The sequence below is a fragment of the Pseudomonas sp. SIMBA_067 genome, assembly GCF_046534675.1.
Taxonomy (GTDB): domain Bacteria; phylum Pseudomonadota; class Gammaproteobacteria; order Pseudomonadales; family Pseudomonadaceae; genus Aquipseudomonas; species Aquipseudomonas putida.
Window position 1 is genome coordinate 287247 of sequence record NZ_JAWRYH010000007.1, and the last position, 56386, is coordinate 343632.

The 56386-nt window shown below is 62.6% G+C and carries 53 protein-coding genes, 4 tRNA genes and 1 pseudogene (2 of these 58 only partly in view); 21 read left to right on the forward strand and 37 right to left on the reverse strand.

Annotation, left to right across the window (positions count from 1 at the left end):
• Both prpB and SB765_RS17545 read right to left on the reverse strand, forming a co-directional pair.
• Positions 1-164 carry the beginning of a methylisocitrate lyase gene (gene prpB / locus SB765_RS17540; protein ID WP_016485912.1) on the reverse strand. It extends 727 nt beyond the left edge of the window, so the window shows 164 of its 891 coding nt (coding positions 1-164); its start codon is at positions 162-164; its stop codon lies off the left edge, out of view.
• On the reverse strand, positions 161-877 hold the full coding sequence (locus SB765_RS17545) for a GntR family transcriptional regulator (protein WP_016500533.1): 717 nt from the start codon (positions 875-877) through the stop codon (positions 161-163). The genes prpB and SB765_RS17545 overlap by 4 nt, the downstream gene beginning before the upstream one ends.
• Positions 878-1183: 306 nt before the next feature.
• Here SB765_RS17545 and SB765_RS17550 point away from each other — a divergent pair, with 306 nt between their 5' ends.
• The 5 genes from SB765_RS17550 (at position 1184) to SB765_RS17570 (ending at position 6608) form a co-directional block, all read left to right on the forward strand.
• Positions 1184-1720 (forward strand): ATP-dependent zinc protease, encoded by a 537-nt coding sequence (locus tag SB765_RS17550; RefSeq protein WP_016500534.1) that lies wholly within the window; start codon positions 1184-1186, stop codon positions 1718-1720.
• A 5-nt stretch (positions 1721-1725) separates the two neighbouring features.
• Positions 1726-3261, forward strand: coding sequence for an inactive transglutaminase family protein (locus SB765_RS17555; RefSeq protein WP_341798157.1), 1536 nt, complete (start codon positions 1726-1728; stop codon positions 3259-3261).
• Positions 3261-4241: an alpha-L-glutamate ligase-like protein gene (locus SB765_RS17560; RefSeq protein WP_016500536.1), complete on the forward strand. Its 981-nt coding sequence runs from the start codon at positions 3261-3263 to the stop codon at positions 4239-4241. Before SB765_RS17555 ends, SB765_RS17560 begins: the two co-directional genes overlap by 1 nt.
• 209 nt (positions 4242-4450) lie before the next feature.
• Complete coding sequence (gene pabB / locus SB765_RS17565; protein WP_410931680.1) at positions 4451-5794, forward strand: aminodeoxychorismate synthase component I; 1344 nt, start codon at positions 4451-4453, stop codon at positions 5792-5794.
• Positions 5795-5873: 79 nt separating this feature from the next.
• Positions 5874-6608, forward strand: coding sequence for a phosphoadenylyl-sulfate reductase (locus tag SB765_RS17570; protein ID WP_016500538.1), 735 nt, complete (start codon positions 5874-5876; stop codon positions 6606-6608).
• A gap of 123 nt (positions 6609-6731) precedes the next feature.
• Here SB765_RS17570 and cysB read toward each other — a convergent pair whose 3' ends face one another.
• The 4 genes and pseudogenes from cysB to SB765_RS17590 all read right to left on the reverse strand — a co-directional run bounded on the left by cysB (position 6732) and on the right by SB765_RS17590 (position 8935).
• Complete coding sequence (gene cysB, locus SB765_RS17575) at positions 6732-7706, reverse strand: HTH-type transcriptional regulator CysB (protein ID WP_016485905.1); 975 nt, start codon at positions 7704-7706, stop codon at positions 6732-6734.
• Between the two features lie 128 nt (positions 7707-7834).
• Positions 7835-8332, reverse strand: coding sequence for a universal stress protein (locus tag SB765_RS17580; RefSeq protein WP_341798155.1), 498 nt, complete (start codon positions 8330-8332; stop codon positions 7835-7837).
• A gap of 138 nt (positions 8333-8470) precedes the next feature.
• Positions 8471-8820: pseudogene (locus tag SB765_RS17585) on the reverse strand (ketopantoate reductase C-terminal domain-containing protein); the annotation flags it as partial.
• Entirely contained in the window at positions 8756-8935 is a 180-nt protein-coding gene (locus SB765_RS17590) for a 2-dehydropantoate 2-reductase N-terminal domain-containing protein (protein WP_410911290.1), read from the reverse strand. The gene SB765_RS17590 and the pseudogene SB765_RS17585, both read right to left, overlap by 65 nt.
• A 233-nt stretch (positions 8936-9168) precedes the next feature.
• Between SB765_RS17590 and SB765_RS17595 the strand changes: the two genes are divergently transcribed.
• Entirely contained in the window at positions 9169-10245 is a 1077-nt protein-coding gene (locus SB765_RS17595; protein ID WP_341798154.1) for a 3-deoxy-7-phosphoheptulonate synthase, read from the forward strand.
• Positions 10246-10383: 138 nt separating this feature from the next.
• On the opposite strand, the gene SB765_RS17600 is transcribed toward SB765_RS17595, so the two are convergent.
• Complete coding sequence (locus SB765_RS17600) at positions 10384-10665, reverse strand: GNAT family N-acetyltransferase (protein ID WP_016500542.1); 282 nt, start codon at positions 10663-10665, stop codon at positions 10384-10386.
• Between the two features lie 508 nt (positions 10666-11173).
• On the opposite strand from SB765_RS17600, the gene oprI reads away from it, so the two are divergent.
• The gene (oprI, locus tag SB765_RS17605; protein ID WP_003259780.1) at positions 11174-11425 is read left to right on the forward strand and encodes an outer membrane lipoprotei OprI; all 252 of its coding nucleotides are present in this window, start codon (positions 11174-11176) and stop codon (positions 11423-11425) included.
• A 132-nt stretch (positions 11426-11557) separates the two neighbouring features.
• Here the strand turns inward: oprI and SB765_RS17610 are convergent, their stop codons facing one another.
• The 3 genes from SB765_RS17610 to SB765_RS17620 all read right to left on the reverse strand — a co-directional run bounded on the left by SB765_RS17610 (position 11558) and on the right by SB765_RS17620 (position 13603).
• Positions 11558-12535: a L,D-transpeptidase family protein gene (locus tag SB765_RS17610; protein ID WP_016500543.1), complete on the reverse strand. Its 978-nt coding sequence runs from the start codon at positions 12533-12535 to the stop codon at positions 11558-11560.
• A 113-nt stretch (positions 12536-12648) separates the two neighbouring features.
• Positions 12649-12939, reverse strand: coding sequence for a hypothetical protein (locus SB765_RS17615; RefSeq protein ID WP_016485900.1), 291 nt, complete (start codon positions 12937-12939; stop codon positions 12649-12651).
• 58 nt (positions 12940-12997) lie between these two features.
• The gene (locus tag SB765_RS17620; protein WP_410931681.1) at positions 12998-13603 is read right to left on the reverse strand and encodes an arylesterase; all 606 of its coding nucleotides are present in this window, start codon (positions 13601-13603) and stop codon (positions 12998-13000) included.
• Between the two features lie 10 nt (positions 13604-13613).
• Between SB765_RS17620 and SB765_RS17625 the strand changes: the two genes are divergently transcribed.
• Together SB765_RS17625 and SB765_RS17630 are read left to right on the forward strand one after the other, a co-directional pair.
• Positions 13614-14297: an ABC transporter ATP-binding protein gene (locus tag SB765_RS17625; protein WP_016500545.1), complete on the forward strand. Its 684-nt coding sequence runs from the start codon at positions 13614-13616 to the stop codon at positions 14295-14297.
• Positions 14297-16804: an ABC transporter permease gene (locus SB765_RS17630; protein WP_410931682.1), complete on the forward strand. Its 2508-nt coding sequence runs from the start codon at positions 14297-14299 to the stop codon at positions 16802-16804. Before SB765_RS17625 ends, SB765_RS17630 begins: the two co-directional genes overlap by 1 nt.
• Before the next feature lie 64 nt (positions 16805-16868).
• Here the strand turns inward: SB765_RS17630 and greB are convergent, their stop codons facing one another.
• The 4 genes from greB to SB765_RS17650 form a co-directional block, all read right to left on the reverse strand.
• Positions 16869-17342 (reverse strand): transcription elongation factor GreB, encoded by a 474-nt coding sequence (greB, locus tag SB765_RS17635; protein ID WP_410911293.1) that lies wholly within the window; start codon positions 17340-17342, stop codon positions 16869-16871.
• 11 nt (positions 17343-17353) lie between these two features.
• Positions 17354-17662 (reverse strand): hypothetical protein, encoded by a 309-nt coding sequence (locus SB765_RS17640; protein ID WP_016500548.1) that lies wholly within the window; start codon positions 17660-17662, stop codon positions 17354-17356.
• 246 nt (positions 17663-17908) lie between these two features.
• A complete protein-coding gene (locus tag SB765_RS17645; RefSeq protein ID WP_016500549.1) occupies positions 17909-18346 on the reverse strand; it encodes a DoxX family protein in 438 nt (145 codons plus the stop codon).
• A 113-nt stretch (positions 18347-18459) separates the two neighbouring features.
• The gene (locus SB765_RS17650) at positions 18460-19866 is read right to left on the reverse strand and encodes a transglycosylase SLT domain-containing protein (protein WP_341798149.1); all 1407 of its coding nucleotides are present in this window, start codon (positions 19864-19866) and stop codon (positions 18460-18462) included.
• A 156-nt stretch (positions 19867-20022) separates the two neighbouring features.
• Between SB765_RS17650 and SB765_RS17655 the strand changes: the two genes are divergently transcribed.
• The 3 genes from SB765_RS17655 (at position 20023) to SB765_RS17665 (ending at position 22852) form a co-directional block, all read left to right on the forward strand.
• Positions 20023-20820, forward strand: coding sequence for a TatD family hydrolase (locus tag SB765_RS17655; protein WP_410931683.1), 798 nt, complete (start codon positions 20023-20025; stop codon positions 20818-20820).
• Positions 20821-20929: 109 nt separating this feature from the next.
• Positions 20930-22408 (forward strand): methyl-accepting chemotaxis protein, encoded by a 1479-nt coding sequence (locus SB765_RS17660; RefSeq protein ID WP_410931684.1) that lies wholly within the window; start codon positions 20930-20932, stop codon positions 22406-22408.
• A 75-nt stretch (positions 22409-22483) separates the two neighbouring features.
• Positions 22484-22852 carry an Mpo1-like protein gene (locus tag SB765_RS17665; RefSeq protein WP_016500553.1) on the forward strand — a complete coding sequence of 123 codons (369 nt, stop codon included), beginning with the start codon at positions 22484-22486 and terminating at the stop codon, positions 22850-22852.
• A 135-nt stretch (positions 22853-22987) separates the two neighbouring features.
• Here SB765_RS17665 and SB765_RS17670 read toward each other — a convergent pair whose 3' ends face one another.
• The 3 genes from SB765_RS17670 to SB765_RS17680 form a co-directional block, all read right to left on the reverse strand.
• Positions 22988-23785, reverse strand: a complete 798-nt coding sequence (locus SB765_RS17670; RefSeq protein WP_410911298.1) for an acyl-CoA thioesterase — start codon at positions 23783-23785, stop codon at positions 22988-22990.
• Between the two features lie 88 nt (positions 23786-23873).
• Complete coding sequence (locus SB765_RS17675; RefSeq protein ID WP_341798145.1) at positions 23874-24641, reverse strand: CHAD domain-containing protein; 768 nt, start codon at positions 24639-24641, stop codon at positions 23874-23876.
• A gap of 14 nt (positions 24642-24655) precedes the next feature.
• Entirely contained in the window at positions 24656-24934 is a 279-nt protein-coding gene (locus SB765_RS17680; protein WP_003250254.1) for a lipoprotein, read from the reverse strand.
• 178 nt (positions 24935-25112) lie between these two features.
• On the opposite strand from SB765_RS17680, the gene SB765_RS17685 reads away from it, so the two are divergent.
• The gene (locus tag SB765_RS17685; protein ID WP_341798144.1) at positions 25113-26153 is read left to right on the forward strand and encodes a patatin-like phospholipase family protein; all 1041 of its coding nucleotides are present in this window, start codon (positions 25113-25115) and stop codon (positions 26151-26153) included.
• 89 nt (positions 26154-26242) lie between these two features.
• Here SB765_RS17685 and SB765_RS17690 read toward each other — a convergent pair whose 3' ends face one another.
• From SB765_RS17690 to SB765_RS17740, 11 genes are all read right to left on the reverse strand, one after another.
• Entirely contained in the window at positions 26243-28114 is a 1872-nt protein-coding gene (locus SB765_RS17690; RefSeq protein WP_410931685.1) for a SurA N-terminal domain-containing protein, read from the reverse strand.
• A gap of 181 nt (positions 28115-28295) precedes the next feature.
• A complete protein-coding gene (locus SB765_RS17695) occupies positions 28296-28568 on the reverse strand; it encodes an HU family DNA-binding protein (RefSeq protein WP_016485887.1) in 273 nt (90 codons plus the stop codon).
• A 152-nt stretch (positions 28569-28720) separates the two neighbouring features.
• Complete coding sequence (gene lon, locus SB765_RS17700; protein WP_049276841.1) at positions 28721-31117, reverse strand: endopeptidase La; 2397 nt, start codon at positions 31115-31117, stop codon at positions 28721-28723.
• Between the two features lie 163 nt (positions 31118-31280).
• Positions 31281-32564, reverse strand: a complete 1284-nt coding sequence (clpX, locus tag SB765_RS17705) for an ATP-dependent Clp protease ATP-binding subunit ClpX (RefSeq protein WP_016485885.1) — start codon at positions 32562-32564, stop codon at positions 31281-31283.
• A gap of 108 nt (positions 32565-32672) precedes the next feature.
• On the reverse strand, positions 32673-33314 hold the full coding sequence (clpP, locus tag SB765_RS17710) for an ATP-dependent Clp endopeptidase proteolytic subunit ClpP (RefSeq protein WP_012271562.1): 642 nt from the start codon (positions 33312-33314) through the stop codon (positions 32673-32675).
• Between the two features lie 91 nt (positions 33315-33405).
• Positions 33406-34719: a trigger factor gene (tig, locus tag SB765_RS17715; protein WP_016500559.1), complete on the reverse strand. Its 1314-nt coding sequence runs from the start codon at positions 34717-34719 to the stop codon at positions 33406-33408.
• Between the two features lie 250 nt (positions 34720-34969).
• Complete coding sequence (locus SB765_RS17720; RefSeq protein WP_016500560.1) at positions 34970-35269, reverse strand: DUF6388 family protein; 300 nt, start codon at positions 35267-35269, stop codon at positions 34970-34972.
• 471 nt (positions 35270-35740) lie between these two features.
• Positions 35741-35816 (reverse strand) — tRNA-His (locus SB765_RS17725).
• A gap of 45 nt (positions 35817-35861) precedes the next feature.
• Positions 35862-35946, reverse strand: a tRNA-Leu gene (locus SB765_RS17730).
• A 52-nt stretch (positions 35947-35998) separates the two neighbouring features.
• Positions 35999-36074 (reverse strand) — tRNA-His (locus SB765_RS17735).
• Between the two features lie 42 nt (positions 36075-36116).
• A tRNA-Arg gene (locus SB765_RS17740) sits at positions 36117-36193 on the reverse strand.
• Between the two features lie 270 nt (positions 36194-36463).
• On the opposite strand from SB765_RS17740, the gene folD reads away from it, so the two are divergent.
• Positions 36464-37318, forward strand: a complete 855-nt coding sequence (gene folD / locus SB765_RS17745) for a bifunctional methylenetetrahydrofolate dehydrogenase/methenyltetrahydrofolate cyclohydrolase FolD (RefSeq protein WP_016500563.1) — start codon at positions 36464-36466, stop codon at positions 37316-37318.
• Between the two features lie 171 nt (positions 37319-37489).
• Here folD and SB765_RS17750 read toward each other — a convergent pair whose 3' ends face one another.
• From SB765_RS17750 to SB765_RS17775, 6 genes are read right to left on the reverse strand one after another with little or no spacing between them, the layout of a single operon-like run.
• Positions 37490-39229 (reverse strand): carbohydrate ABC transporter substrate-binding protein, encoded by a 1740-nt coding sequence (locus SB765_RS17750; protein WP_410931686.1) that lies wholly within the window; start codon positions 39227-39229, stop codon positions 37490-37492.
• Between the two features lie 39 nt (positions 39230-39268).
• Positions 39269-39541 carry a DUF2160 domain-containing protein gene (locus SB765_RS17755; protein WP_016500565.1) on the reverse strand — a complete coding sequence of 91 codons (273 nt, stop codon included), beginning with the start codon at positions 39539-39541 and terminating at the stop codon, positions 39269-39271.
• A gap of 12 nt (positions 39542-39553) precedes the next feature.
• Entirely contained in the window at positions 39554-40354 is an 801-nt protein-coding gene (locus SB765_RS17760) for a carbohydrate ABC transporter permease (protein ID WP_410931687.1), read from the reverse strand.
• Positions 40355-40357: 3 nt separating this feature from the next.
• Positions 40358-41224 carry a carbohydrate ABC transporter permease gene (locus SB765_RS17765; protein ID WP_341798142.1) on the reverse strand — a complete coding sequence of 289 codons (867 nt, stop codon included), beginning with the start codon at positions 41222-41224 and terminating at the stop codon, positions 40358-40360.
• Positions 41221-42318, reverse strand: a complete 1098-nt coding sequence (locus SB765_RS17770) for an ABC transporter ATP-binding protein (protein WP_410931688.1) — start codon at positions 42316-42318, stop codon at positions 41221-41223. Before SB765_RS17770 ends, SB765_RS17765 begins: the two co-directional genes overlap by 4 nt.
• Positions 42318-43412: an ABC transporter ATP-binding protein gene (locus SB765_RS17775; RefSeq protein ID WP_341798140.1), complete on the reverse strand. Its 1095-nt coding sequence runs from the start codon at positions 43410-43412 to the stop codon at positions 42318-42320. Before SB765_RS17775 ends, SB765_RS17770 begins: the two co-directional genes overlap by 1 nt.
• A 223-nt stretch (positions 43413-43635) precedes the next feature.
• Here SB765_RS17775 and SB765_RS17780 point away from each other — a divergent pair, with 223 nt between their 5' ends.
• A complete protein-coding gene (locus tag SB765_RS17780; RefSeq protein WP_410931689.1) occupies positions 43636-45384 on the forward strand; it encodes a sigma-54-dependent Fis family transcriptional regulator in 1749 nt (582 codons plus the stop codon).
• Between the two features lie 48 nt (positions 45385-45432).
• Here SB765_RS17780 and SB765_RS17785 read toward each other — a convergent pair whose 3' ends face one another.
• Together SB765_RS17785 and SB765_RS17790 are read right to left on the reverse strand one after the other, a co-directional pair.
• Positions 45433-47121: a putative bifunctional diguanylate cyclase/phosphodiesterase gene (locus tag SB765_RS17785; protein WP_341798138.1), complete on the reverse strand. Its 1689-nt coding sequence runs from the start codon at positions 47119-47121 to the stop codon at positions 45433-45435.
• A gap of 13 nt (positions 47122-47134) precedes the next feature.
• Positions 47135-48700 carry a PAS domain-containing methyl-accepting chemotaxis protein gene (locus tag SB765_RS17790; RefSeq protein WP_410931690.1) on the reverse strand — a complete coding sequence of 522 codons (1566 nt, stop codon included), beginning with the start codon at positions 48698-48700 and terminating at the stop codon, positions 47135-47137.
• Between the two features lie 456 nt (positions 48701-49156).
• Here SB765_RS17790 and SB765_RS17795 point away from each other — a divergent pair, with 456 nt between their 5' ends.
• The 4 genes from SB765_RS17795 to SB765_RS17810 all read left to right on the forward strand — a co-directional run bounded on the left by SB765_RS17795 (position 49157) and on the right by SB765_RS17810 (position 53178).
• Positions 49157-50470 carry a C4-dicarboxylate transporter DctA gene (locus tag SB765_RS17795; RefSeq protein WP_016485879.1) on the forward strand — a complete coding sequence of 438 codons (1314 nt, stop codon included), beginning with the start codon at positions 49157-49159 and terminating at the stop codon, positions 50468-50470.
• A gap of 44 nt (positions 50471-50514) precedes the next feature.
• Positions 50515-51219: a FadR/GntR family transcriptional regulator gene (locus SB765_RS17800; RefSeq protein WP_341798136.1), complete on the forward strand. Its 705-nt coding sequence runs from the start codon at positions 50515-50517 to the stop codon at positions 51217-51219.
• A gap of 16 nt (positions 51220-51235) precedes the next feature.
• On the forward strand, positions 51236-51904 hold the full coding sequence (locus tag SB765_RS17805; protein WP_341798135.1) for a GntR family transcriptional regulator: 669 nt from the start codon (positions 51236-51238) through the stop codon (positions 51902-51904).
• 212 nt (positions 51905-52116) lie between these two features.
• On the forward strand, positions 52117-53178 hold the full coding sequence (locus SB765_RS17810) for a hypothetical protein (protein ID WP_410931691.1): 1062 nt from the start codon (positions 52117-52119) through the stop codon (positions 53176-53178).
• Here the strand turns inward: SB765_RS17810 and SB765_RS17815 are convergent.
• On the reverse strand, positions 53175-53603 hold the full coding sequence (locus SB765_RS17815) for a PACE efflux transporter (protein ID WP_016500576.1): 429 nt from the start codon (positions 53601-53603) through the stop codon (positions 53175-53177). The two genes, SB765_RS17810 and SB765_RS17815, sit on opposite strands and share 4 nt — an antisense overlap.
• 102 nt (positions 53604-53705) lie before the next feature.
• On the opposite strand from SB765_RS17815, the gene SB765_RS17820 reads away from it, so the two are divergent.
• Positions 53706-54584, forward strand: coding sequence for a LysR family transcriptional regulator (locus SB765_RS17820; protein WP_410911317.1), 879 nt, complete (start codon positions 53706-53708; stop codon positions 54582-54584).
• Positions 54585-54726: 142 nt separating this feature from the next.
• Positions 54727-56386, forward strand: the 5' portion of a protein-coding gene (gene mcpA / locus SB765_RS17825; protein WP_410911319.1) for a methyl-accepting chemotaxis protein McpA. 227 nt of this gene lie beyond the right edge of the window; the window shows 1660 of its 1887 coding nt (coding positions 1-1660); the start codon lies at positions 54727-54729; the stop codon falls past the right edge of the window.

The window sequence follows — 56386 nt, forward strand, 5'->3', positions numbered from 1 at the left end:
AGCGAGCCTGCGGCCACGCCGCCGCCGGACAGGTAGATGGCCTTGAAGCCGGCGCGCTTGGCCAGCAGGGCATGGTTGGCGTTGATGGCGCCAACCACCTGCAGGGGATGTTCGGCAGCAACGGCGTCGCGGAAACGCTGACCGGGGGTGCTCTTCACAGTCATTTCTCACCTCGTGGGCTGTTGTTGTGGGCGTCCAGATAGTGACGCTCGATGTTGCGCTTGGACGCGCCGATGTGGCGGCGCATCAGGAGTTCGGCCAGCTCGCCGTCACGGTCGGCGATGGCATCGAGGATGCGGTGGTGTTCGGCAAAAGCCTGGCGTGGCCGGTTGGGCGTGGCAGAGAACTGGATGCGGTACATGCGCACCAGTTGGTACAGTTCGCCGCACAGCATCTTGACCAGGGTCTGGTTGCCGCTGCCCTGGATGATCCGGTAATGGAAGTCGTAGTCGCCTTCCTGCTGGTAGTAACCCACACCAGCCTGGAATGCGGCATCGCGCTCGTGGGTATCAAGCACACGGCGCAGTTCGTCGATGTCGCCCTGGCTCATGCGTTCGGCTGCCAGGCGGCAGGCCATGCCTTCCAGCGACTCGCGAATTTCGTACAGCTCGATCAGTTCGGCGTGGTTCAGCGATACCACGCGCGCGCCAACATGCGGTACGCGCACCAGCAGGCGCTGGCCCTCCAGGCGGTGGATGGCCTCGCGCAACGGCCCACGGCTGATGCCGTAGGTGCGCGCCAGCTCCGGCTCGGAAATCTTGCTGCCGGGGGCAATTTCGCCCTTGACGATGGCCGCCTGAATGCGCCGGAAGACGTTTTCAGACAAGGTTTCCGTTTCGTCTGTCAGCACCGGGCTGGCGGTGGAAAGGTCCTGCATATTGTCGACACCTTGAAAATCTCTTTGCCAGAAATTAGCGAAAACAGGCTCGCCAGTCAAAGACAAAATGAACATTGTCGACAATTGTCTAATAACGAACTAACCCCCGCCCGGTGCTGTCAGATCGCGCACCGCTGGCGTCAATACGTCGGCGTGATAGAATGCCGCGCCTCCGATGGGGTATGGATAGCCTGTCTGTCATACATTCATGCTTGTTGACAGATAAAAGAGGAAGCTTGCGCAGTAGTTGCCAGTCGCCTTGACCAGAACCTTGCCTAGAACCTTGCACTGCACCGCGCCAGGATTATGAGACTTACACCCGTTTTATTGCTGCTATGCCTCACCCTGCTGCCGGCCCTTGGTCAGGCTGCGGGCAAGACCGTCTATGGTCTCAACGAATATGCACGGCTGGGCGACCTGGACCTGGAAGTGGCCGCCAAGCTCGACACCGGTGCCAAAACCGCCTCGCTCAGCGCCCGCGATATCAAGCGGTTCAAGCGCAACGGCGAAAGCTGGGTGCGCTTCTACCTGGCCATCGATGCTGCCCACTCGCACCCGATCGAGCGCCCGCTGGCACGCGTAAGCAAGATCAAGCGCCGGGCCGGCGACTATGATGCCGAATCGGGCAAGGCCTACACGGCACGCCCGGTCATCGAACTTGAAATCTGCATGGGCCAGGCCATGCGCACCATCGAAGTCAACCTCACCGACCGCAGCGCCTTCCAGTTCCCGCTGCTGATCGGCTCCGAGGCACTCAAGCACTTCGACGCGCTGGTCGACCCAAGCCTTAAATATGCGGCCGGCAAACCTGCCTGTGCCACCGACGCTCACAAAGCAGAGTAATTCCGATGCGCTCTCTTACCCTCCATCTGAAAGTCCTGATCACCGTACTGGTGCTACTGGGTGTGGCGGTCACGGCTTACCAGATCTTCTTCCTCGGCATCCCGGTGACCGAGGATGAAACCGACGACCTGTGGAACATCGACGCCAAGGTCGAGTTCGTGGCCAGCACCAAGGACCCGGTCAAGGTGCAGATGTTCGTGCCACCGCTGAACCGCGACTATGTCAGCCTCAACGAGAGCTTCATCTCCAACAACTACGGGGTGAGCGTCAACCGTGCCGACGGTAACCGCAAGGTCACCTGGTCGGCCCGCCGCGCCAGCGGCAACCAGACCCTCTACTACCGCCTGGTGCTGACCAAGCGCTACAGCAACGAGAAGACCACGGTCAAAGGCCCGACCTTCCGTGACAGCCTGGCTATCGAAGGCCCCGAGAAGATCGCCGCCGAAGCCCTGATGGCGCCGATTCGCCAGCACTCTGCCGACGTAGAGACCTTCGTCAGCGAGACCATCAAGCGGGTCAACAACCTCAACGACGACAACGTCAAGCTGCTGCTGGCCGGCGACACCTCGCCGATGAAGAAAGCCCAGATCATCGACCTGCTGCTGTCGATCGCCCACGTACCGATGGAAAAGGTGCACACCATCCGCCTGGTGGCCGACACCCCGCAAACCCCGGAGCTGTGGTTGCGCAGCTTCAACGGTAACGACTGGCTGTACTTCAACCCGGACACCGGCGAGCAAGGCCTGCCCAGCGACCGCCTGCTGTGGTGGACCGGTGACGACAACCTGATCACCGTCGATGGCGGCAAGAAGGCCAACGTCACCTTCAGCATGAACAACAGCGAGATGAACGCCATCCGCCTGGCCAAGCTGACCGACGAGAACACCGACGCCGACTTCCTCGAGTACTCGCTGTACAGCCTGCCGCTGCAGACCCAGCAAACCTTCATGATCATGGTCATGATCCCTATCGGCGTGCTGGTGATCCTGGTGCTGCGCAACCTGGTCGGCCTGCAGACCCTGGGTACCTTCACCCCCGTGCTGATCGCCCTGGCCTTCCGCGAGACCCAACTGGGCTTTGGCATCGTGCTGTTCACGGTGATTACCGCGCTTGGCCTGTCGTTACGCTCGTACCTGGAACACCTCAAGCTGCAAATGCTGCCACGCCTGTCGGTGGTGCTGACCTTCGTCGTGGTGCTGATCGCCGCCATCAGCCTGTTCAGCCACAAGCTGGGCCTTGAGCGCGGGCTGTCGGTGGCATTGTTCCCGATGGTGATCCTGACCATGACCATCGAGCGCCTGTCGATCACCTGGGAAGAACGTGGCGGTGGCCATGCCATGAAAGTGGCCATCGGCACCCTGTTTGCAGCCTCTTTGGCGCACCTGCTGATGATGGTGCCGGAGCTGGTGTACTTCGTGTTCACGTTCCCGGCCGTACTGCTGATCCTGGTGGGCTTCATGCTGGCGATGGGCCGCTACCGTGGCTACCGCCTGACCGAACTCGTGCGCTTCAAGGCATTCCTGAAGAAGGCTGACGCCTGATGTTTGGCCTGATCAAGACGTGGAAAGCCCTGGAGGCCCGGGGCATCATGGGTATCAACCGGCGCAACGCGGATTACGTGTTGAAGTACAACAAGCGCAGCTTGTACCCGATCGTCGACGACAAGATCATCACCAAGGAGCGCGCCCTGGCGGCCGGTATCCATGTGCCGGAAATGTACGGCATCATCGAAACCGAGAAAGAAATCGACAAGCTCGACCAGATCATTGGCGGGCGCAGCGATTTCGTCATCAAGCCGGCGCAAGGCGCCGGCGGTGACGGCATCCTGGTGATCGCCGACCGCTTCGAGGACCGCTACCGCACGGTGTCGGGCAAGATCATCAGCCATGAGGAAATCGAACACCAGATTTCGAGCATCCTCACCGGCCTGTACTCGCTGGGCGGCCACCGCGACCGCGCGCTGATCGAGTACCGGGTTACCCCCGACCAGATCTTCAAAAGCATCAGCTACGAAGGCGTGCCGGACATCCGCATCATCGTACTGATGGGGTATCCGGTAATGGCCATGCTGCGCCTGCCGACCCGCCAGTCGGGCGGCAAGGCCAACCTGCACCAGGGTGCCATCGGCGTGGGCGTTGACCTGGCCACCGGCGTGACCTTGCGCGGTACCTGGCTGAACAACATCATCAGCAAGCACCCGGACACCACCAATGCGGTGGATGGCGTGCAGCTGCCGAACTGGGACGGCTTCATGAAGCTGGCCGCCGGCTGCTATGAACTGTGCGGGCTGGGCTACATCGGCGTGGACATGGTGCTGGACCAGGAAAAAGGCCCGCTGATTCTCGAGCTCAACGCCCGCCCGGGCCTTAACATCCAGATTGCCAACGACTGCGGTCTGACCCAGCGCACCCACGCCATTGAGGCGCATATCGAAGCGCTGGCCAAGGATGGCATTACCGAAGATGCCGAACAGCGGGTTCGGGTAGCTCAGGGTTTGTTCGGGCACGTGCCTAACCGCTGAATTGCCGGGGGCTGCCTTGCAGCCCATTCGCAGCACAAGGCTGCTCCTACAGATACTGCGCAGGCTTACAGGGCTGCGTTTCACCTGTAGGAGCAGCCTTGTGCTGCGAATGGGCCAAACACACTGGCGAATGTCGCGCCCAGTGCTAGGCGCTTTTCCTACACAGGTCTACAATCGCCCTCCTCGCTTTTACATCGCCGTCCACACTGATGCCGACCTGTACGCTTTACCCCTTGCCCTACCAGCCTGACCCAGCCGCCTATTTCGCCCGCCTGCGCCAGGCCCCCGGCGCGATCCTGCTCGACAGCGCCCGCCCCGGCGCCGAACGCGGCCGCTTCGACCTGCTCAGCGCCTGGCCGCTGCAACAGCTGCAAGCGCACCCCGATGAAGAAGGCAGCGCCTTCCTCCAGCGCCTGCGCGACGGCCTGGCCCACCTGGGCCATGCACAACTGCCCGAAGGCAGCGAGCTACCCTTCGCCGGTGGCCTGATCGGCTACCTGAGCTACGATTTCGGTCGCCGCCTGGAACACCTGCCAAGCCTGGCCGTGGATGACCTCGGCCTGCCCGACGCACAGCTGGGCCTGTATGCCTGGGCGCTGGTCAGCGACCACCTGCACAGCACCAGCCAGCTGATGTTCCACCCAAGCCTGGCCGGCAGTGAACGCGAACGCCTGATCACGCTTTTCGAAGGCGCCTGCGGTGCTGCAAGTGGCGACTTCCAGCTGCTCGCGCCGATGGCCGGCGACCTGCAGCCCGACCAGTACCGAGCCGCCTTTGACCAGGTACAGCGCTACATCCAGGCCGGCGACTGCTACCAGATCAACCTTACCCAACGCTTTCGCGCGCCCTGCCAGGGCGACCCCTGGCGCGCCTATCAGGCCCTGCGCCAAGCTTGCCCGACGCCGTTTTCCGGCTACCAGCAACTGGCCGATGGCAGTGCCTTGCTCAGCTTCTCCCCGGAGCGCTTCGTCCGCGTCAGCCAGGGGCAGGTGGAAACCCGGCCAATCAAGGGCACTCGCCCGCGCGCCAGCGACCCGATTGAAGACAAGCGCAATGCCGAGGAGCTGCTGCACAGCCCCAAGGACCGCTCGGAAAACCTCATGATCGTCGACCTACTGCGCAACGACCTGGGGCGTACCTGCAAGATCGGTTCTGTGAAGGTACCGGAGCTGTTCAGCCTGGAGAGCTACCCCAACGTCCACCACCTGGTCAGCAGCATCACCGGCCAGCTGGCCAGCGACAAGGATGCCCTGGACCTGATCGGCGACAGCTTCCCCGGCGGCTCGATCACCGGGGCGCCGAAGATTCGCGCCATGCAGATCATCGACGAGCTGGAGCCTGCACGCCGGGCGCTTTACTGCGGCTCGCTGCTGTATGTGGATGTGCGCGGCGAGATGGACAGCTCGATTGCCATTCGCAGCCTGCTGGTCAAGGACGGCCAGGTCAGTTGCTGGGGCGGCGGTGCGGTGGTGGCCGACTCCGAATGGCAGGCCGAATATGAAGAGTCGATCGCCAAAGTGCGGGTGTTGATGCAGACCTTGCAGGGCTTGTGAGTCCGTCTAGCCCGCGTTTTTTTGTTACCATCACCTTACTACGAGCGCACAGCGCCACAGCCAAGATGGAAACCGCCTGATGAGCCAACCCTTCGACGTCGCCGCCCTGGCCGCGACCTACGCCAACAAGTCCCCGCAGGACATTCTCAAGCTCGCCTTCGAGCATTTTGGTGATGACCTGTGGATCTCCTTCAGCGGCGCCGAGGACGTGGTGCTGGTCGACATGGCCTGGAAGCTGAACAAGCAGGTCAAGGTGTTCAGCCTCGACACCGGCCGCCTGCACCCGGAGACCTACCGGTTCATCGACCAGGTGCGCGAGCAGTACAACCTGCCAATTGAACTGCTCAGCCCCGACCGTGCCAAACTCGACCCGTTCGTCAAGGAAAAGGGCCTGTTCAGCTTCTACAAGGACGGCCACGGCGAGTGCTGCGGTATTCGCAAGATCGAGCCGCTGCGTCGCAAGCTGGCCACCGTGAGCGCCTGGGCCACCGGCCAGCGCCGCGACCAGAGCCCAGGCACCCGCAGCCAGGTGGCGGCACTGGAAATCGACAGCGCCTTCTCCACGCCCGAGCGCACCCTGTACAAGTTCAACCCGCTGGCGCAGATGAGCAGTGAAGAGGTGTGGGGTTATATCCGCATGCTTGAGCTGCCATATAACAGCCTGCATGAGCGCGGCTTCATCAGCATCGGCTGCGAGCCATGCACCCGTCCGGTGCTGCCGAACCAGCATGAGCGTGAAGGGCGTTGGTGGTGGGAAGAGTCGACGCAAAAGGAATGCGGGCTGCACGCCGGCAACCTGATCAGCAAGGCTTGAGATAGCCGGGGCTGCTTTGCAGCCCTATCACGACACAAGGCCGCTCCTACATGAGATCGCATCCCCTGTAGGAGCGGCCTTGTGCCGCGAAAGGGCCGCAAAGCGGCCCCGCACAATTGCGGATCAGTGCACCGGCAGTTCAACGCCTGCGAACAGTTCTTCAAGCTCTTGCTTGTTATGGCACTGAATGGCCTTGGCCATCACTTCGCGGGTCAGGTGCGGGGCGAACTTCTCGATGAAGTCGCACATGAAGCCGCGCAGGAAGGTGCCACGACGGAAGCCGATCTTGGTAATGCTGGCTTCGAACAGCTCGCTGGCATCCAGGGCCACCAGGTCATTGTCGAGTTTGGCGTCCACGGCCATACCCGCGACGATACCCACGCCCAGCCCCAGGCGCACATAGGTCTTGATCACGTCGGCGTCTGCTGCGGTGAACACCACTTTTGGCGTAAGGCCACGGTGGTTGAAGGCTTCGTCCAGCTTCGAGCGCCCGGTAAAACCGAACACATAGGTAACGATCGGGTATTCGGCAACCGCTTCCAGGGTCAGTTTCGGCAGCTTGGCCAGCGGGTGACCTTGTGGCACCACCACGCAGCGGTTCCACTTGTAGCACGGCATCATGATCAGGTCGCCGAACAGCTCCAGCGCCTCGGTGGCGATGGCGAAGTCGACCGTACCGTCCGCAGCCATCTCGGCAATCTGCATGGGCGAACCCTGGTGCATGTGCAGGGACACTTCCGGGTACTGCTTGATGAAGCTGCTGATCACCGGCGGCAAGGCATAGCGCGCCTGGGTGTGGGTGGTGGCAATGGACAGCGTACCCTTCTTCTCGTTGGAGAACTCCTGGGCAATCTGCTTGATGCTTTCGACCTTGCGCAGGATTTCGCCGGCAGTATTGATGATGCGCTCACCGGCCGGGGTTACACGGGTGAGGTGCTTGCCGCTGCGAGCAAAGACTTCAACACCCAGTTCATCTTCGAGCAGGCGGATCTGCTTGCTGATACCTGGCTGGGAGGTATACAGGCTCTGCGCCGTCGCGGAGACGTTGAGGTCATGGTGCGCCACTTCCCAGATGTAGCGCAGTTGTTGAAGCTTCATAGGTTTCCCTCGGTTCAGCGATGAGTCCGCGGCAGCAGGCAGCGACGATATATAACTATATTAGTGGTTCTGGAAATAAATCTAGAACTATTTTGTTACGTACTCTCGGAAAAAGCAGACACTCCACTTCATATTTTCCTACGCCCCAGGTGCTGCGCCAAAGGCACCATGTACACCGGCACCGGCGACAGTTGCAGCAGTCGCACTGCCGTGCGCCCCAAGGGCACATCCACGCCGGCGCCGGCGCTGTGGCTGCCGAAAATCAACAGGTCGACGCTAAGCCGCTGCGCCTGGTCAAGGATCACCTGCGCCGGATCGCCCTGGCGTACCCGCACCGCCTTGATCACCGCAAGGTCGGCCTCCTCGCCCAGCTCATCGCGGAAGTTTTCCAGCACGCGCTGCTCGATGTTGGCCATCACCGCGTTCACCCCCTGGCTATGCAACTGGTCGAGCGTCTGCTCATCGAGGTAGCTTTGCAGGAGGGATTCGGCGAACTGGCCCATTGGCTCCACGGCGTGAATGACATACAACTCGGCATTGAACGTGCGCGCCAAGGCCAGCGCGTGCTGCATCACAAAAGGGGCGTAGACACCGAGGTCGGTGGCGTACAGCATGGAGCGGATCATTCGACCTCCTCGACTGCCGCAACGGCAGAGCAAGCTTCAGCTTAGCAGCGCGCCGAACGCACGCTTTGCCGTCCGGCGCGCTGCCGGCGTGGCCTGCAGGCCCGCGCAAAAAAAGCAACGCCAAGGTCAAAGCCGCCGTCAGCAGGGCCGATCTCTGGTGTCGAGGAAACTCATGGCCTGGTACAGGGTTCCCATGCCCGGCAAGCTGCAGCCTGCCATACGCGCACGCGCCAGCGGCTCTGCATAGATAGCCTGCAGCTCCAGCGGGCGCATGAGGGCATAGTCGTGAAACATGCTTGGCCAATAGTCAGGCATGCGCTCGGTCATCTGGAACAAGTGCTCGGCATACCCCTCGGGTAACACATGCCCACAGGCGGCAGCGCCTTGCACACCTCGGCCATCAGGGCCTGGATCAGTTCACGGTCATGGCTGCTTGCCATCAGCCCGGCGGTGCCTTCGCCCAGCAATACCGACAGACCGTTGGACGGACTCGCTGCGCAGCAGAAAATGCACGTCGAAACCAGCCCGGGCCAGCATCAAGCCATAGAAGCCTCCAATAGCTCCGCTGCCAATGATGCCGATGCGTGGTGCGCGCGGATGCATGCCGATTTCCAGGTCAAGGTCAGCTTTCTTTTTACACAGCTTGCACACTGCCAGCTAGCCCATGCACGCCAAAGTGCCACAACAGCAGGGAAAACAGCATGCTGACGCGACTTCAGCCCATTGTCGCGCCACCCGTAACGCGCTAAGGTTCGGCTCCCCGCTGCGATTATTCTTGCTGCTGGGCCGCACGGGGACAGTTGGCGGCCGGCACCCGTGACCTGACGAGTAACACGATGGCTGATTTACCGATCGATGACTTGAACGTTGCCTCCAACGAGACCCTGATCACCCCCGATCAGCTCAAGAAGGAAATCCCCCTCAGCGCCAAGGCCCTGCAGACCGTGACTGCCGGCCGTGAAGTGGTGCGCAATATTCTCGATGGCAAGGACCATCGCCTGTTCGTCGTAGTCGGCCCTTGCTCCATCCACGACATCAAGGCCGCCCACGAATACGCCGAGCGCCTGAAGGTGCTGGCCGCCGAAGTGTCCGATACGCTGTACCTGGTCATGCGTGTGTACTTCGAAAAGCCACGCACCACCGTCGGCTGGAAAGGCCTGATCAACGACCCGTACCTGGATGACTCGTTCAAGATCCAGGATGGCCTGCACATTGGCCGCCAGCTGCTGCTGGACCTGGCCGAAATGGGCCTGCCGACCGCTACCGAAGCGCTTGACCCGATTTCCCCGCAATACCTGCAGGACCTGATCAGCTGGTCGGCCATCGGCGCTCGCACCACCGAATCGCAAACCCACCGCGAAATGGCCTCGGGCCTGTCCTCGGCGGTCGGCTTCAAGAACGGCACTGACGGCGGCCTGACCGTTGCCATCAACGCCCTGCAGTCGGTGTCCAAGCCACACCGCTTCCTCGGTATCAACCAGGAAGGTGGCGTGTCCATCGTCACCACCAAGGGCAACCCGTACGGCCACGTGGTACTGCGCGGCGGCAACGGCAAGCCGAACTACGACTCGGTCAGCGTCGCCCTGTGCGAGCAGGACCTGGCCAAAGCCAAGATCAAGGCCAACATCATGGTCGATTGCAGCCACGCCAACTCCAACAAGGACCCGGCCCTGCAACCGCTGGTCATGGAGAACGTTGCCAACCAGATCCTCGAAGGCAACCAGTCGATCATTGGCCTGATGGTGGAAAGCCACCTGAACTGGGGCTGCCAGTCGATTCCGAAAGACCTGAACGAATTGCAGTACGGCGTCTCGGTCACCGACTCGTGCATCGACTGGTCCGCGACCGAGAAAACCTTGCGCAGCATGCATGCCAAGCTCAAGGATGTGCTGCCGCAGCGTAAGCGCGGCTGATTGATATAAAAAAGCGGGGCCGCTTCGCGCCCCATTCGCGGCACAAGGCCGCTCCTACAGGGATATGCGATCTCCTGTAGGAGCGGCCTTGTGCCGCGAATGGGGCGCGAAGCGGCCCCCGTTTTTTTATGTAAAGCGTCAGGCCTTGCTCGAATGCCGCTGCTGGCGCTCCATGTAGCGTTCCACATATGAGCAGGACGGAATCACCGTATAGCCCATCTGTTCAGCGTACTCCAGCGCCCGCTCGGTCAAAGCGGCAGCAATCCCGCGGCCCCGCAAGGCGTTGGGCACGAAGGTGCGATAGATGTCCAGCGTCTGCTTGCCCAGATCCATGTACGTCAGATAGGCACGATGACCGTCCACGGTGGTCTCGAACTGATGACCGGCCTGGTCATGGTGGATGGTCAGCGCTTCGCTCATCACTACTCCTCGCAGGTCTTCTCGGCAGACCCATACCTTAACCGATGGTGGTTTATCCGGCGCTAAATCCTCTACGCCACCTGTTGCCCCTTCGACCTCTGGACGATTGTAATCGTTCGGATCCTGTGGCACTCACAAGATAGTAGGCGCCGCAAATGGGATTGCTCAAGGTGGCAGCGGCGAAAAATGGCGAAAATGCTGAGAAAGCGACTCTTCCCTGCTGCCTTCAACAGCCGCCGGATGTTGTAGGGCTTAAGACGTCGAAGGACAGTTAAAGTCACCGTTAGTTCAACAAAAAAGTTCCGGCACTACAATCGCTTGCGAACCCTGCACGTTTTTTTCACACGCACGTCGCAAATCTTGTCGGCGTGGCGCCAAGCCACATTTTTTTTGCAGTTCTTGCGCTCAGTCAGTTTACTTACTACAAGTAATGGGTACTATGTACGCCGGCCAGTTTCTCTTTCCTGAGAGATGGCTATTTAATAGAAAGTCCTTGAAGGGGAACACGATGAACAACGTTCTGAAATTCTCTGCTCTGGCTCTGGCCGCAGTTCTGGCTACCGGTTGCAGCAGCGTATCCAAAGAAACCGAAGCTCGTCTGACTGCGACTGAAGACGCAGCAGCTCGCGCTCAAGCTCGTGCTGACGAAGCCTACCGTAAGGCTGACGACGCACTGGCAGCCGCTCAGAAGGCTCAGCAGACCGCTGACGAAGCCAACGAGCGTGCTCTGCGTATGCTGGACAAAGCCAGCCGCAAGTAATAATCCTCGCGGATTGTTAAGAAGCCGACCCACTTGTGGGTCGGCTTTTTTATTGCCTGCCAGCAAGGTAAATGCGCCAGGCAGTAACGAAAAGGCCCGCACTAAGGCGGGCCGTGATGTGTCGCAATTACCTTACTGCAGTTCTGGCGGAATGCTCGACACCATAGGTGCGCTACCCTGGTTCTCGACCGGCACGGCAATTTCTACCGGCATGCCATCTTCTGCGGCCACCACGTCACGCACCATGTCCCAGTTCATACGCAGGTTATTGGCCAGGTCTTCACGCTTGAGCAAGGCGTTGATAACGGCGGTGTGTTTATCGACTACCGACGGGTTACCCTGGTCATCCAGCGGCGTGTGCGCTTCCAGATAGACCTTGCCGCCGCTGATACCGAACTTGTAAGGCTCGTTGATGATGCGCACCGGCGTACCCACCGGCACCATCTTCGACAGTTCCAGCACGTTGTTGTTGAGCATGCGGAAGCAGCCGTGGCTGGTACGCATGCCAATGCCGAACTTCTTGTTCGAACCGTGGATCAGGTAGCCCGGCACGCCCAAGGTGAACTTGAACGGCCCCAGCGGGTTGTCCGGGCCAGCGGGCACTACGGTCGGCAGGATGTCACCGTCCGCCGCGTGCTCTTTGCGGATCGAAGCAGGTGGCGTCCAGGTCGGGTTCGGCGTCTTGGCGGTGATCTTGGTATTGGCGATCGGCGACCCCCAACCCTCACGACCAATCCCTAGCGGGAAGGTATGTACCACGTTCTGCCCTTTCGGGAAGTAATACAGGCGGTACTCGGCCAGGTTGATGACGATGCCTTCGCGCGGGCCAGGCGGCAGCACGTAGCGGGTCGGCAGGATGATCTCGGTGCCAGCGCCCGGCAGCCAAGGGTCGACGCCCGGGTTGGCGGCAATCATTTCCAGGTAGCCGAGGTCGTTGGCGGTGCCGATGTCGGCGAACGTATCCTCGTACTTTGCCTTGATCACATGCACCTGACCGACGATGTCTTCACCGGGCGGTGGCAGTGGCAGCTCCAGCGCAGCAGCGGGGCCCGCTACCAGCAGGGCGGCCAGGGACAGGCTACGGGTGACGGCAGGAAAGCGCGGCAACATCCGGTAAATCCTTCGAAAGGTGGGTCAAGAGGATCGATTGTACACCCGCGCCGATGCAAGCGGGAGGCATTGGCGCGATGCAAGCGTTTCAGATGATGAAAGGTGCTTGCCGTTCAGCTCGCCTGCAGCTCTGGCCAGACCGGGCGCATGCCGCGCCGCTGGGCATCGAGGATGGCTCGGCACAAGTCACACAGCCGGCTATCGCGGTAGATCGCGCGCGGCACCCCCGACCAGCGCGGCTGCGCCGGCAGCAGGCCGCCGCACAAGGTACGGTCGACCGGCACGCCCAGCTCAAGCTGGCGGGCCACCAGGTGGACGCGGATTTCCTGGCAGGCGAACAGGTCGAGCTGCTCATCGGGCTCGATCAGTTGATAGGCATACAGGGACCAGGCAGGGCGCGGCATCGGGGGCACTCGAAACGGGGGGCGCAACATTAGCCGAAAGCCCGCCCCGTTTAAAGCGTCACAGCAAGGGTTTTATCGTCGGCCAGGCATTTTCCAGCAGGCGCTGCTGGGCACCTTGGGCCGGATGGATGCCATCGGCCTGCATCAACTCAGGCACGCCCCCTACCCCTTCGAGGAAAAACGGCACCAACGGCACCTGTTTGTCCGCAGCCAGCTGTTCATACACCTTGGCAAAAGCGGTGGTGTAGCGCACCCCGTAATTGGGCGGCAGGCGCATGCCCAGCAACACCACCTTGGCACCGGCCTGGCGTGCCTCCTCAATCATCGAGGCAAGATTTTGTTGCAATTGCGCGGGCGGTTGCCCACGCAGGCCATCGTTGCCGCCCAGCTCCAGCACCACCAAGCTCGGTTTATGCGCTGCAAGCAGCGCCGGCAGCCGCGCCTGGCCACCTGCGCTGGTGTCGCCGCTGATCGAGGCATTGACCACTTTGTCGTCGAAACCTTCGTCCTTGAGGCGGGTCTGCAACAGAGTGACCCAACCCTGGCGGCTATCCAGGCCAAAACCGGCGCTGATACTATCGCCAACAACCAGCAGTGTTCCCGCCGCCGCGCTCTGGGCCAGGCAATACAGGGCCAGACCGGCACTCAACCACCACACTCGCATCGGATTCTCCATGGGCCCCAACATACTCGTTGCGCAGAACCTTAGCAAAGTGGTCCCCAGCGCGGAAGGTGACCTGACGATCCTCCACGCACTCTCCCTCGAACTGGCCAAAGGCGACAGCCTCGCCATCGTCGGCGCCTCGGGCTCAGGCAAGTCGACCCTGCTCGGTCTGCTCGCCGGCCTCGACCTGCCCAGTGCCGGCAAGGTCATCCTCGCCGGCAACGACCTGGGGCCACTGGATGAAGACCAGCGCGCCCGGGTACGCGCCGAACATGTGGGTTTCGTGTTCCAGTCATTCCAGTTGCTCGACAGCCTCAATGCGCTGGAAAACGTCATGCTGCCACTGGAGCTGGACGGCCGCCGCGATGCCCGCGAGCAGGCGCGCTCCCTGCTGGAGCGGGTCGGCCTCGGCAAGCGCCTGAGCCACACCCCACGCCAACTGTCGGGCGGCGAACAGCAGCGGGTAGCCATCGCCCGCGCCTTCGCCGCACAACCTGCGGTGTTGTTTGCCGACGAGCCCACCGGCAACCTCGACAGCCACACGGGTGAGCGCATCAGCGACTTGCTGTTTGACTTGAACAAGGAGCGCGGTACCACCCTGGTGCTGGTCACCCATGACGAACGCCTGGCCCGGCGCTGTCGCCGCCAGATCCGCCTGGACGCGGGGCGCCTGGTGGCGCCGGTGGAGGCTTGATGAAGCACATGCCGTTGTCCCGCCTGTGCGGCCTGGCCCTGCGCCAGTTGCTGCGCGACATTCGCGCCAGCGAAGTGCGCGTGCTGTTCTTTGCCCTGCTGGTAGCAGTGGCCGCCAGCACCGCCATCGGCTATTTCGGCGCCCGCCTGAACGGCGCCATGCAACTGCGCGCCAGCGAATTCCTGGGTGCCGACCTGGTGCTGCAGGGGAGCGCCCCCGCCCGCGAGCAGCAGATCGATACCGGCACCGCACTTGGCTTGCGTCACGCGCAGGTGGTCGAGTTCACCAGTGTGGTGGGCGGCGACAACGGCATCCAGCTGTCCAGCGTCAAGGCCGCCGACAGCGCCTACCCATTGCGCGGGCAAGTACGCAGCGCGCCGGCGCCCTATGCCGAGGAAACACCTGGCGGCGGCCCGGCACCTGGCGAGGCGTGGGTCGAGCCCCGCCTGTTGGCGGCGCTGGGGCTGGCGATTGGCGACAGCATCGACGTAGGCATAAAAACCCTGCGCATGAGCCGTGTGCTGACCTACGAACCGGACCGCGCCAACAACTTCTACAGCCTCACCCCGCGGGTGATGATGAACCTGGCCGACCTGGAGGCCACCGGTGTAATCCAGCCGGGCAGCCGGGTCACCTACCGCGACCTGTGGCGCGGCGATGCCGGGGCGCTGGCCCAATACCGCCAGGGCGTGGAAAAAGACCTGGCCGCCAACCAGCGCCTGCGCGACACCCGCGATGGCAACCAGCAGATCGGCGGCGCCCTGGGCAAGGCCGAACGCTACCTGAACATGGCCAGTCTGGTGGCGGTGCTGCTGGCCGGGGTCGCCGTGGCCTTGTCGGCCAGCCGTTATGCCGCACGTCGTCTGGATGCCAGCGCACTACTGCGCTGCCTGGGTCTCTCGCGCCGCCAGGCACTGGGCCTGTATTGCCTGCAACTGGCCATGCTCGGCCTGGTTGCCGCCCTTGCCGGGGCGCTGCTCGGGTGGCTGGCACAACTGGGCCTGTTCCGCCTGCTGCACGGCCTGCTGCCAAGCGTGGTGCCGGCAGGCGGCATCATCCCGGCCCTGGCCGGCATCGGCACCGGGTTGGTTGCACTGGCCGGCTTCGCCCTGCCACCCATTGCCGCCCTGGGCCAGGTCCCGCCACTGCGGGTACTGCGCCGTGATCTGTTGCCGATACCGCCCAGCAGTTGGTTGGTGTACGGCGCCGCTCTGTTTGCCCTTGGCCTGATCATGTGGCGCCTGAGCCTCGATCTGTTGCTCACCTTCGCCCTGCTCGGGGGCGGCCTGGTCGCCGCATTACTGCTCGGCGGCTTGCTATTGCTCGGCTTGCGCAGCCTCCGCCAGCTGCTGGCCGGGGCGCCACTGGCCTGGCGCCTGGGGCTTGGCCAGTTGCTGCGCCACCCCACGGCCGCCGCCGGCCAGGCCTTGGCCTTCGGCCTGATCCTGCTAGCCATGGCGTTGGTCGCCCTGCTACGCGCAGAACTGCTCGACACCTGGCAAGCTCAGTTACCTAAGGATGCGCCCAACCATTTCGCCCTGAACATCCTGCCGGATGATCGTGAGCCGTTCGCTCAACGCCTGCATCAGGTCAACGCCACTTCAGCGCCTTTGTACCCGGTAACGCCGGGGCGCCTGGTGCAAATCAACGAGCAACCGGTACAGCAAATCGTCAGCAAGGACACGGCAGGTGAGCGCGCCGTGCAGCGCGACCTCAGCCTGACCTGGGCCGCCGAGCTGCCCGAAGGCAATGCACTGACCGCAGGCAAGTGGTGGCAAGCCTTGCCCGGCAGCGACGAAATCCCCGGTGTATCGGTGGAGGCGGAGCTGGCCAGCAGCCTGAAACTGAAAATGGGCGACCTGTTAACCTTCGAAATCGCCGGCCAGCAACGCCAGGCCCGAGTCAGCAGCCTGCGCAGCGTGCACTGGGACAGCTTCCAGCCAAACTTCTACATGATCTTCCAGCCCGGCACACTGCAGGGGCTGCCGACCACCTACCTGACCAGCTTCTACCTGGCGCCGGGCCACGACCTGGACGTGGTGGCGCTGTCACGGGCATTCCCGGCGGTGACAATCCTGCAGGTGGATGCCTTGCTCGACCAGCTCCGCAGCATCCTCGCCCAGGTGACCCTGGCGGTGGAGTATGTGCTGCTCTTCGTACTGGCCGCCGGGCTGGCGGTGTTGTTTGCGGGCCTGCAGTCAACGCTGGACGAACGCATCCGCCAGGGTGCCTTGCTGCGTGCGCTGGGGGCGGCGCGGCCATTGCTGGTCAAGGCACGGCGTATCGAGTTCGGCTTGCTGGGGGCGGCCAGCGGGTTGTTGGCCGCAGTGGGCTGTGAGCTGATTACCCTGGTGCTGTACCGCTATGCCTTCGACTTGCAGTGGAGCCCGCACCCGTGGCTGCTGGCGCTGCCGCTGATGGGGGCGCTACTGGTGGGCGGTGCAGGGGTGCTGGGGACGCGGCGGGCGCTGAATGCCAGCCCGTTGGCGGTGTTGCGCGAGGGTTGAGGGTTACCTGCACCGGCCCCTTCGCGGGCATGCCCGCGAAGGGGCCGGCAAAGACAACATCAACTTACCGGCCGTAAGTGATGCCCTTCACATACCAGGTCGCTTCACCGGTAGGTGTGTGCACCACCACCTCATCGCCCTCCTCCTTCTTGAGCAAGGCCCGCGCCATGGGCGAGTCGATCGAGATGTAATCGTTGCGCCCGTAGATCTCGTCATAGCCGACAATGCGAAACTTCATGGTCTCGCCATCGTCGTTCTCGATCTCGACCCAGGCACCAAAAAACACCTTGCCTTCCTGTTGCGGCGAGTAGGCCACCACCCTCACATCTTCAAGCCGCTTGCGCAGGTAACGCACCCGGCGGTCGATTTCGCGCAGCAGCTTCTTGTTGTACTGGTAGTCGGCATTTTCGCTGCGGTCGCCCAGTGACGCCGCCCAGGCAACCTTCTGGGTGATCTCCGGGCGATAGACGCGCCACAGGTGGTCCAGCTCTTTCTTCAGCGCCTCATGGCCTTCCGTGGTGATGATGTTGGTACTCAACAGCGCACTCCTCAGCGGCGGGTAATCAGGCCTTGGCGCGCGATGCGGGTGAGGTGGCCAATGACTTCGGCGGCCTCGTCCGGCGCCGGGGCCTGGATAACGGCCAGGTCGAAACGGTCATTGCCGTATTGCGCCAGGTGGCAGCCGATATCGACGAACTGGATCAGGAAGGCACGCGCCTGGCCCTTGCGACGGGACAGGCCTTCGAGGTGACGCAAAAGGGTGGGCTGATGCTGGCCGCCGAGCAGAATGCGCGGTGTGCGGGCCGCCTGGCTGGCTGGCAAAGGGCTCAAACAGACACTGGTACGTGGACAACTCATGGAGCTTCTCTCCGCCTCGCGAATCCCGCTGGGCAGCGGTGGGAGGCGTCACCGAACCAGCGCTTTAGCGGTATTTCGGATGGCCCGGAGGGGGCTTTCCTGCGCCCCGCAAGTAGCTGTTTAAATCGGCGCAGGCGGTATGCTAGAGCGATGAGCTACAAGTTGCAAGCTAGAAGCCGCAAGCAAAAGCAGGCCGAGTACCGGCCCGCTCTTGCTTGCGGCTTGCAGTTCACTGCTTGCAGCTGTTTACCGGGCGATCAGGCGGTCCAGCGAAAAGCGGCCAGCGCCTTCGATCATGACGGCAACGGTGCCGGCCAGCAGCGCCAGGGCGAACTCGTAGCCGTTGTTTGACATGAACAGGCCGTTGCCGATGTGCACGGAGAGGATCGCCACCACCAGCGTTACGCTCAGCGCCAGGGCCGCCGGGCGAGCCAGCAAGCCGACCACCAGTGCCAGGCCGCCGAAGAATTCGGCGCTACCGGACAACAGGGCCATCAGGTAGCCCGGGGCCAGGCCGATGCTTTCCATCCACTGGCCGGTACCTTCCAGGCCATAACCGCCGAACAGGCCGAACAGTTTTTGCGCGCCGTGCGCCATGAAGATGATGCCGACCAGGATGCGGATAACGCTGAGACCGGCGCCGGCGCGGGTGGAGAACAGGGCGTTGAGGGTGGTGTTGTTCATGTCGAAGCGTCCTTGAAGCGAAGAAGTTGTGTTGGGATGGACGCCATCATAATCAATTCGATAGATATGAAAATCGTAAAAAACCCAACATAACAATCGATATAATCGATTTATCAGCGCTTTGCCACACGCTCCAGCGCAGCCCGCTCGCGGTTGAACGCCAAAAAGTACTTGTTGACACTGTTGACGAAGTTGACCGGCCCCATGCCCACCTGCTCCATGGCGATGCGTTCGGTCTGAAAGAACCACTGGTCCCCGTTGAGGCCGCGCCGCCGGGCTTCGGAGCGCATCGCCTGGACGCGTTCGGGGCCGAGGTTGTAGGCCGCCAGCGTAAAAGCCATGCGCTCGCGCTCGTTGATCTTGGCGCTGGCGAAGAACTTGCGCCGGATCAGCGCCAGGTAGCGGGCGCTGGCCTGCACATTGCCATCCACCGTGGCGGTGTTGCTCACTCCCACGCGCTGGGCGGCCGAAGGGGTAATCTGCATCAGACCATGGGCGCCTCCCGTGCCGCGTGCAGCCGGGTTCAGCGTCGACTCCTTGAAGGCCAGGGCGGCCAGGTTGAGCCAGTCGATCTGCTGCGCCTGGCCATGCTTCTGCAGCACCGCCCGCACCGAGGCCAGGCGCTGGCGGTCCTTGCTGGCCAACGGGTTGTGCACCCGGTACTGGCGCCGGTAGATACGCTCGAAGGCGGCATCCTGGTTGTCTGGTGCGCGGTAACCTTGCAGGAAGTGATCGACCGTGGCCAACAATTGCGGCGCATCACGCCCCACATACCAGCGCATGGCTTGCGGCGCCCCCAGGCGCACCCGACTGTCCAGGCGCAGGCGCGGCATGACCCGCGCCCAGCGCCGGGCAATGGGCTGCTCGACCACCGTCAGGTGGTAGATGCCAGCCTGCACCATCTCCAGTACATCCTCCACCGCCAGTGTCGAGTCGACCCACTCCACCTTGATCGGCGGACGCTTGCGCAGTGCCAGTTGCTGGTTAGCCTGCTGGATCAGCGGTCCGGCGGCACTGGCGCTGGTCAAGGCCACGGTACGCCCGGACAGCTGCTCGACCTTGCTGAAGCTTCGCTCGCCTTTGCGCCCGACCAGCATCAACGGCACCTGGTCGAGTATCGGCGCACTGCTGCCCATGCCGCGCACCGTGCTGGGGTCAAGCAGCTCGCCCGGCGCAGCCAGGTCGCCCTCGCCGCGGGCCAGAGCGCCCAGCAACTGCTCCTTGGCTCGCGGTATGAGCTTTAGCTGGATCCGCTGGTCATCGGCGGCACGCGCATTGAGATAATGCTCCAACGCCCGCAGGCGGTAATACTCGATGCCGACCGGCTCGCCCTTGACCTCGCCAGAGCTGTTGCGGCTCTGGTTGACCAGCACCCGCAGCACTTTGCTGGTACGAATCTGCTGCAGGTCACGCACCTTGGCGGGCGGTATGTTCTGCTGCGGCCCCGGCGCGCGCGCCTGTGCCGGGCCGGTCAGGGTCAGCCCGAGCGTCAGCAGGAAAACAAGCCAGCATCGCAGCATGCAAAACGTGTCCGTGGTGGTTGGGCGGCATCCATGGACTGCACCGCCAAGTGAGAAATGACGATAAAAGACCACGGTAACAGCATGAAGTTCTTGGTTTTTCAGAAAAAACGCGGATTTTGCTATGCTGGCCGCCCCGCGGCACGAGATAGCACCATGCAACTGATCGATATCGGCGTCAACCTGACCAACAGCAGTTTCCACGATCAACAGGCGGCAATCGTTGAGCGCGCCCTTGAGGCCGGGGTGACACAAATGGTGCTGACAGGCACCAGCCTGGCAGTCAGCGAACAGGCGCTGGAGCTGTGCCAGCAGTTGGACGCCAGTGGTGCGCACTTGTTCGCCACTGCAGGCGTGCACCCCCACGATGCCAAGGCCTGGGATGCTGGCAGCGAGCGCCAGTTGCGCCAGCTGTTGAATGAACCACGCGTGCGCGCCGTGGGCGAATGCGGCCTGGATTTCAACCGTGACTTCTCCCCTCGCCCACTCCAGGAACAAGCCCTGGAAGCCCAGTTGGCACTGGCCGCAGAGCTGCGCCTGCCGGTGTTCCTGCACGAGCGAGACGCCAGCGAGCGCTTGCTGGCGATTCTCAAGCATTACCGCGACCATCTGACCGGCGCGGTGGTGCACTGCTTTACCGGCGAGCGCGAGGCACTGTTCGCCTACCTGGACATGGACCTGCACATCGGCATCACCGGCTGGATCTGCGACGAGCGCCGTGGCACCCACCTGCACCCGCTGGTGGGCAACATCGCCGAAGAGCGGTTGATGCTGGAGAGCGATGCACCCTACCTGCTGCCACGCAGCCTGCGGCCCAAGCCGAAGAGCGGGCGCAACGAGCCGGCGTTTCTGCCGGAAGTGTTGCGCGAAGTGGCGCTGCATCGGGGCGAATCAGCCGAGCACACGGCGGCGCATACCACCGCGACGGCGCGGGCGTTCTTCCAGCTCCCTTGAGCCCTGCACGCTGGCTGTTGATATGGGTCAACAACTAGCTGAGCGAGTGCAGGCACAATGATGGCACCTTGCCAAAATTGTTTCCGCTCAACTCAGAGAAGACCTGCCCATGGGTGCCTGGCTTAGCAATGTTTCCCTGAAGTACAAATTCTGGGCCGTCAATGCGGTGGCCTTTGTCACGACCCTGCTGCTGGTGCTCTATGCCGTGCACCTGGAGCAACGCGCCCGCGCCGAAGCGGCGCAGGCGCAGGCGGCAGCGCAAGCCCAGCTGCTGGCTGCCTGGCCTGCCGGGCAAGCACTGCCGCGCCCGGACAACGTCATCAGCTGGTCGGCCGGGCAAACGCCGGCTTTCGCCGGCGAGGCGCTCGATAGCCTTCGCAACGCCCAGGGCTGGGTGGAGCTACCAAGCGCCTGGATCCTCGGCGAAAACCCGCTGCGCGGGGCGCAGGTAGTGCGCCACGGCGACCAACAGGTGGCCGTGCTCGCCCAGTCGCCAAGCCTGCGCCAGGTATTCTTCGAGCGCTTCAGCACCTACGCGGTATGTGTGCTGGTCCTGATGCTGGCCATGCTCGGCGCCTCGCAATTGCTGATCCGCTTCCTGCTAAGCCAGCTCAATACCCTGAAGGATGTGATGCTGCACGTGGAAAGGACCGGCGACCTGGCGGCCCGTGTGCCGCTGGCCTGCGGCGACGAGGTCGGCCAGATGGCCGGGGCCTTCAATGCCATGCAGGCCACCTACCACCGCGTGGTCAGCACCGTCGCCCACACCGCTGCACAGTTGGACTCGGGCGCCGCACGCCTGGCTGCCAGCATGAACAACGTACGCACCGGCATGCTCGGCCAGCAGAGCGAGACTGACCAGGCCGCCACCGCCATCAACGAAATGTCAGCGACGGTGCACCACATTGCCCAGCATGCCGGTGCCACCCGTGACCTGTCACAAACCGCCGACACCTTGGCCGGCAGCGGCAAAGAGGTGGTCAGCCGGGTGCAGGATTCGATCTCCGGGCTGTCCAGCGGTGTGCAGCAAACCGCCGAAATGATTCGCCAACTGGCCGAAGACAGCCAGAAGATCAACAGCGTGGTCGGTGTAATCCACAGCATCGCCGAGCAGACCAACCTGCTGGCGCTCAACGCCGCCATCGAAGCGGCGCGCGCCGGAGATCTGGGCCGCGGCTTTGCGGTGGTAGCCGATGAGGTGCGCAACCTGGCCAAGCGCGTGCAAACCTCTACCGACGAAATCACCACCATGGTCTCTGCCCTGCAATCAGGCACCCGCGATGCAGTGGAATTCATGCAGGAAAGCTCGTACAAGGCCGACGATTGCGTCCGCCAGGCCCAGGAGGCCGGCGAGGCGCTGGCGGAGATTACCGGTGCTGTGGCGCAGATGCGCGAAAGCAATACCCAGATTGCCGTGGCGGCCGAGCAGCAAAGCCAGGTGGCCGAGGAAATGAACCGCGCCGTGGTCAGCATCCGCGATGTCACCGAACAGACCGTGCAACAGACAGTGGGCTCGGCAACCACCAGTAGCGAACTGGCGACCCTGGCCGGCGAACTGAACAGGGCCATTGGCCAGCTCAAGCTATAGTCACCATAGCCAGCCTCGATTGGCCCCCGCCCGGGGGCCGCACTAAGCTTTGAGCATGACCGAGAGGAAATGCCCATGAGCAAACGCCTGCCCAACCTGCCCGCCTGGCAATGGCGCGGCTACCACAATAACCATCGCCACCCGGCCAATCTGGTGCTGCACCTGATTGCCGTGCCGCTGTTCATTCTCGGCGCGCTGCTGATTCTGTCGGGGCTGTTCGGCCTGGACCTGGGCCAGATTGCCGTTGGCGTGATCGCCCTGATTGCCGGCCTTGGCTTACAGCGCCATGGTCATCGCCTGGAGGCCGAACAACCTGAGCCGTTCGCCAATCGCCAGGATGCCGTGCAACGTTTGCTGACGGAGCAGTTCATTACCTTTCCGCGCTTTGTGCTGAGTGGGGCCTGGTGGAAGGCCTGGCGGGAGCGGCACAAACACCGCCATTGATGCCATGGGGCTGCTTTGCAGCCCAATCGCGACGCAAGGCCGCTCCCACAGGAATCACGCGCAATCTGAAAATTGCGAGATCCTTGCGGGAGCGGCCTTGTGTCGCGAAAGGAGCGCGCAGCGCTCCCAGATTGATCAGGCAAACACGGTGACGGTCTGTCGGCTCAGGGCCAGCAACTCGCCCTCTGCCGTCCACAACGCCGCAGCAGCATGCCCATAACCCTCCCGCGCATGCTCGGTCTCCACGCAGTACCGGCACCAGTCCAGGGTCGACAGCTTCGCCGTGGGCTGGATGAACTCGATGGTCCAGGTCAGGGTGCTGCCCGCTGCGGGCTGCTTGAGAAACGGCATCAGGCTCGGCGGCCAGGCATCGACCAGCGCCAGCAAATGCGACTCATTGACCTGCTCTTCAGCTACATCCCGCAAGCGCACCCAGCCGCCCATCCTGCGCGACTGATTGCCACTGAACGGCAACCCTCCCACCGCCCAGCGCAAGGCCACGTGCCGCATGAACTCCGGGGTAACGCCTTTGATATACGGTAACTCGGGAGCAGCGTCGTCGAGTGCTGGCATTTCCATCGCCGGTGACGCGGGCACGTCGACCACCGAAGGCCGGCCCGCACCGAAATTGCCCTGCACCAGGGTCACCACCTGGCCATCCTGGACAGCGCGGCCTAGCAAGGTGCTGACCGCCTTGCCTTCACGCAATACCTCCACCTCGAAACGGATTGGTACATCTGCAGCCGCAGGGGCGACGAAGCTGATGGCCAGCGAGCGCACAGGGCGGCTGTCGGAGAGTTTCAGGCGCATGGCCTCATAAACCATGGCCGCCATCAGCCCGCCAAAGGCAGCGCGGCCCTGGGCCCAGCCAGGCGGAATGCTGACGGCATCCGGGTTGGCCCGCACGGCGTCGAGCAGTTGGTTGAAGTTCATTGGCTGGCTCCTGCCCGCAGTGAAAAGGTCTGCCCATCGTAGCTAGCAAACCCCGGGCGATCAGCCCGCATATCGGTCAATTGTCGGGCTAGCGACGCGCCAGCACCTGCAGCAGGGCATCCAGCGTCACATCCGACTTGCGCTCGGCCTCGTGCAGCTCCTGCTCCCACGCGACTTTGCAGGGGGCCAGGTCAGCATGCTCGCGTGCCTGCAGCAACCACTGCAGGCGGTCATGCCATTTGCCCAGGTCGCCCTGTGCCTTTTTCAGCAGGCGCTGCAGTTTCTTCCCGGCGTGGTCGAGTTGTGGGTAGGCCTCGTCGCCATAGCGCGCACGCTTGATCAGCAAGCGCAGGCGGTGGCGGTCGTGAGCGGGGTCTTGCAAGGCTTCGTGCAACTTGCGCCATTGCTTGACCAGGCGTTTGTCAATGCGTTTGTCCAGTGACTTGACCAGCCCCTCGCGGCCTGCCGCCCGCAGGAACAACGGAAACGCGTCGACAATCGCCAGCACCCGGGCCAGCTGCGGGCTGGCAGCGACACTGGCAAAGGTCCTGCCACGCCCTTCCAGGCGCCGCTGGCCGGCGGCGGTATAGCCGCGCCCGATCAGCTCGGCTGCCAGCACCTCCCGGTCACGCAGCGGCGTGGTCAGGGTACCCAACGCGCTGGCGGCACCCTCCAGCTGCTCCACGCCAGGCAGCCCGCGCAGCGGCCGCAGCAGGCTGCGCAGGCGCCGCAGGCTGATGCGCAAGTCGTGCAAGGCTTCGCTGTCGGTATCGGCAGCCAGGCGTTCGCGGCAGGCCATCAGGCGCACCTGCAAGGCCAGTATCTGGGCTACTACATGGTCTAGCATGGCAGACATACGACGCTCCTTGGTCAGCGCCCGGCGCGCGACTCACGAATGTAGAAGCGCGCCTTTTCGGCTTTGCGCGTACAGCTCTCGTAACCTTCGAACTGCTGCTGGGTCTTGGCCCCGGTCAGCAGCGACAAGGCCTTGGAGTAACTCACTGCACCGGCAAAGCCTTCGGCCTTGGCCAGGTCCAGTTCCTTCCAGGCGGCATCCAGCTGGGTCGCGCAGCTGTCACGGTAGGCCGTCTTGCCCGCGCAGCCAGCAAGGGCCAAGGCAATCAGTGGAAGGCAGATCCAGGCTTTCATCGGTAATACCTCAATGGAAAAAACAGTGGCTGTTCGACGCCCCGGCAGCTGAAAAGTGCCCTGCCCGGCCGGCTGTGCCCGGCCAGTTTTATTACAGTAGCTCAGCACGATCTACATTGAAGCACAGCCTGTGATGGGTGCATTGTAGGACCAAGGTTGCACTGGACGGGGATTATTCATGAGCAAACGCGTGGCACTGGTACTGGGCTCGGGCGGAGCCCGGGGGTATGCACACATCGGTGTGATCGAGGAAATCGAGCGGCGCGGCTACGACATTGCCTGCGTTGCCGGCTGCTCCATGGGTGCAGTGGTTGGCGGCATCTATGCTGCCGGCAAACTGAGCGACTATCGCAACTGGATCGAGAGCCTCGACTATCTGGATGTACTGCGCCTGGTCGACGTAAGCTTTCGCCTCGGCGCCATTCGCGGCGACAAGGTGTTCGGGCAAATCCGCAAGATCGTCGGCGAGATCAACATCGAGCAATTGCGCATCCCTTATACAGCGGTTGCGACCGACCTTACCAACCAGCAGGAAATCTGGTTTCAGGAAGGCTGCCTGCACCAGGCCATGCGCGCCTCGGCGGCCATCCCCAGCCTGTTTACCCCTGTGATGCAGGGCAACCGTATGCTGGTCGACGGGGGCATCCTCAACCCGCTGCCGATTGTGCCTGTGGTGTCCAGCCACTGCGACCTGATCATCGCCGTCAACCTCAACGCCACCAACCAGAAGCAGTACCAGTTGCCGGTGATCGAGCGCCCCGCGGCGTTCAAGATGCGCTTTGACTCCTTGCTGAGCTCATTGGGCTCTCGCTTGCCATTCCGGCGCAAGCCGGCGGAAGAGTTGATGCGCATCGAACAGGAAATAGTCGCCGAGGGCCTGGCGCCGCCCAACCCGTGGCTGGCAGATGCCGCCGACCCGGAAGGCCAGCAACCGGCGGCGGCACCGGAACGCCAGGGCGCGCCAAAGTCGGCGACCGGCTCGTTCATCATCGACAACGTGGGGCCTGCTTCGCTGCTGGACTTGATCAACCAGAGCTTCGAGGTCATGCAGACCTCACTGGCGCAATACAAGATCGCCGGGTATCCACCGGATGTGCTGATCAACGTGCCCAAGCGGGTCTGCCGGTTCTTCGAGTTCTACAAAGCGCCCGAGCTGATTGCGTTGGGACGGGAGATTGCGCGGGATACGCTGGATAACTATGAAGGGGTGAAACGCTAAGCGTCGTAGCAACCGCGAAGAGGCCGGCACTAGCGACAGAAACGAAACAGGCCGCACGAGGCGGCCTGTTTCTTCATGCAGCGATCACCTTAGTAACGGGTGATATCCGCATTGGCTTCCAGCTGCTTGCGGTAGGCCGCGAAGTCCTGCTGGCCAGCACGCGACGCGAGGTAGCGGCGGATCTGCTGCTTCTCTTCGTCGGTGGCGGTAGCGCCTTCGTTGACGCCCTTGAGCTGCAGCACCACCAGGCTACCGTCACGCAGCACTACGCTGCCATACACCGGCTTGCCCTTGGCTTGCGGCTTGCCCAGGCGGAACAGCGCCTGCAGTTCGGCCGGGTCAATACCGTCCTCGCCACGGGTAACTGCTTCATAGGCCTTCCAGCCTTGCCCTTCGTGCACGCTGTCAGCTGCGATGGAACCGTCACGCAGGCCGGCGATCAGCTTGTCCGCCTTGGCCTTGAGCTCGGCAGTCGCCTTCTCTTTGGCCAGGTGTTCGCGGATGTTGCTGGCCACCGCTTCCAGCGGCAGTTGCTCCGGCTTGCGGTGCTCCTTGACGCGCAATACCACGGTGGTCTCCGGGTCGAGCTCGATGGCGGTGCTGTTGGCAGCCTCCTCCAGCACTTCTTCGGAGAACGCAGCCTGCACCACCGAACGGTTGGCGGTAATACCTTCACCACCCTCGCGACCGAAGGCTGCAGAGGTCTGCACCTTGAGGTTCAGGTCCTGAGCCGGCTGGGCCAGGTCGGAAGCCTCGTAGGCAGCATCCTGCAGCTGCTTGCTGGCATCGACGTAACGCTGCTCGACCAGCGGGGTTTTCAGGTCGCGGGTCAGCTTGTCCTTCAAGCTGGCGAAGCTCGGCACTTCAGGTGCCTGCACACCCAGCAGCTTGATCAGGTGGTAGCCAAACTCGGTGCGCACTGGCGTCGAGACCTGGCCGTCCTGCAGCTTGTACAGCGCATCCTCGAACGCCGGGTCGTACACACCCGGGCCGGCAAAGCCGAGGTCACCACCGCTGTTGGCCGAACCCGGGTCCTGGGAGAACTCCCTGGCCAGCGCGGCAAAGTCCTCACCCTTGGCCAGGCGCTGCTCGATCTCTTCGGCACGAGCCTTGGCCTGGGCGTCGGTGACCTTGTCGTTGACCTCGATGAGGATGTGCGCGGCATGGCGCTGCTCGGCGAGGTTGGCGATTTCCTTCTCGTACTGGGCCTTGAGCTCTTCGTCGGTCACTTTGACCTGGTCGAAGAACACCGACTTCTTCAGCTCGATGTAGTCGATCACCACCTGGTCAGGCGACATGAACTCCTTGGCGTGCTGCTCGTAATGCGCCTTGACCTCTTCGTCGCTGACCTTGACCGCGGCCGGGTCGGCCTTGAAGGTCAGGGAGGCGAAATCGCGGGTCTGCTTCTCCAGGCGAGCGAAGGCATCGACCTGCTGGTCGGTGACAAAGCTGCTACCCGCCAGGCCGGTGCGCAGCTGGCCGATGAGCATTTCCTCGGCGAGCATCTCGCGGAACTGCATGCGGCCGTAGCCCATCTGGCGGATGACCTGGTCGAAACGGTCAGCACTGAACTTGCCGTCCACCTGGAACTCCGGCGTTTGCAGGATCACCTGATCCAGCGCGGCCTCGGAGAAGGCAAACTTGGCATCTTCGGCGCCTTGCAGCAGCAATTTGCGGCTGATCAGGCCCTTGAGCGCCTCTTCACGCAGCAATTTGTCTTCCAGCAGCGCTGGGTCGAAATCCTTGCCCAACTGTTGCATCAACTGACGGCGCTGCATGTCGGCCGCCTGGGCCAGCTCGTTCTGGCTGATGGTCTGGCCGTTCACCTTGGCGGCGTCCTGGCTATGGGTGGCGGCCTGGAAAATAGCTTCGAAACCGGTCAACGCCATCAAGACGACGATAAGGCCGATGATGGTCTTGGCAATCCAACCTTGTGAATTGTCCCTGATATTTTGCAGCATGCGTCCCCCAGAAACGGCTGTACCACTGCGTCGACAACCGCGGAGCGTGGGTAGAATCCTGATAAAAGAAAGGCGCATCCGAGGATGCGCCTTTTCTTAGCAAACGTGTCAGGCGGGAACGTTTGCGCCCCGCCTTCAGCGTGCTCGGCCCCGGCAAAGCCAGGTCCGGCTGAAAGACGACTTAGTTGACAGCGTCTTTCAGGCCTTTGCCAGCCTTGAAACCTGGAACCTTGGCGGCTTCGATCTTGATCGCCTTACCGGTTTGCGGGTTACGGCCAGTACGCTCGGCGCGGTCCTTTACCGAGAAGGTACCGAAGCCAACCAGAACGACGTCGTCGCCTGCTTTCAGGGCACCGGTTACGGAGTCGATCACAGCGTCCAGAGCCTTACCTGCGGTAGCTTTGGAAATGTCAGCCGATGCAGCGATAGCGTCAATCAGTTCCGACTTGTTCACTCTAAGTCCCCTTATTTCTCTATTGAGTTTGTTTCTAAGTATGTAATGAAAAGCTTATGAAACGTGCGCTGGGTGGCTTGATGACAATAGCGTGCCGCTTTATAGCAAGGGCCCGAAAAAACTGTCAAGGAAAGCCCCCCAGCCAAAAACTACTAATGCGTGCTGATTCTTTCCTTAGCATCGCCGTCGCGCTTTTCATCTTTCGCGACAATCTCAGGAGCCACATCTGGCAAGGGCTCCGGGGCGTATTGCAGCGCAATTTGCAGGACTTCGTCAATCCATTTGACCGGTTTGATCTGAAGATCCTGTTTGATATTTTCCGGAATCTCCTTCAGATCGCGAACATTCTCCTCTGGAATGATCACCGTCTTGATGCCGCCACGGTGTGCCGCCAGCAGTTTTTCCTTCAACCCGCCAATGGCCAGCACCTGGCCACGCAGGGTGATTTCGCCGGTCATGGCCACGTCGGCACGTACCGGAATCTGCGTCAGGGCCGACACCAGCGCGGTGCACATGCCCACGCCCGCGCTTGGGCCGTCCTTCGGCGTGGCGCCTTCCGGCATGTGGATGTGTACGTCGCGCTTCTCGTGGAAGTCGGCGGCAATCCCCAGGCTACGGGCGCGGCTGCGTACCACGGTCTGTGCGGCGGTGATCGACTCGACCATCACATCGCCCAGCGAGCCGGTCTTGATCAACTGGCCCTTGCCGGGGATGACCACGGCTTCGATGGTCAGCAGTTCGCCACCCACCTGGGTCCAGGCCAGGCCGGTGACCTGGCCGATCTGGTCCTGCTGCTCGGCCAGGCCGTAACGGAACTTGCGCACGCCCAGCAGGTGCTCCAGCTGCTCGCTGGCCACCTTGACCTTGACCTGCTTCTGCCCGGTATGTTCCTTGACCACCTTGCGGCAGACCTTGGCAATTTGCCGCTCCAGGCCCCGCACACCGGCTTCGCGGGTGTAGTAGCGGATGATGTCGCGGATCGCCGAAACGTCGACCTCAAGCTCTTCCTTCTTCAAGCCGTTGGCCTTGACCTGCTTGGGCACCAGGTACTTGACCGCGATGTTGATCTTCTCGTCCTCGGTGTAGCCCGGAAGGCGGATGACTTCCATCCGGTCAAGCAGCGCCGGCGGAATATTCATCGAGTTCGAGGTGCACAGGAACATCACGTCCGAGAGGTCGTAGTCGACTTCCAGGTAGTGGTCGTTGAAGTTGTGGTTCTGCTCCGGGTCGAGCACTTCCAGCAGTGCCGAAGCCGGGTCGCCACGCATGTCGCTGCCCATCTTGTCGATTTCATCGAGCAGGAACAGCGGGTTGCGCACACCCACCTTGGTCATCTTCTGGATCAGGCGGCCAGGCATGGAGCCGATATAGGTACGGCGGTGGCCACGGATCTCGGCCTCGTCACGCACGCCACCCAGGGCCATGCGCACGAACTTGCGGTTTGTGGCAGCAGCGATCGACTCGGCCAGCGAGGTCTTGCCCACGCCAGGTGGGCCGACCAGGCAGAGCACCGGGCCGCGGATTTTCTTGACGCGCTTCTGCACGGCAAGGTACTCGAGGATGCGTTCCTTGACCTCTTCCAGGCCATAGTGGTCGGCATCGAGAATTTCCTCGGCCTTGGTCAGGTCCAGACGCACCTTGCTCTGGGCCTTCCACGGCACCTGCACGAGCCAGTCGAGGTACGAACGCACCACCGTGGCCTCGGCCGACATCGGCGACATCTGCTTGAGCTTGTTCAGCTCGGCCTGGGCCTTGGCCAGGGCATCCTTGGGCAGGCCAGCGGCTTCGATGCGCTTTTTCAGCTCTTCGACTTCGTTGTGGCCTTCGTCACCATCACCGAGCTCTTTCTGAATGGCCTTCATCTGCTCATTCAGGTAGTACTCGCGCTGGCTGCGCTCCATCTGCTTCTTGACCCGACCACGAATGCGCTTTTCAACCTGCAGCAGGTCGATTTCAGCATCCAGCAGCGCCAGCACGTGCTCGACACGGGTGGTCAGGTCGACAATTTCGAGAATTTCCTGCTTCTGCTCGATCTTCAGGGCCATGTGGGCCGCCATGGTATCGACCAGACGCCCTGGCTCTTCGATGCTGTTCAGCGAAGACAGCACTTCAGCAGGGACTTTCTTGCCCAACTGCACATACTGCTCGAATTGCGACAGCAACGTGCGCACGAACACTTCCGACTCGCGCTCGGCGGCGTCGGTTTCGTCGATCAGGGAGACTTCGGCACGGATGTGCCCTTCTACTTCGGTGAAACGCTCGACCGCGCCACGCTGCTCGCCCTCGACCAGCACCTTGACGGTGCCATCAGGCAGTTTCAGCAGCTGCAGCACAGTGGCGACGGTGCCGACACGGTACAGGGCGTCCTCGCCCGGATCGTCGTCGGCCGGGTTTTTCTGGGCCAGCAGCAGGATCTGCTTTTCGCCCGTCATCGCTGCCTCGAGGGCTTCGATGGATTTTTCGCGCCCCACGAACAGCGGGATAACCATGTGCGGGTAAACAACGACATCGCGCAATGGCAAAAGAGGCAAGTCGAGGGTGGTCTTCATGATTTCGCCTCTACAGCGGCCTTATGGCCGGAAACCGGTGGAAATGATGCTTGGACCTAATGTGGGGGCACGCTTGGGAAATTACAAGCGCTAGCGCAGGAAAAGCAGAAAGGGGCCCGTAGGCCCCCTTCTTGCTTGCAACCGTCACCGGCCATTGCCTGAATCAGGCGTCTGGCGCGGCCTTGGCTTGCGGCTCGCTGTTCTCGTAGATCATCAGCGGCTGCGAAGTGCCTTCGATGACGCTCTCGTCGATCACCACCTTGCTGACATCCTTCTTCGAAGGGATCTCGTACATGGTGTCGAGCAGCACACCTTCGAGGATCGAACGCAGGCCACGGGCGCCAGTCTTGCGCTCCAGGGCCTTGCGTGCAACGGCCTTGAGTGCATCGCTGCGGAACTCGAGGTCGACGCTTTCCATCTCGAACAGCTTGGCATACTGCTTGGTCAGCGCGTTCTTCGGCTCGGTGAGGATCTGCATCAACGCAGCCTCGTCCAGCTCGTCGAGGGTAGCCAGCACCGGCAGACGGCCGACGAATTCCGGAATCAGGCCAAACTTGACCAGATCATCCGGCTCGACCTCACGCAGGGACTCGCCAACCTTCTTGCCTTCTTCCTTGCTGCGCACTTCTGCGCCAAAACCGATGCCACCCTTGGTGGAACGGCCCTGGATGACTTTTTCCAGGCCCGAGAACGCGCCACCGCAAATGAACAGGATGTTGCGGGTATCGACCTGCAGGAACTCCTGTTGCGGGTGCTTACGCCCACCTTGCGGCGGTACCGAGGCCACAGTACCCTCGATCAGTTTAAGCAGCGCCTGCTGCACGCCCTCACCCGAAACGTCACGGGTAATGGACGGGTTGTCCGACTTGCGCGAAATCTTGTCGATTTCGTCGATGTAGACAATGCCCATCTGGGCCTTTTCCACGTCGTAGTCGCACTTCTGCAACAGCTTCTGAATAATGTTTTCGACGTCCTCACCCACATAACCGGCCTCGGTCAGGGTGGTGGCGTCAGCAATGGTGAACGGTACGTTCAACAGGCGTGCCAGGGTTTCGGCGAGCAGGGTCTTGCCCGAGCCGGTCGGCCCGATGAGCAGGATGTTGCTCTTGCCCAGTTCGACTTCGTCGCCCTTCTTGTCACGCTGGTTCAGGCGCTTGTAGTGGTTGTATACCGCTACGGCCAGCACCTTCTTCGCGCGCTCCTGACCAATGACGTACTGGTCCAGGATGCCGCTGATTTCTTTCGGCGAAGGCAATTTGTGCGCGCTGCTCTCGGCCTGGGCTTCCTGCACCTCCTCACGGATGATGTCGTTGCACAGGTCGACGCACTCGTCGCAGATAAATACCGAGGGCCCGGCAATCAATTTGCGCACTTCGTGCTGGCTTTTGCCGCAGAAGGAGCAATAGAGCAATTTGCCGCTGTCCTCGCCGTTACGGGTGTCAGTCATTCGATCGATCCAATCCGGTAGGCTTGCAACACAAGATGAAGGCAATTGCGGGCTTTTTCAAGTCCGCAGGTAGGCGCTTTCCGCGCCTACCTGCTCTGACACCCCGGTTCAGGAGGCCAGTTGCCGCTTGTCGTAGACCGAGTCGATCAGGCCGTACTCGGCCGCGCGCGAGGCGCTCATGAAGTTGTCACGCTCAGTATCACGCTGGATGGTCTCGAGGTCCTGGCCGGTGTGGTAGGCCAGCAGCTCGTTGAGACGCGCCTTGATGCTGAGGATTTCCTGGGCGTGAATCTGGATGTCGGTAGCCTGGCCCTGGAAGCCGCCCAATGGCTGGTGAATCATCACCCGCGAGTTAGGCAGGCAGTGACGCTTGCCCTTGGCACCGGCGGTCAACAGGAACGCACCCATGCTGCAGGCCTGGCCGATGCAGATGGTCGAGACGTCCGGCTTGATGAACTGCATGGTGTCGTAGATCGACATGCCAGCAGTCACCGAGCCGCCTGGGGAGTTGATGTAAAGATGGATATCCTTGTCCGGGTTTTCCGCCTCAAGGAACAGCATCTGCGCCACTACCAGGTTGGCCATGTAGTCTTCTACAGGACCTACCAGGAAGATCACTCGCTCCTTCAACAGACGCGAGTAGATGTCATAGGCGCGTTCGCCACGGGCGGACTGCTCGATAACCATCGGGACCAGGCCGCCTGCGGCCTGGATGTCAGAGCTCTGCTGAATATAAGAATTGCGGGACATGTCCTGCGCTCACTCCCAAATAGTCATGGCTTGAATACGCACAAGCCAGCGCGAAGGCTGGCTTGTGGGGTTTCCTACGAGAGAAAACGTATTACTCGGCTTCGGCTGGTGCCTCGGCTGGTTTTACGGCTTCTTCGTACGAGACCGACTTGTCGGTCACAGTCGCTTTCTGCAGAACAGTATCTACAACTTGTTCTTCCAGCACAACCGAACGGACTTCGTTCATTTGCTGGTCGTTCTTGTAGTACCAGGCGATGACCTGCTCAGGCTCCTGGTAAGCCGAAGCCATTTCTTCGATCATCTCGCGAACCTTGGCGTCGTCCGGTTTCAGCTCGAACTGCTTGACCACTTCGGCCACGATCAGGCCCAGCACTACGCGGCGCTTGGCTTGCTCGGTGAACAGCTCGGCAGGAAGTTGCTCAGGCTTGATGTTGCCACCGAACTGCTGAACAGCCTGCACGCGCAGACGGTTGACTTCGTTTTCCAGCAGGGCCTTTGGCACTTCGATCGGGTTGGCGGCCAGCAGACCGTCCATGACCTGGTTTTTCACCTTGGTCTTGATCGCCTGGCGCAGTTCACGCTCCATGTTCTTGCGAACTTCGGTGCGGAAGCCTTCCAGGGTCGACTCTTTGATACCGAACTGGGCGAAGAACTCTTCGTTCAGCTCTGGCAGCACAGGGGCGGCAACGCTGTTGACGGTGATGGTGAACTCGGCAGCTTTGCCAGCCAGGTCCAGGTTCTGGTAGTCCTCTGGGAAGGTCACGTTGACAACGCGCTCTTCGCCAGCCTTGGCGCCAACCAGGCCTTCTTCGAAGCCCGGGATCATGCGGCCGGAGCCCAGCACCAGCGGGGTACCCTTGGCCGAACCACCGGCGAACACTTCACCGTCAACCTTGCCGACGAAGTCGATGTTTACCTGGTCGTCGTTCTGCGCGGCGCGCTCGACAGCCTCGAAACGGGTGTTCTGCTTGCGCAGCACTTCCAGCATGTTGTCCAGATCGGCGTCAGCCACTTCGGCGCTCAGGCGCTCGACGTTGATCGACTCGAGGCCGGCAACGGTGAACTCAGGGAACACTTCGAAGATGGCGACGAATTCCAGGTCCTTGCCTTTTTCGAAGGACTTTGGCTCTACAGCAGGGGCGCCAGCCGGGTTCAGCTTCTGCTCGACGATGGCTTCGTAGAAGGAAGCCTGGACCAGGTCACCGAAAGCCTCTTGACGGGCGTCAGCTTCGAAACGCTGACGGATCACGTTCATCGGCACTTTACCAGGACGGAAGCCCGCAATCTTGGCGCGCTTGGCAGTCTGCTGCAGACGCTTGTTGACTTCGTTCTCGACGCGCTCGGCCGGAACGGCGATGGTCATGCGGCGCTCGAGAGCGGAAGTGTTTTCAACAGAAACTTGCATGGATATTCCTCGTTGCACAGACGTTAGCCGGCGTTAGCCCGACTCCAGAATCAAGGGCAAGCATTCTAGTGAGTCGCGCAGCAGAAGTCACCCCACTCGGGACGACGGGAAACCACGCCGGTCGATTAACTTTCAAGGCCCGCACGGCTTACCGCCGAGCCTGCTTCAATAAGGGCGGCACGACGCCCGGGGCGACCTGCAGCCGAAATACCTTGTCAAACAACTGCCAGTGGCGAATTCGCTTCCTTTATTATTCAGGATCGATTTCGTTGAACTGGCAATATTCTTCCCACCCCATCCCCAGCGCCTCGGCCACCTCGCGGTGCGTCTCCAGGCGCATGGCCTGCAGCTGCTCCGGGGTTTCGGCAATCAATTGCAGCGCCAGCTCCCAGGGCTGAATGCCCTGCTCATCGGCCGCATCCTCGAATGCCCACTCGATCTGCTGGGCCTGCTCGCGCGCATCCAGCTCACGAATCTCTTCGAGCAGCTGCGGGTTGGCCTCGGCAAAGCGCTGTAGCGCCAGGGCCTGACGGGATTCTTTTGCAATCATTGGGCTGTTCCTCTGCCGGCCAACCAGGCCGGTGTTTCAACCGGCTGAAATCTAACAGCTTTTATTGGGATGCCACTAGAGGATTGCAAGGGGGGCGGATGTGAATTGGCTGGGAGGGCGTTCGCCACGACATTTTCAGCGCCAGTGAGACCGAGCGCCGCCCGCGCGGCGCTTCGCAGCACAAGGCTGCTCCTACATTTGTTTCGGGCCAATTATTTCTGTGAGATTTGCGCGCGAATACCTTGGCGCATGACGCGATATCGCGCCGTACAAGCAAGGCGGTCGCGTGCGTCTGCCGCAGGATTGACTGGCCCAAAACAAATGTAGGAGCAGCCTTGTGCTGCGAAGCGCCGCGCGGGCGGCGCTCGATCTCACTGGCGCTGAAACACCCAAGCCATACACACCACAACCACTCAAAACCCAAAACAAAAAGGCGCCCGATCTTACGATCAAGGCGCCTTTTCTGGAATATGGGGTGGACGATGGGAATCGAACCCACGACAACTGGAATCACAATCCAGCGCTCTACCAACTGAGCTACGCCCACCATATTGCTGGTGTTGCAGTGTTGCAGTACAGCTTTACAGAAGCATGGTGCGGACGAAGAGACTCGAACTCTTACAGCTTGCGCCGCTGGAACCTAAATCCAGTGTGTCTACCAATTTCACCACGTCCGCGTAACGCTTAAAACAAAGGCGCCAGATGCTATCGAGGCGCCTTTGAAGAATATGGGGTGGACGATGGGAATCGAACCCACGACAACCGGAATCACAATCCGGCGCTCTACCAACTGAGCTACGCCCACCATATTGCATTACAACCTTACTTGCTTGCCCATGCTGCCTAATGGCGCACCCGGCAGGACTCGAACCTGCGACCATCCGCTTAGAAGGCGGATGCTCTATCCAGCTGAGCTACGGGCGCTTAAGCTTGAAGCCTAACCGAACGAGTCATTAACAGGTAACTGCTAAACCACTCATTCTGCCCGACTTAGCCAACCAGTGCTAGGCTGTGCCCGACAAGTGCGGCGAATCTTATAGGCGACCCCGAAAGTCGTCAACACCTTTTTCAAAAAAATTTAAATTATTTAAGGGGTTAGGGGATTTGCCCGACCACCCGCCTTTGCCCTTGGCGCGTGTCGTGCGAGAATACGCGCTCTTTATTGTTTCCTTCTCGATGGTTAATCACGCGTCTATGACTGCACACCTAATCGATGGCAAGGCGATCGCCGCCAGCCTGCGCAAGCAGATCGCTCAACGTGTCGTGGAGCGTCGCCAGCAAGGCCTGCGTACGCCCGGCCTGGCAGTGATCCTGGTCGGCACCGACCCCGCCTCGCAAGTCTATGTCTCGCACAAGCGCAAGGACTGCGAAGAGGTCGGTTTCATTTCGCAGGCATTTGACCTGCCCAGCGAAACCTCGCAGCAGGCCCTGACCGAGCTGATCGATCGCCTCAATGACGACCCGGCTGTAGACGGCATCCTGCTGCAACTGCCGCTGCCGGAGCACCTGGACGCCTCGCTGCTGCTCGAGCGCATTCGCCCGGACAAGGACGTGGACGGCTTCCACCCGTATAACGTAGGCCGCCTGGCCCAGCGCATTCCGCTGCTGCGCCCCTGCACACCGAAAGGCATCATGACCTTGCTGGAAAGCACTGGTCAGGACCTGTATGGCATGGATGCGGTGATCGTCGGCGCCTCCAACATCGTGGGTCGCCCGATGGCCATGGAGCTGCTGCTGGCCGGCTGCACCGTGACCGTCTGCCACCGCTTCACCAAGGACCTGGCCGGCCATGTCGGGCGTGCCGACCTGGTGGTCGTGGCTGCCGGCAAGCCGGGCCTGGTCAAGGGTGAGTGGGTCAAGGAAGGCGCCATCGTCATCGACGTGGGTATCAACCGCCAGGAAGACGGCAAGCTGGTCGGCGACGTGGTCTACGAGACCGCCCTGCCGCGCGCGGGCTGGATCACCCCGGTGCCGGGTGGCGTCGGGCCGATGACCCGGGCCTGCCTGCTGGAAAACACGCTGTATGCGGCGGAAGAGCTGCATAAGTAATAGCGCGTGATGCGAAAACGGCACCTCTGGCAGGTGCCGTTTTTTTTGCCTGTGATTTATGCATTGGCCTTGCTGGCCTCTTCGCGGGCTTGCCCGCTCCCACAGGAACCCCACAACCCTTGAGAGCGGTGCAGCCGAGCCCGCGAAGAAACCAACGCGGTGCTCAGCCGATCACTTGCGCGCCGCCTCCCACGACTTCAGCAGTTCGGTGTAGCTGACTGTCTCGCCCTTGGGCTTTTCGTTGGCCAGCTTGGGCTTCGGTGCGCCCGGCTGGTCGAACCAGTACTGGGCGTCTTTCTCCGGGTTCATCTTGGGTGCACAGGTCGCCTGGGCATTGGAGCGCTGCAAGCGTTCCATCATGCGGTCCTGGTCGCGGGCCAGGCCGTCCAGGGCTTCCTGCGGGGTCTTCTCGCCACTGGCCACTTCGGCGATATGGCTCCACCACAGCTGCGCCAGCCGCGGGTAATCCGGCACGTTGGTGCCGGTCGGCGTCCACTGCACCCGCGCCGGGCTGCGGTAGAACTCCACCAGCCCGCCCAGCTTGGGCGCAAGGTCGGTCATGGCCTGGGAGTTGATGTCCGACTCGCGAATCGGCGTCAGGCCGACGATGGTCTTTTTCAGCGACACGGTCTTGGAGGTGACGAACTGGGCATACAACCAGGCCGCCAGGCGTTGCTTCTCGGGGGTGGACTTGAAGAACGTCCATGAGCCGGTGTCCTGGTAGCCCAGTTTCATCCCCTCCTCCCAGTACGGCCCCTTCGGTGAGGGCGCCATGCGCCACTTCGGCGTGCCGTCGGCATTTACCACCGGCAAGCCAGGCTTGGTCATGTCGGCGGTAAACGCGGTGTACCAGAATATCTGCTGGGCAATGTTGCCCTGCGCCGGTACCGGGCCGGCTTCGGAGAAGGTCATGCCCTGGGCCTCCTTGGGCGCGTAGGCACGCATCCAGTCCACGTACTTTTGCGTGGCATAGACGGCCGCCGGCCCGTTGGTGTCGCCGCCGCGGGTCACGCTGGAACCCACCGGGTGGCACTCCTCGACGCGAATGCCCCATTCATCCACCGGCAAGCCGTTGGGCAGGCCCTTGTCACCGCCACCTGCCATGGAGAACCAGGCATCGGTGAAGCGCCAGCCCAGCGAGGGGTCTTTCTTGCCGTAGTCCATGTGCCCGTAAACGCGCTTGCCGTCGATTTCTTTGACGTCTTCGGTGAAGAACTTGGCAATGTCCTCGTAGGCCGACCAGTTCACCGGCACGCCCAGCTCATAACCGTACTTTTCCTTGAATTTAGCCTTAAGCTCCGGCCGCTCGAACCAGTCGGCGCGGAACCAGTACAGGTTGGCGAACTGCTGGTCGGGCAGTTGGTAGACCTTGCCATCCGGCGCAGTGGTGAAGGAAATACCGATGAAATCCTTCAGGTCGAGGGTCGGCGAGGTGTAGGCCTTGCCCTCGTTGGCCATCAGGTCGGTAATCGATTCCACCTTGCCATAGCGAAAGTGCGTACCGATCAGGTCGGAGTCGTTGACCCAGCCGTCGTAGATGTTCTTGTCCGACTGCATCTGCGTCTGCAGTTTCTCCACCACATCGCCTTCCTGCAGCAGGTCGTGGGTCAGCTGTATGCCGGTGATCTCGCTGAAGGCCTTGGCCAGCACCTTGGATTCATATTCATGGGTGGTGATGGTTTCCGACACCACATTGATCTTCATGCCACGGAACGGCTCGGCGGCCTTGATGAACCACTGCAATTCAGCCAGTTGCTGTTCAGGGGTAAGGGTTGAAGGCTTGAACTCACTGCCGATCCATTTTTTTGCTGCATCTTCGTACTGGTCGGCCCAGGCAGCGCCATGCGCGCTGGCCAGTACCAGCAACGCGGCAAGGGTCAAATGTCGCCTGTTGTGCTTGTTATCGAACATTGTGATCTCCCGTTTCAGTTATCCCACAGGGCCGCTCGCTCAGCCCCAGCGCAGCACCACCACCAGCCACGCCAGCGATAGCAGCGAGGCCACCCACAAGGGCCAGTCGCTGACGCCGACCACCAGCAGGTGCAGGTAGGCGCTGGCCAGCAGGCCGATGAACAAGCGGTCACCACGGCTGGTGACCAGCGGCAAGAAGCCCCGTCGCGCTACGCAGGGGCGGCGCAGTTCAAGCAGGGTCATGCCCACCAGCAGCACGCCAACGGCGACGAAGAACAGCGCCGTCGGCAGGGTCCAGGCCATCCACTCCATGCGTTGCCCTCCTCACACCCGGCCCAGGGCAAAGCCCTTGGCCACATGGTTACGCACGAACCAGATCACCAGCATGCCGGGCAAGATGGTCAGTACCCCCGCCGCCGCCAGCACACCCCAGTCGATGCCTGATGCCGACACGGTGCGGGTCATTACCGCAGCAATCGGCTTGGCGTTCACCGAGGTCAGGGTGCGCGCCAGCAGCAGTTCGACCCAGGAGAACATGAAGCAGAAAAACGCCGTGACGCCGATGCCGGAGCCAATCAGCGGAATGAAGAGTTTCACGAAGAAGCGCGGGAAGCTGTAGCCGTCGATGTAGGCCGTTTCGTCGATTTCCTTGGGCACCCCCGACATGAACCCCTCCAGGATCCACACCGCCAGCGGCACGTTGAACAGGCAGTGGGCCAGGGCCACGGCGATATGGGTATCGAACAGGCCAATCGACGAGTACAGCTGGAAGAACGGCAGCAGGAACACCGCCGGTGGCGCCATGCGGTTGGTCAGCAGCCAGAAGAACAGGTGGCGGTCGCCGAGGAAGCGGTAGCGCGAGAAGGCATACGCCGCCGGCAACGCCACCAGCAGCGAAATCAGCGTGTTCAGGCACACGTAATACAGCGAGTTGAGGTAGCCGCTGTACCAGCTGGCATCGGTGAAGATCACCCGGTAGTTGTCGAGGGTGAACGCCTGCGGCCACAGCGTCAGGCCACCCAGGATCTCGGTATTGCTCTTGAACGACATGTTCAGCAGCCAGTAGATCGGCACCAGCAGGAAGAAGAAGTACAGCAGCAGGGCCAGCGATTTGCGCGTGCTCATGGCCTAGTCCTTGTCGGCATGGGTCATGGCTGTGTAGAACAGCCACGACACCAGCAGGATGATCAGGAAGTACACCAGCGAGAACGCCGCTGCCGGGCCCAGGTCGAACTGCCCCACGGCCATGCGCGTGAGGGTCTGGCTGAGGAACGTCGTGGCGTTGCCCGGCCCGCCACCGGTCAGCACGAATGGCTCGGTGTAGATCATGAAACTGTCCATGAAGCGCAGCATCACCGCGATCAGCAGCACGTTCTTCAGCTTGGGCAGCTGGATATGGCGGAACACCGCCCAGCCCGAGGCACGGTCGATGCGTGCAGCCTGGTAGTACACGTCGGGGATGGCGCGCAGCCCCGAATAGCACAGCAATGCCACCAGCGAGGTCCAGTGCCACACATCCATCACCAGCACGGTGAGCCAGGCGTCGAACGGGTCACCGGCATAGTTGTAGCTGACCCCAAGCTTGGCCAGGGTGGCGCCGAGCAGGCCGATGTCGGCACGGCCGAAAATCTGCCAGATGGTGCCGACCACGTTCCACGGGATCAGCAACGGGATCGCCATGATGATCAGGCACAGCGAGGCCATACGCCCCTTGGTCGGCATGGTCAGGGCAATGCCGATACCCAGCGGGATCTCGATCAGCAGCACACAGGCGGAGTAGATGAACTGGCGCAGCAGCGCATCGTGCAGCGCCGGGTCACGCAGCACCTGGCGGTACCAGTCGGCACCGACGAAGTAGCGGTTGGACTGATCGAAGATGTCCTGCACCGAGTAGTTGACCACCGTCATCATCGGTACCACTGCGCTGAATGCCACCAGCAGAAACACCGGTAGCACCAGCCACCAGGCCTTGTTGTTCTGCACCTTGTTGCTCATGGCCCGGCCTCCAGCAGCACATCGTCGACGTACAACATCAGCCACTGCGCCGGCAGGCTGACCCAGGCCTGCTCCACGGGCAACGGGCGGTCCTCGCCCAGCCGCGCCTTGAGCGCGACACCGCCCAGTTCGAGGGTGACGATGCGGTAGGTGCCCAGGTCTTCGACATCCAGCACCCGTGCCGGGTGGGCATCATCGAACGGGCTGTCCCACAGCTGCACGAACTCTGGGCGAATGCCCACCTGCAGTCGCCCACATACTGTCTCCGCCAGGCGCTCGCGCAGGCCATCGGGCAGCGCCAGGTGGACATCGCCGAACACCACCCCGTCCGCCTTGGCACGCACGTCGATCAGGTTCATCCCCGGGCTGCCGATGAAGTAGCCAACGAAGGTATGCCGCGGCCGCTCGAACAACTCGCGCGGTGTGCCGAACTGGACAATGCGCCCGCCGTGCATCACCGCGATCTTGTCGGCGAAGGTGGAAGCCTCCAACTGGTCGTGGGTGACGTAGATCATGGTGATATTGAACTGCTCATGGATCTGCTTCAGCTTGCGCCGCAGCTTCCACTTCAGGTGCGGGTCGATCACCGTCAGCGGCTCGTCGAACAGGATCGCCGACACGTCATCGCGCACCAGGCCGCGCCCCATGGAGACCTTCTGTTTTTCGTCGGCACTGAGGTTGCGCGCCTTCTTGCGCAGCACGCCAGCCAGGTCGAGCACCTCGGCAATTTCTTCCACCCGGGCACGCACCCGGGCTTCATCCAGCCCCTGGTTGCGCAAGGGGAAGGCCAGGTTGTCGAACACCGTCATGGTGTCGTACACCACCGGGAACTGAAACACCTGAGCGATATTGCGCGCCTGTGGCGACAGCTGGTTGACCGGTTTGCCGTCGAACAGCACTTCGCCATGGGACGGCGTCAGCAGCCCGGAAATGATATTGAGCAAGGTCGACTTGCCGCAGCCCGATGGCCCGAGCAAGGCATAGGCACCGCCCTGCTCCCACACATGATCCAGTGCGTGCAGGGCATAGTCGGCCTCGCTGGCGGGCTGGCGGCTGTAACTGTGCGCCAGTTGGCGCAGGCGGATTTCGGCCATCACCCTCTCCTTGCCTGGCGCAACCCCGGGGCCTGCACCAACGTCCCGGCGCTGTCGAAGACGAACAACTTGTGCGTGGGGATGAACACGCGAATCGGCGTGTCCACCTGGTACTCGTGCACACCGGGCAGGTGCAGGACCATGCGCCAGTATTCGTTGCGCACATGCAAGAAGGTTTCTGAACCGCTGATCTCTGCCAGTTCCACCAGCACCGCCAGCTCCAGGTCATCGTCATGGGCCGGCACCAGGGTGATATGGCTGGGGCGCACGCCAAAGCGGTAGTCGCCCTCGGCCAGCGGCTGCAAGTCGGCATTGCGGGCAAAGTGTACAGCCTGGGCAAGGCTCACTTCGTTGCCACTGATACGGCCCGCCACCAGGTTTATCGGCGGCTCGGAAAACAGCTCGGCAGCCAGCACACTGCCCGGGCGCTGATACACCTCGGTGGTGGGCCCGCTCTGCACGATCCGGCCTTCGTGCACGAGGGTGGTGGTGCCGCCCAGCGCCAGCGCCTCGTTGGCCTCGGTGGTGGCGTACACGGCAATGCAATGACGCGCCGCAAACAGTTCGCGCAGTTCTTGGCGCAGGCCTTCGCGCAACTTGTAGTCGAGGTTCACCAACGGCTCATCGAAGAGGATCAACGAGGCATCCTTGACCAATGCCCGGGCCATCGCCGTGCGTTGCTGCTGGCCGCCGGAGAGTTCCAGCGGCAGGCGCTGCAGGTAGGTTTCGATGCGCAGCATCTCGGCAGTTTCCTGCACCCTCCGGCGGATCTGGTCCTCGGCCATGCGCGCCTGGCGCAGCGGCGAGGCGATGTTTTCGAACACGCTCAAGGTCGGGTAATTGATGAATTGCTGATACACCATCGACACATTGCGCTGGCGTACCGGCACACCGGTGACGTCCTGGCCATCCATCAGCACCCGGCCCTTGTCCGGGCGGTCGAGCCCCGCCATCAGGCGCATCAGGCTGGTCTTGCCGGCGAGGGTGCGGCCCAGCAGCACGTTGAACGAACCGGGCTCGAAACGCAGCGAAGCCTCGACGATCCAGGGCTGGTTATCGACGCTGCGGCTGACCTGCTCCAGCACCAGGGACATGGCGTGGCCTTCTTGTGATTGTTGTCTGCCATGCACAGCCAGTTCCGTGCCAGTCGCCCCCCCGGTGCTCTGGTCCGGGGCCTGGGTGGCAGCGCTGGCAAATCGCGGCTTCACACCTGAACACAATCACTGAACAACTGAACACTTGCCGGTTTGACAATGAACACCCGTGGACAACACTGAACAGCGGTCGGCCCATAACAACAACCCGAAGGACAGGCCCATGGCCGCATCCGCTTCGACCCACGCCCAGCTGATCCAGGCTTCCTGGGCCCGCTGCCGCGATCACGGCCTGCAGCCGCAGCACGCGCCGGATTTCGACTGCCTGACCCGCACCGAGCTAAGCGCCCTGCTGGAACAGCGCCAGGCGCTGCTGCGGCTGACCCGCGAGGAGGTACTGCCGCAATACACACACCTGCTGGGCAACGCCAGCTACCTGGTGATGCTGGCCGATGCCAGCGGCTGCATACTCGATAGCTGGGGCTCGCGGCGTTTCATCGAGCCGAACCAGCAGCAGGGTTTCAGCGCCGGTGCCCATTGGCTTGAGCGTGGCGTCGGCACCAATGCCCTGGGCACCACGCTAATTTGCGCCCAAGCGATCCACGTGGGCCAGGACGAGCACTTCCTGCGCCAGAACCGCTACATGTCCAGCGCAGCCGCCCCCCTGTTCGACGCCGCGCGGCAGCTGGTCGGAGTGCTCGACGTTGCCAGCGACGGCTACCTGCCGGCCAGCCAGACGCTTGGCCTGGTGCGCATGATGGGCCAGAGCCTGGAAAACCGCCTGATCCTCGCCGAGCATGCCGACCGGCATGCGCAGCTGATCTTCAATAGCGCCTCCGACAACCTCGACAGCCCTTGGGCCGGCCTGCTGGTGTTCGATGAGCGTGGGCAGGTGCTGGCCGCCAATCACCGGGCCGACAGCCTGCTCGGTGGTAATCCGCTGCGGCAGAACATCGAGCAGCTGTTCCAGTTGCCCCTGCAACAGCTGCTCAGTCATCCCCGAGAACAGGCATTTGCCCTGCAAGCCACCGGGCGCAACCGCTTTCATTGCCAGTGCCATCCCCCACGCAAAACCGCTCGCCGCCCCGAGGCCGACAGTGGCGAACCTCGCCTGGAAAAAGCGTTGCAACAGGCCGGCCTGTTACTGGAAAAAGACATCCCGGTGTTGGTGCAAGGTGAAACCGGCGTCGGCAAGGAAGTGTTCGTCGACAGCCTGCACCGCGCCAGCAGCCGCGCCAACCGGCCGCTGGTCGCCGTCAACTGTGCGGCGATCCCCGCCGAGCTGGTGGAGTCGGAGCTGTTCGGCTACGACAAAGGCGCCTTCACCGGCGCGCACCACAAGGGCAACCCGGGGCTGATCCGCAAAGCCCACCGCGGCATCCTGTTTCTCGATGAAATCGGCGACATGCCACTGCCCACCCAGGCACGCCTGCTGCGTGTGCTGCAGTCACGGAGCATCCAGCCGCTGGGCAGTGGCGAGCCGGTGGCAGTGGATATCCGCGTGGTGTCGGCCAGCAACCGCGACCTGGCCGAAGAAGTGCGCGCAGGGCGCTTTCGCCAGGACCTGTATTACCGCATCGCCGGCCTGGCCGTGGTGCTGCCGCCGCTGCGCGAACGCGGTGACCGGCGCCAGTTGATCGAGCAGGTGCATGCGCGTTTTCGCGACCCTGGGCAACCCACGCGGCTGTCCCCGGCCATTATCGACCTGCTGGATCAACACCCTTGGCCAGGCAACCTGCGTGAACTGACAAGCGTGCTGCAAGTTGCGCTGGCCTTGGCGGGCAACGGGCCTATCGGCGTCGAGCACCTGCCTGCGGGCTTTCTGGCCGAGTCGCCGATGGCGGTGCTGGTGGCGGCCGAAGAGACGGACCTGCAGATGCTGGTCGAGCAAGCCAACGGCAACCTGTCGGCGGTCGCACGCCGGCTCGGGATCAGCCGCACCACGCTGTACAAGCGTTTGCGGGCGCGATGAAGCCATATTTGCACCAATGCTGCACTTGACCGAGCGGCTGATGGCCGCTCAAGGGTCGCGCCACTGCACCGGCTGGCGGTAGGTCTGTGCCCAAGCTTGCACTTCATTGGCCGGCATCGGCCTGGCGATGCAATAGCCCTGCGCCAGCTCGCAGCCCAGGCCCATCAACACCCTGCCGTGTTCCACACTCTCCAGTCCTTCGGCTACGACCTCGCGGCCGAAGGCTCGCGCCAGGCCGATCACTGCGGCGGTCAGGGCAAGGTCATCCTGGTCGTGCAGGATGTCGCGCACGAACGACTTGTCGATCTTGATCGTCTGGGTCGGCAAGCGTTTCAGGTAACTCAACGACGAGTAACCGGTGCCGAAATCGTCCAGCGAAAAGCGCACGCCCAGCGCACGACAGGCGTCCAGGCAGCGGCTGACGTGCTGCAGGTTGTCGATGGCCACTGACTCGACGATTTCCAGGTCCAGCCGCGACGGGTCCACCTGCGGGTACGCTGCCAATAGCTGCTGCAGGCGCTCGGTAAAGTCACTGCGCTGTAGATGCCGTGCAGCGATGTTCACACTCAATGACCAAGGCTGCCCCTGGCGCCCCCAGGCCTGCAGCTGGCTCAGGGCCTGGCCGATCACCCATTCGCCGATTTCGACGATCAGGTCGGTCTGCTCAACCCAGGGCAGAAAATCGCCGGGCGGCACCACGCCACGGCCTGGCCGCTGCCAGCGCAGCAAGCCCTCGAAACCTAGCACCTGGCCACTGCGCAGGTTCACCTTGGGCTGGTAATACAGGCACAGCTCGTGGTTGTTCAGGGCCCGTCGCACCCGCGCCACCGTCTGGTGGGTGGCCTTGAGCTCCTGCTCCTGCGATACGTCGAACAAGTGATAGCGGTTGCGCCCGCGCTGCTTGGCCACATACATGGCCTGGTCGGCGTGGCGTACCAGCGTATCGGCATCTTCGTCATCCTGGGGGTACAGGGTCACGCCGATACTGGCGCTGAGCGACAGCGTGTGTTCGCGTACCACACAGGGCGCCGCCAATGCCCGCAACACCCGCCTCAGGGCTGCATGCAGCTGGCGCTCATCATCGACATTGCGCAGGATCAGCACGAATTCGTCACCCGACAACCGGGCCACGGCATCAGCACCGCGCAAGATACTCTTCAAGCGCTGCGCCACCTCCACCAGCAGCAGGTCGCCCACGGCATGCCCGTAGCCGTCGTTGACCGCCTTGAAGCCATCCAGGTCGAGCATGCACACCGCCAGCGAGATGTCTTCGCGGCGCGAGTAGGCCAGGGCCTGGTTCAGCAGCTCGGACAGGTAGACGCGGTTGGGCAGACCAGTTAGCACATCGTGGCCCACCCGCCATTGCAAGGTATGCAGCAGCTGGCGCTTCTCGGTGACGTCAAAGCGGATCGACACGTACTTGCGCACCTGGCCAGTCGCCGGGTCAACCAGTGGCACCATGGTGCTGTCGACCCAATACAGCGAACCGTCCCTGGACCGGTTGCAGATTTCGCCCTTCCACACCCGCCCGGCGGTCAGGGCCTGCCACATGCCGACGAAGAACGCCGGCTCGTGCAGGCCGGAGTTGAGGATACGGTGGTTGGCGCCCAGCAGTTCCTCGCGGCTGTAGCCCGAGATGCTGCAGAACTGCTGGTTGACGTACGTGATGTTCCCACGCAGGTCGGTTTCGGAAAAGATCGCGGCCGCGTCCACGGCCGCACGATAGTTATCATCCATGAAGCATCCTGCCTTAGCGGTTGAAGCGCTCCACCAGGGCGCGCAAGCCGACGCACACCTGTTCCAGTTCGGCCCCGCGCGAGGCGGCAGCGTTGGCGCTTTGGGCGCTGTGCTGGGCAATGCCGGCCACGCCATTGATCTGCCGCGAAACGTCTTCAGCCACTGCCGACTGCTGCTGCGAGGCGGTGGCCATCTGTTGGCTCATGTCACTGATACGCTGCACCGCATCACGAATGCCATGCAGTGCCTCGCGGGTTTCCTGTACCTGGGCAACGCCCTGCTCGGCGCCCGTGATGCCCTGGCTGGCAATTGTCACGGCTTCCTCGGCGCCACTGCGCAGGGTGTCGATGATGGCCTGGATGTGCAGGGTCGACTGGCGGGTCTTGTCAGCCAGCGCCCTCACCTCATCGGCGACCACGGCAAAACCACGGCCCTGTTCGCCCGCACGCGCGGCTTCAATGGCTGCGTTCAGGGCCAGCAGGTTGGTCTGCTCGGCAATACCGCGGATCATCCCGGCCGCCTCGGCGATGGCACCGGTCTGACCGGCCAGGTGGCTGACTGCCTGGTTGATCTGGGTCACCGTGCTGGCCAAGGTGCGAATGGCCGCGCCACTGGCATCGGCCACCTGGCTACCCTGTTCGGCCAACTGGTGCGCCGTGTGGGCTTCGGCCGCAGTCAACTGCACGTGGTTGGCCACTTCACCGATGGAGGCCGCCATCTGGTTCATTGCCGTGGCGCTCAGGTCGGTTTCTGCGCGCTGCTCCAGCAACGCTGCCTCGGTGCTGCGTGACAGCTGCCCGGCATCGTGGGCCGCCACCGCCATTTGCCCGGCCAGGTCACTCAACCGCGTCAACGCAGTTTTCAACCGTGCCTCTTCGCTGATCAGCATCAGTTGCAGCTGCCCGGCAGCGCCAGGCAGGTCGCTGTAAGTCAACGCCGCGACCGGGTCGGCGAAGGTACCTTCGGCACCCTCGACCACCTGCTGCATCTGGCGGCCGAGGGCGTTGCGTTTCCACAGGCCATAGGCCATGAACAGCCCCACGGTCAGCCCCTGCCCCACCAGGCCAGGCCACAGCTGGTTGGCGCCCAGCGCCAACAGCCCACCGGCCAGGGGCAACGTCAGTGCCTGCACCAGCAGGCTCAGCCGGCGCGGCGCCGACAGTACCGCCTGGCCGGTACGCATCCGCGCATACAAGGCCTCGGCGCGGGCCACCTGCTCACGCGTGGGGCACACCCGTACCGACTCATAGCCAACCACCCGCCCGCCTTCGAGGATAGGCGTGACGTAGGCGTTGACCCAGTAATAGTCGCCGTTACGGCAGCGGTTCTTGACGATGCCCATCCAGCTCTTGCCAGCCTTCAGGTAGCGCCACATCAACTCGTATACCGCCGGCGGCATGTCCGGGTGGCGCACCAGGTTATGCGGGCTGCCGATCAGTTCGGCATCGCTGTAGCCGCTGATGGCGGCGAATTCGGGGTTGCAATAGGTGATCAGGCTGGCGGTATCGGTAGCGGAAATCAGCCGCTGGCCAGAGGGAAAACGTTGCTCGACCGGGGTTACCGGCAGGTTGAGGCGCACGATGAGACTCCATTCAAGGGGGTGCCAGGCGCTTGCTGCGAGCCTTTGCGGGATAAAAAATCCGTCAATGCGCTCTCAGTGACTGCCCGGTCAGGCGCGGATTCTACGAGTCCCGCCACATAAAGCAAATCAACCTTACGGATCATGGCGTTATCGATGATTCAACGTTCCCGGCTGCGCTTGGCAAGCTGATTGCAGCGGTATTCCCCGGCAGTGGCCGGGCCCTGCACAAACGCGTGCGGGCTCCCCTCACGGCACGCACCGAAGTAGAGCCTGGCAAGCCAAATTGCACCACAACTGGTCAGACCGGTAAGGCCAAAAACCCTTGCAATGTAGGATTTTTCGCGCTTTTATGGCTTCGCGCTGAACAAACCGGTAAGACCACAATAATTAAGTCCTGCGCTCTTTCGCCCCGTGCGGCTACCGAAGCAAGGACACCGATCAGAGACTCCCCCCATGCTCAAATGGTGCTCGCGTTCGATATTCCTGCAAGTCGTGCTCGGCCTTGCCCTCGGCATCGCCTGCGGTCTCAGTTTTCCCGACCTCTCCCTGCAACTAAAACCCCTCGGCGACGGCTTCATCAAGCTGATCAAGATGCTCATCGGCCTGATCGTGTTCTGCGTGGTGGTCAGCGGTATCTCGGGGGCGGGCGACCTGAAAAAGGTCGGGCGCATCGGCCTGAAGTCGGTGATCTACTTTGAAGTGCTGACCACCCTGGCGCTGGTGATCGGCCTGGTGTTCGCCTTCAGCAGTGGCATCGGCAGCGGTGCCAACATCCACCTGGACCAGTTGTCCAGCGCCGATGCCAACGGCCTGGCCGAGCGCGGCCAGCACATCCATGGCGCCACGGCTTTCTTCATGGACCTGATACCCACCTCGGTTGTGGGTGCCTTCGCCGACAACAACATTCTCCAGGTGCTGCTGTTCTCGGTGCTTTTCGGTAGCGCACTGAACCTGGTGGGTGACTCGGCCGCCGGCATCTCAAGGCTGATCAACGAACTGAGCCATGTGATCTTCCGCATCATGGGCATGATCGTGCGCCTGGCCCCCATCGGCGTGTTCGGCGCCATCGCCTTCACCACCAGCAAGTACGGCCTGGAGTCGCTGCAGCACCTGGGCGGGTTGGTGGCACTGTTCTACCTGACCTGCGCCGGCTTCGTGCTGATCGTGCTGGGTACGGTGATGCGCCTGTCGGGCCTGAAGCTGCTGCCATTGATCAAGTACCTGCGTGAAGAGCTGACCATCGTCCTTGGCACCGCGTCGTCCGACGCCGTGCTGCCACAGATCATGCGCAAGCTGGAGCACCTGGGCATTGGCAGCTCCACGGTCGGCCTGGTCATCCCCACCGGCTACTCGTTCAACCTCGACGGCTTCTCCATCTACCTGACCCTGGCCATCGTGTTCATCGCCAACGCCACCGGCACGCCGCTGGAAATGACCGACCTGCTGACCATCCTGCTGGTGTCGCTGGTGACTTCCAAGGGGGCTCACGGCATCCCAGGCTCGGCGCTGGTGATCCTCGCCGCCACCCTGACAGCCGTGCCGGCGATTCCGGTGGTGGGCCTGGTGCTGGTGCTGGCGGTGGACTGGTTCATGGGCATCGGCCGGGCATTGACCAACCTGATTGGCAACTGCGTGGCCACCGTGGCCATCGCCCGTTGGGAAAAGGACATTGACCTGGAGCGCGCGCAGAACGTGCTCGACGGCAAGCTCGGCTTTACCCCGACGCCGCGCAAACAGCCCAACACACATCATCAACAGGAATTTTGACCGAAAGTGGCCGGCGATGACGCCGGCCCTTGCAGGAGCGAACCGTGATCAGCTCATCGACCGTCGTCACCTCAGTGGTGGAAAAACTGCGCCAGGCCCTGGCCCGGGGCCAATGGCGCACCGGCGACATGCTGCCGGGCCAGCGTGAGCTGGCCGAACAGCTGGGCATCAGCCGCCCAAGCCTGCGCGAAGCGGTGACCGTACTGGAAACCCTGGGCCTGGTACGCTCCCTGCCGGGCAAGGGCGTACTGGTACTGGACGCCGACGCCGTCATCCAGGAACCAGGCATGGACACCAGCGCCGCGGCCAGCCTGGCCGATGTGCTGGAGCTACGCTACACCCTAGAACCCTTCATCGTCGGGCTGGTGGCGCAGTCGGCCAACAGCCAGGACGTCGGCCAGTTGCGCCTCACCCTGATGGACATGCGTGAAGCGCTGGAGGCCGGTGACAGCGAAGCCGGGGTAAAAGCCTACATCGCGTTCCATGAGGCGTTGTTCACCCTTACCACCAACCCGATCTTCCAGAGCGTGGTGCAGCAGACCGGCAATGCCTTGAAGCAAAGTGCCGACATGCTGCGCAATTCGCCGGAACACCTGGCCGCGCGGCTCAAGGAAAACGAAGCCGTGGTTCGCGCCATTCGCGAACGCAACAGTGCCCAGGCCAGCGCCCAGATGCGCCAGCACATTCTGGCCGAAGGCCAGCGCATGGGCATCCCGTTGAACATCCCGGACGACCACCCGCGCCCATGACCCCAGGAGAGCGACCATGAACGCCGCCCCCCACCTGCCATCCCTGCTGGCTGCTGGCGAAACCCGCCTGTCGGCCGAGCAGATCTACCCTCGGCTGTTCGACGCCATTCTCGAACAGCGCCTGCCACCGGGGGCCCTGTTGCCCGAGCAGGCGCTGGGCCATGCCTTTGGTGTCAGCCGCACCGTGATTCGGCGTGTACTTGGGCGCCTGTCCGACCAGCAGGTGGTGGTGCAGCGCCCCAGCCACACCGCGCACCTGGCCGCGCCCGACCCGGACCAGGCGCGCCAGGTGCTCAGTGCCCGGCGCCTGGCCGAAACCACACTGATCACCCTGGCTGCCCAGCGCGCCCGGCCGGCGCAGGTGCGCCAGCTGCGGCAACTGGTGGACCGCGAACGCCAGCACCATGAGAGCGGCGAACGTTGCGCGGCGATCCGCCTGGGCGGCGAGTTTCACCTCAAGCTGGCCCAGGTTGCAGCCAATGCGCCACTGGCGCGGTTTCTCAATGGCCTGGTTCCCATGACCTCGCTGATCATCGCCCGCTACGAATCGCCGTGCTGCGACCACTGCGCCTGGCAGGAACATGCGGCGATCATCGATGCCGTGGAGCAAGGCAATGCCGAGGCGGCGCTTGGGCTGATGCACAAGCACCTGGACCGCCTGGAAGAAAAGCTCGACCTGAAATAACCGCTCATGCTGACGCGGTTCCTGTAGGAGCAGCCTTGTGCTGCGAAGAAGCCATAGCTGGCGAAGATGATCTTTTGCCTTGCCGGCCTCTTCGCAGCACAAGGCTGCTCCTACAGGGGCCGCGGTGGCCGGGCGATGGGCTGCACAGCAGCTCCAATAACCCCACTCTATACTGCGAGAACCACCCCAGCCTCTACCAGGGAGGCGGTTGCGTGAGTTCTCGAATCCCTCTGCTGCTGTGCCTTCTGCTGGCGCTCGCCGGTTGCGCGGGCAAGCGCCCGCCTGCCCCGCCACCCCCTGCGGTGCTCACGCCCGCCGCCTGGCAACGCATCGACCAGGAACTGATCGATGCCTCGGTCGGCGCCGCCGGTTCGGCCAACGACTATGCCCGGCGCTCCATGCGGGTGTGGCGGGAGCAGGTACAACAGCGCACTGAAAGTGACTTCATCCCCTGGTTCACCGGCTACTGGACCCAACAGTGGCTGACCCTCAAGGTGGCCTGGTACAAACTGGACAGTGGCAAAGGCCGGGAACCTGCGGAAAAGCGCCTGGCCCTGTACCTGCAGGAGCAGTACCACGAGCGGGTGATCGAGCCGGTGGCCGAACAGATCAACCCCGAGGGCATCCGCGACCGGGCCTGCGAGCTGTACCTGCAACTGTTCGGCCAGCAGCTGCCAGCCATCATCAGCCGCTACAACGCACCGCCCGAGCAGCTCAGCCAGCGCCTCAACCGGATCCCCGCCATCGCCCTGGGGCCACCGGATGCCCGCAATGCCAGTCTGTATCAACTGCTACGGGCCAAGCCGCTGGACCAGCAGCCGGCCTGGCAAGCCATGCGCCAGCACCTTCACCAACTGGCCAGCAAAGGCCCCGGGAAGACCGATATCGGGCTGAATTCGGTGGCCACCCAGGCGAGCGACAAGCTCGGCGCTACCCTGGCCCCACGCGGCATCGCCAGCGCCGTGGCATCGGCAGTCGGCAAAGTGGCAGGGGCCATGATTTCGATCGCCGCGGCCGGCTACGGCATGATGACCCATGACCGCGAACAGCCGCAGATGGTCGAGCAGTTGCGGGTGATCCTCAACGTGGCACTGAACCAGGAATGGCAGGAGTTGATGGAGAACCGCCAGAGCGGGGCAATGGCTGGGGTGTATTATCTGTCGGGGCAGGTTGAGGACAGCTTGCTGGCCAGCATGCCGCGGCCAGCCGAGCAACCGGCGGAGCAGCAGGTGAAGCAGCAGCAAGAACCTTTGATCATCCGCCTGCCGCCTTAGGCGGTAGCCATGGCCGAGCTAGGCAGCCCAAACACCCGGTCAAACGCCCAGTTGTAGGCAAAGGTGTAACAAGGCACCAGAATGATGAATGCCATGTCCACCAGCAGCGCTTCAACCAGCGTCATGTCCAGCCACCAGGCAATCAGCGGGATCAGGTACACCACCAGGGTCAGCTGAAAACCGATGGCATGCGCCACTCGGCGCCCCACGCTGCGACCGCGCTTGGCCTGGCGGCTCTCCCAGTGTTCAAACAGGGTGTTGTAGACCAGGTTCCAGAGCATGGCGATGGTGGTGATCATGACCGCCAGTGGCCCGGTATGCGACGCCTGGGTGTCCGACAGGTAGGCCAGCCCGAGGGTCGACATACACAGCCCGATCAATTCATAGAAAGTCACGTAGACCAGTTTGCGTTTCAGTCCCTGCACCCGGGGTTACCTCCAATGACAATAGCGATGGGGCGAGATCATGCTTCATCGTGCTTGACAGCAAAAGTCAGCAGCTGTCAGATCTACTGACAGGAGGCTGCCATGAACTTTTCCAGCGACAACATCCAGCTGTTTCTTGCCGTGCTCGACCGCGGCTCGTTTTCCGCCGCCGCACGCGCCCTGCAGCGGGTGCCGTCGGCCGTGAGCATGGCCATCGGCAACCTTGAGGCCGAACTTGGCTACAGTCTGTTCGAACGTGGCTCGCGTGAAGTTCGCCCAACCGCACAAGCCCTGGCCCTGGAGCCACACGCCAGGCTGATTGCCGAGCAACTGGGGCTGCTGCAGGTTCATGCCCAGGAGCTGTCCCAGGGTTTGGAAAGCAGCTTGAGCGTGGCCGTTGTGCCAGACATCGATCACCGCCCCTTGCTGGCGGCCATCGCCCGCCTGGGCGAGCGCCACCCGTTGCTGGACATCGCCCTGCTCAGCGCCCCGCACGAAGAAGCCCTGCATCTGCTGGACAGTGGGCGGGCCGACCTCTGTGTGGCCTTTGCCGGCCTGCAGGTCGATGCCCGCCGAGGCTTCCAGCACATCGGCATGGAGTCGCTGGTGGCGACCCTGTCGCCCACCCACCCGGCCTTGCGCGAGGGGCGCATTCACTACCTCGAAGACCTGACCCGGGTGCGCCAGATTCTTGTTCGCAGCCGCGACCTGCCGCTGGCCGACCCGCGCCCGCTGATTGGTGCAACGCATTGGTCCACCGACAGCTTCGACCTGGCATTGCAGATGGTCGAAGCCGGCCTGGGCTGGGGCGACCTGCCGCTGTCGCGGGTCGCGCCGCTACTGGCCAGCGGACGCCTGGTACGCCTGGATTTTCGCAATACCCGCAACGAGTTGCAGCTGCCGGTACACATTTTTTGGCGCAAACAACAACCGCTGCAGCAGGCTGCACGGCTGTTGATTGAACAGCTGGCGAATCAGTGACTGCCGCCTGTCGAAACGCCCCTAAGAAATTACTGTAAGTGCTTCAATCTTTTACCCCTTGGGCCGATATCCAGATCGACAGGCCCCGCATCGCGTCATGAGCGTGCTGCGCCCTCCCCTCATTGGCTCAAGGTCTCGAAACATGAACCTGAAATTTCGCCACAAGATCCTGCTCAGCGCCTGCGGCGTCGTGGTCCTGGCATTTGCCCTGTTCACGCTCTACAACGACTACCTGCAACGCAACACCATTCGCCAGAACATCGAAGCCTCGGTGCAGCAGTCCGGTGCACTGACCGCCAGCAGCGTGCAAAACTGGATGAGCGGGCGCATCCTGGTGCTGGAAAACCTGGCCCAGGACATCGGCCAGCAAGGTGCCGGCGAGACCCTGGCCGGGCTGATCGAGCAGCCTTCCTACACGCGCAATTTCCTGTTCACCTACCTGGGCCAGGCCAACGGGGTGTTCACCCAGCGCCCGGACACCCAGATGCCTGCCGGTTACGACCCCCGCCAGCGCCCGTGGTATGGCGCCGCCGCCAACGCCGGGCAAACCGTGCTGACAGCCCCTTACCAGGGCGCCGTCGGTGGCCTGATGGTGACCATCGCCACCCCGGTGAAGAGCAAGAACAATGGCGAACTGCTGGGTGTGGTCGGTGGTGACGTGACCCTCGACACCCTGGTCGAAATCATCAACTCGGTCGATTTCGGTGGCATCGGCCATGCCTTCCTGGCCGACGCCAATGGCCAGGTGATTGTCAGCCCAGAGAAAGACCAGGTGATGAAGAACCTCAAGGACATCTACCCCGGGAGCAATCTGCGGGTTGCCGCCGGCATGCAGGATGTCACCCTGAACGGCCAGGACCGCATCATCTCCTTCGCCCCGGTGGCCGGGCTGCCGTCGGCGCAGTGGTACATCGGTCTGTCGATCGACAAAGACAAGGCTTACGCCGCGCTCAGCCAGTTCCGCACCTCGGCGATCATCGCCATGCTGATTGCCGTGGCGGCCATCGCCGGCCTGCTCGGCCTGCTGATCCCGGTGCTGATGAGCCCGCTGACCACCATGGGCCGCGCCATGCGCGACATCGCCGAGGGTGAAGGTGACCTTACCCGCCGCCTGACCGTGCAGAACAAGGACGAGTTCGGCGAGCTGGCCACCTCGTTCAACCGCTTTGTCGAGCGCATCCATGCCTCGATCAGCGAAGTGTCTTCGGCCACCCGCCTGGTGCATGACCTGTCGGAGAAAGTGGTCAGCGCGTCCAACGCCTCGATCAGCGGTTCTGAAGAACAGAGCATGCGCACCAACAGCGTGGCCGCCGCCATCAACGAGCTGGGTGCCGCCACCCAGGAAATCGCCCGCAACGCCGCCGATGCCTCGCAGCATGCCAGCGGCGCCAGCGAGCAGGCCCACGGCGGACGTGAAGTGGTCGAGGAAGCGATCAGCGCCATGACCGCCCTGTCGCAGCGCATCAGCGAATCCTGCGCGCAGATCGAAACGCTTAACGCCAGCACCGACGAAATCGGCAAGATCCTCGACGTGATCAAGGGCATCTCGCAGCAAACCAACCTGCTGGCCCTGAACGCCGCCATCGAGGCGGCCCGTGCCGGTGAAGCTGGCCGTGGTTTTGCCGTGGTGGCCGACGAAGTGCGCAACCTGGCGCACCGCACCCAGGAATCGGCGGAAGAGATTCACCGCATGATCACCAGCCTGCAAGTAGGCTCGCGCGAAGCGGTGCACACCATGAACACCAGCCAGGTGTCCAGCGAGCAGACTGTGCAGGTGGCCAACCAGGCCGGTGTGCGCCTGG

Bases quoted from the DNA above. Each gene is read 5' to 3' on its own strand.
- clpX (WP_016485885.1), bottom strand. From the start codon at position 32,564: ATGACTGACACCCGTAACGGCGAGGACAGCGGCAAATTGCTCTATTGC.
- lon (WP_049276841.1), bottom strand. From the start codon at position 31,117: ATGAAGACCACCCTCGACTTGCCTCTTTTGCCATTGCGCGATGTCGTT.
- SB765_RS17610 (WP_016500543.1), bottom strand. From the start codon at position 12,535: ATGTTGCCGCGCTTTCCTGCCGTCACCCGTAGCCTGTCCCTGGCCGCC.
- SB765_RS17590 (WP_410911290.1), bottom strand. From the start codon at position 8,935: ATGCATCCGCGCGCACCACGCATCGGCATCATTGGCAGCGGAGCTATT.
- SB765_RS17615 (WP_016485900.1), bottom strand. From the start codon at position 12,939: ATGCCGCGCCCTGCCTGGTCCCTGTATGCCTATCAACTGATCGAGCCC.
- SB765_RS17775 (WP_341798140.1), bottom strand. From the start codon at position 43,412: ATGTCCCTGGTGCTGGAGCAGGTCAGCCGCAGCGTCGATAACCAGCCC.
- SB765_RS17545 (WP_016500533.1), bottom strand. From the start codon at position 877: ATGCAGGACCTTTCCACCGCCAGCCCGGTGCTGACAGACGAAACGGAA.
- SB765_RS17750 (WP_410931686.1), bottom strand. From the start codon at position 39,229: ATGTTCGATAACAAGCACAACAGGCGACATTTGACCCTTGCCGCGTTG.
- folD (WP_016500563.1), top strand. From the start codon at position 36,464: ATGACTGCACACCTAATCGATGGCAAGGCGATCGCCGCCAGCCTGCGC.
- SB765_RS17650 (WP_341798149.1), bottom strand. From the start codon at position 19,866: ATGCTGCGATGCTGGCTTGTTTTCCTGCTGACGCTCGGGCTGACCCTG.
- SB765_RS17690 (WP_410931685.1), bottom strand. From the start codon at position 28,114: ATGCTGCAAAATATCAGGGACAATTCACAAGGTTGGATTGCCAAGACC.
- clpP (WP_012271562.1), bottom strand. From the start codon at position 33,314: ATGTCCCGCAATTCTTATATTCAGCAGAGCTCTGACATCCAGGCCGCA.
- SB765_RS17550 (WP_016500534.1), top strand. From the start codon at position 1,184: ATGAGACTTACACCCGTTTTATTGCTGCTATGCCTCACCCTGCTGCCG.
- SB765_RS17785 (WP_341798138.1), bottom strand. From the start codon at position 47,121: ATGGATGATAACTATCGTGCGGCCGTGGACGCGGCCGCGATCTTTTCC.
- pabB (WP_410931680.1), top strand. From the start codon at position 4,451: ATGCCGACCTGTACGCTTTACCCCTTGCCCTACCAGCCTGACCCAGCC.
- SB765_RS17765 (WP_341798142.1), bottom strand. From the start codon at position 41,224: ATGAGCAACAAGGTGCAGAACAACAAGGCCTGGTGGCTGGTGCTACCG.
- tig (WP_016500559.1), bottom strand. From the start codon at position 34,719: ATGCAAGTTTCTGTTGAAAACACTTCCGCTCTCGAGCGCCGCATGACC.
- cysB (WP_016485905.1), bottom strand. From the start codon at position 7,706: ATGAAGCTTCAACAACTGCGCTACATCTGGGAAGTGGCGCACCATGAC.
- SB765_RS17620 (WP_410931681.1), bottom strand. From the start codon at position 13,603: ATGCGAGTGTGGTGGTTGAGTGCCGGTCTGGCCCTGTATTGCCTGGCC.
- SB765_RS17770 (WP_410931688.1), bottom strand. From the start codon at position 42,318: ATGGCCGAAATCCGCCTGCGCCAACTGGCGCACAGTTACAGCCGCCAG.
- SB765_RS17795 (WP_016485879.1), top strand. From the start codon at position 49,157: ATGCTCAAATGGTGCTCGCGTTCGATATTCCTGCAAGTCGTGCTCGGC.
- SB765_RS17685 (WP_341798144.1), top strand. From the start codon at position 25,113: ATGAGCAAACGCGTGGCACTGGTACTGGGCTCGGGCGGAGCCCGGGGG.
- SB765_RS17670 (WP_410911298.1), bottom strand. From the start codon at position 23,785: ATGAACTTCAACCAACTGCTCGACGCCGTGCGGGCCAACCCGGATGCC.
- SB765_RS17630 (WP_410931682.1), top strand. From the start codon at position 14,297: ATGAAGCACATGCCGTTGTCCCGCCTGTGCGGCCTGGCCCTGCGCCAG.
- SB765_RS17760 (WP_410931687.1), bottom strand. From the start codon at position 40,354: ATGAGCACGCGCAAATCGCTGGCCCTGCTGCTGTACTTCTTCTTCCTG.
- SB765_RS17560 (WP_016500536.1), top strand. From the start codon at position 3,261: ATGTTTGGCCTGATCAAGACGTGGAAAGCCCTGGAGGCCCGGGGCATC.
- SB765_RS17580 (WP_341798155.1), bottom strand. From the start codon at position 8,332: ATGATCCGCTCCATGCTGTACGCCACCGACCTCGGTGTCTACGCCCCT.
- SB765_RS17680 (WP_003250254.1), bottom strand. From the start codon at position 24,934: ATGAAAGCCTGGATCTGCCTTCCACTGATTGCCTTGGCCCTTGCTGGC.
- SB765_RS17660 (WP_410931684.1), top strand. From the start codon at position 20,930: ATGGGTGCCTGGCTTAGCAATGTTTCCCTGAAGTACAAATTCTGGGCC.
- SB765_RS17665 (WP_016500553.1), top strand. From the start codon at position 22,484: ATGAGCAAACGCCTGCCCAACCTGCCCGCCTGGCAATGGCGCGGCTAC.
- oprI (WP_003259780.1), top strand. From the start codon at position 11,174: ATGAACAACGTTCTGAAATTCTCTGCTCTGGCTCTGGCCGCAGTTCTG.
- SB765_RS17570 (WP_016500538.1), top strand. From the start codon at position 5,874: ATGAGCCAACCCTTCGACGTCGCCGCCCTGGCCGCGACCTACGCCAAC.
- SB765_RS17805 (WP_341798135.1), top strand. From the start codon at position 51,236: ATGAACGCCGCCCCCCACCTGCCATCCCTGCTGGCTGCTGGCGAAACC.
- SB765_RS17595 (WP_341798154.1), top strand. From the start codon at position 9,169: ATGGCTGATTTACCGATCGATGACTTGAACGTTGCCTCCAACGAGACC.
- SB765_RS17755 (WP_016500565.1), bottom strand. From the start codon at position 39,541: ATGGAGTGGATGGCCTGGACCCTGCCGACGGCGCTGTTCTTCGTCGCC.
- SB765_RS17555 (WP_341798157.1), top strand. From the start codon at position 1,726: ATGCGCTCTCTTACCCTCCATCTGAAAGTCCTGATCACCGTACTGGTG.
- SB765_RS17780 (WP_410931689.1), top strand. From the start codon at position 43,636: ATGGCCGCATCCGCTTCGACCCACGCCCAGCTGATCCAGGCTTCCTGG.
- SB765_RS17675 (WP_341798145.1), bottom strand. From the start codon at position 24,641: ATGTCTGCCATGCTAGACCATGTAGTAGCCCAGATACTGGCCTTGCAG.
- SB765_RS17640 (WP_016500548.1), bottom strand. From the start codon at position 17,662: ATGAGTTGTCCACGTACCAGTGTCTGTTTGAGCCCTTTGCCAGCCAGC.
- SB765_RS17720 (WP_016500560.1), bottom strand. From the start codon at position 35,269: ATGATTGCAAAAGAATCCCGTCAGGCCCTGGCGCTACAGCGCTTTGCC.
- SB765_RS17655 (WP_410931683.1), top strand. From the start codon at position 20,023: ATGCAACTGATCGATATCGGCGTCAACCTGACCAACAGCAGTTTCCAC.
- SB765_RS17600 (WP_016500542.1), bottom strand. From the start codon at position 10,665: ATGAGCGAAGCGCTGACCATCCACCATGACCAGGCCGGTCATCAGTTC.
- SB765_RS17625 (WP_016500545.1), top strand. From the start codon at position 13,614: ATGGGCCCCAACATACTCGTTGCGCAGAACCTTAGCAAAGTGGTCCCC.
- SB765_RS17645 (WP_016500549.1), bottom strand. From the start codon at position 18,346: ATGAACAACACCACCCTCAACGCCCTGTTCTCCACCCGCGCCGGCGCC.
- SB765_RS17820 (WP_410911317.1), top strand. From the start codon at position 53,706: ATGAACTTTTCCAGCGACAACATCCAGCTGTTTCTTGCCGTGCTCGAC.